This is a genomic window from Hymenobacter sp. BT188, assembly GCF_014333585.1.
In the GTDB taxonomy this organism is placed as follows: domain Bacteria; phylum Bacteroidota; class Bacteroidia; order Cytophagales; family Hymenobacteraceae; genus Hymenobacter.
In genome coordinates, this window is sequence record NZ_JACSCW010000010.1 from 1 (window position 1) to 55,467 (window position 55,467).

Sequence of the window (55,467 nt, forward strand, 5' to 3'; positions counted from 1 at the left end):
AGCGTGTTTACCTGGGCCCTGCGGCTGTGTCGCAACCTGGCCCTGGACGAGCTGCGCAGCCGCCGCGCCCACCAGGCTCGCCAGACCCAGCCCCTGGAAGAGTGCCCCGCCCTGGCCCACGCCACCGCCGGTTTTCAACCCGAGCATGTTGGGGTGCGGGAATTGGTCGCTCAGCTGCTGCCGGCCCAGCGCCAGCTGCTCGAGCTGCTCTACCTGAAGGGCTACACGATGAGCGAGGCGGCGCAGGAACTGGCGCTACCTCTGGGCACGGTACGCACCCGCACCCGGGCAGCCCTGCGCAGCTTGCGCCACGCGGCCGGCCAAGGGGGCTAAAGGAGATGCCATTGTCGGCAGGATTAGGCCTTGGTTAAAAGTTTCGTCTAAAAGTTAGTCGGTAGCTTTGGCAGCTGCCGGCTTGCGGTGCGCATGGATGACCACCTTTCGGTGGCGTAAGTACTTATAGAGGGTAACTTTTGAGATGCGCAGGCGCTGGGCAATCTCGTTAACGCCGAGCTGCTGCTCGCGGTAGAGGGTCTCAGCAATGATCGCTGTACGCTCGGCTTCTGCCGAGAGGCCCCGCTGGCGGCCGCCCACCCGTCCCCGCGCCCGCGCCGAGGCAAGCCCCGCGTGGGTGCGCTCGCGAATCAGCTCGCGCTCAAACTCGGCCAGGGAAGCAAAGAGATTAAAGACGAGCCGGCCCTGGGCGGAGGTCGTGTTGATGGCATCGGTCAGGGACACCAGGCCCACCCCCCGCTGCTGCAAGTCGCCAACCACCTGCAGCAGATGCTTGAGCGAGCGCCCCAGGCGGTCGAGCTTGTAAATGGTGACAGTGTCGCCGCGGCGCAGCTGGCTCAGCAGCCGCTCCAACTCGGGGCGGCTGGCACTGGCGCCGGACACTTTCTCCTGGTAGATGGTGTCGCAGCCCGCTTTGGTGAGGGCATCGAGTTGCAGTTCCAAGTTCTGATCGCGGGTCGAGACGCGGGCGTAGCCGATGTTCATGAGGCAAAGTACAGGGTATCCGTGCCGAAGGTACCCTTATTTGTACTTTGATTGCTGAACAAGTTTTCTGTACCAAATCGGGGGCTGTTGGTCCTCTTTCCTCGTGAGGTCGGTCGGTCGCCGGTTTGTTCAGAAATACGTTAGTGGCTGTTGCAGAACTTTTCGACGCGCACCCCAGCCGTGGGGTTATGGATTCAAACCCCCTAACAAGCGCTGGGAGCCGCGTTTTGGGTGGCGGAAGCGCCCGTTCACCAGGCGCTGGATACGATCCCAAGACTTCTGCCATAGCCACCCTGCTGTTGGCTATTTGCCGCTGGGGTGCGTAAAGAAAGGTTTCCACTTCCTTCGCCCTGCCTATGCTGCTGGATGCAAAGCTGCCCGTTCGCTTTATTCTGAAACGTATTTTGCCCGACGTGGGGCGGATGCTGCTCCTCTCGGTCATCTTTCAGGTGCTGAAGTGGTTTTATGGGCCTTACCTGCCGCCCATTCCGCTGTCCCTGCCCTCCATTCTGGGTGGTTCGATTTCGCTGCTGCTGGCCTTCACCATCAGCCAGTCGTACGAGCGGTGGTGGGAGGCGCGCAAAGTGTGGGGGGCGATTGTCAACGATTCGCGCACGCTGGTGCTGCAGGTGCGCAGCTTTGTGCAGAAGGACCACCTGACCCCGGCGCTGCTTCGCCGCCTGGCCTACCGGCAGATAGCGTGGTGCTACGGTCTGGGCGAGGCCCTGCGGGGGAAGGATCCCTTGGCCACGCTGGCCCGCTACCTCCCGGCCCCGGAAGTAGCCTATGCGGAGCGTCACGCCAACAAGTCGTTGGCGCTGTTAGCCTTGCACACGCAGCAAATCCAAGGCCTGTACGAGCAGGGGAGCCTCAATCCCTTCCAGCAAGTGCAGCTCGACGAAACCCTGGTGCGCCTGTGCGACGCGATGGGGCGGGCCGAGCGCATCAAAAGCACGGTGTTTCCCACCAACTACCGGCGGCTGGTGCATTTTCTGATCTATCTGTTTCTGGGCACGTTGTCGCTGAGCCTGGTCGAAACCAACGGCCTGTGGGAAATCCCGATTCTGCTCATGTTCGCCGTCACCTTCTTCCTGGTCGAGCGCACCGCCCGCTACATGCAAGATCCCTTCAGCGACTTGCCCACCGACACGCCCGTCACGGCCATTGCCCGCACCATTGAAATCAACCTGCGGCAATTGCTGGACGAAGCAAACGTGCCTACCCCCCTCCCGGCCGAGACGTTTTATTTAATGTAAGGGCTGAAGGCAGCCCTTTTAAAGAACCGTTTTAGGGAACATCGGCTGGAAAGCATTTACTGGTAGCAGGGAAAGTAGTAGAAGTGAAAGGGTAGGAGACGTTGACCGAACGTCCGCGCACTTTTACGTTTTTCAGGTGCCAGGGCGGCGCAAAGTCAGGCGGTACCCCCCAACACAAGTAGCCGCGAGCCTGGTTACCTGCCCCCTGCTTAGCCCACCGATTTCATGCGCTTGTTACGGGGGGAGGAGGAGCCGAAGCTCGCCTTTTTTAGCGTGCGCGGCCTCACCGGGGCCCACAAAACCAGGCTGCTCACGGCTGTGGACGAGAGCAAGGCTTTGGTAGTGAACCAAGTGCCTATCTGCCCCCACAGACCCACGTATTGACTACCTCATCGGATCCGGGCACCTTGCGAATAATGTGACGGGCCACCACGCGGCTGCCATCAGACTGGCGCACAAACACCAGCGTGCCCTGATGCACCACGATACGGCTTCGCGCCAAGTCGATCGTCCCGTTCGGATTAAAATGCGCGTCCTGCACGTTAAACATTTCGGCTCCGCCTACCACGTCATATAGTAAGCCGCTGGTTCTGCCGACGCCCGTCAGGCCCTTTACCCCAAAGTGGCGGGTATAGTGCACGCGACCGCTTTTATCTACTGTGCTCTTCACCACCTGCTCAATCAGGCCGCTAAAGGCAATATCTTCGCCATAGCACTCCCTAATAAGGGCAATGGCCGAGAAGAACACACTCTCGTGCGTTGCCCCCTGTTCTGATCCATTTTGCACCATGGCTGGGGCGGTGGGAGCGGCTGGGGCGATGGTTTCGAGCGGGTCACGGCAGGCTGTTGCTAGCAGACTGGCTACGACTAACATAGCGCGGGTGAACCAGGTAAGAGCAGGTTTCATAACAGTGTGGTTTAAGGTGAAAAACAGGAGAACAGGGAGATGGAAGGCCCCCTCTGCCTTAATAAAATTTAAAAATATATGCGTTTATTGCAAGTAAACGTGGGGTGACAGCAGGGTTAACTTTGCTTAGAACTCTGCCCAGGGGTCGGCTTCCGGTGTCGACTGAGTTCTGCCCCGCGGACCACCGCTATGGGAGTGAGGGCCTCCTTTTTCCACTTATAGAGCAGCTTAAGGTTGATATTCAAGGGGCGAGCGTCCGCCTGCGTCGAGCGGCTTTCGCTGGCCAAGCGCAGGGCCTCCGCGCGGAAGGCGGCGTCATAACGCCGACGTGTGGCAGGGTGGGGGCTGCCTTTCATAACAATGGAAAGAGTAGGCCCTATTATGTCCAGATTAACTAGACCACCTCACTCCGTATCTTCCTCTTCATAGCGGGTGGTCAGGTAGGTGTCTTCCTGCCAGACTACCTGTGCTTGCGCGGAGAAGGGAAGGCCTAAGAAGGTAGCATCAGTGATAGGCATCGTGGGGGCTTCAAACAGGAGCAACGCTAGCAAGGTCTGCAACTACCTTCCCCTGGTAGCTATGAGGCTGCTAATCGCATGATCAAATTATCGTGCTAATTTACTGCACCATCTCACCGTACATTTCCATACAGTTTACCCTAAGTTTAAGAAAACGGCAGTTTTAACTCGGGGTTGGGTTGCTAACCCTGCTTCACCAAAGCTGAACTAAGGGGTTTAAAGTGATTTTATCACCTGCTGCTCCCATAAAGCCTTTTTGCCTTCGGCATTGCGCAGGTATGGTTACAGTCTGGGGTTACCTGCGACAGGATAAACCCAGATGTTGTATGTTAGCTCTGGGAAGCACCAGCACGCTGGCCGGCTTCGGTCCGGACTACAGCAAACAACTCCTCCTCGGACACATTCAGCACCCGGGCCAGCTGCTGCAGCTCCCCGATGGTGCAGGTGCCGGGGCTGCGCTTGCGGGTATCGTAGGTGCGCGCCGATACGCCCCAGGCCTCCACAATGCGCTTGCGGGTGCCGGCCACTTCCAGCAGCTCGGCCAGCGTGGCCGGGTGGTGTACCCGGGCCGGGCTGGTCAATGGCTCGGTGAAGGCAACGGTGGGAGCGGCAATTTGAGTCATCCGAAAAAGCTAAAAAGGAACAGAATAAGGCGCGTAAGGTATTCGCCTTACGGAATACGCTGGCCAAGCAGCTGGTTATCATCGGAAATAGCTGCCCCCACGCAGAGCAGTTTCGTGGGCTAGCATGTGCTCTTCCCACCGCACGCATTCCGTCACCGCCAGGGCTAGCCACTGGCCCAGGCGCGCGGTTTCCGTGCAACGACTGATAAACGCTTCGGCGGCTTGCCGGCGGGCAGGGGCTATGGCGGGGTGCTGCAGAATGCAGCGCAGTTCGGCCCGCAGAGCATCCAGTTCAGTTCGATTCGGCGGCGCAGGAACGGCAGGCCAGCGGGATTGCAATAGCATAGGGGGCGGAATCTCCGGATGAAAGGATAGATTTTATAAGTCAAGAGTCAGGTCCTGCGACTCGGCGGGCAGCACGAGGCGGCGGTGGGGATTGCGGCTGGTGAACCTCTCCCCGTCCGGCAAGAGCTCAAACCAGTCCCGATAAACCGTCGTCAACCGGTCGGCCACAATGGCCAGTCGCTGCTGCTCCCCAACGCGCAGCACCCAGAGGTGAGCGCTGCCGCAGCCCACCTCGTAGCCGGCGCCCAGCAGCTTCCCCCCGCCAGCTCGCGTAAATCGGTCGTGTGGGTGTGGGCCAGCACGTGCCGGCGGACGGACTCTAACCGGCGTTTTTCGACCGGGTTGACAGGCTGCTGCTCAATGGCTAGGTACGCCTGCTGCGGCGGGAACGGGTCCGTTAACGGATTCAGCTTTGCTCTCCGGTTCATGGTAGGGGGATAGGTAAGCAAGGGTATCAGAGCAGCAGCAGGGTGAACTGACCGCCGTGGTCCTCGCGGGTGGCGCGCACCGCCTCGCGGGCAATGGGTCGCAGGGCCTTTACCAGGGCTTCGAGCACCTGGAAGTCCTCGGCGGTGGCCACGCCCAGCGACAGGCGCTCGGCCACTTCCAGTGTGAGCCCTTCACCGCTGAGCCCGTAGCCGCGCTGCTGCATGTCGGCTTCCACATCAGTCAGAACCGCGGCCACGCGGGCGCGGTACCGGTTCCAGTTGGGGTCCCCCAAAACGGGAGCGTTGGCAGCGTTCATAGGTGGGGCGGTAGGGAAAAATGAGAGAAATAAGAACCGGGCAGGCGGGCAGCAGCCGGGAGCCACTGCCCGCGCTGTGGCTTAGGCCGCGGCCAGCCAGCTGAGTTCGGCGGCCTGGTACTGCCGGCCTACCTCATCCGTTTCCGGCACCAGCCCCCGCACGGGGGTAGGAGTGGGGGCTGGCGTCGGCACTTGTGACTCTTCCTCCACCACCCCCAGAATCAGCTTGGCCGCGCGCTGAGCCTTGCTGGCGGCCTGCAGCACCAGCTTTTTGTCGTTTTTCAGTCGCTCCAGCCATGACTGGATGTAGGCCACGGCATTTTCTTCGGTTTGCGCGGTGTCGAGCCCGGCCGCCGCGCACAGAAACGAGGCGCCCATTTCGGCGGTCAGCTCCTCGCGGGCGTAGCTGGCGGACCCTTTGCCCTCGCCGGCCGTCAAATCCGGGCGGTCGAGCCGGGAGGCGTGGCCGGTGCTGTGGGTCAGCTCGTGGAACAGGGTAGCGTAGTAGCCTTCCGGCGTTGTGAAGGTGGCCAGCGCCGGCATGTTCACTCTATCCAGCGCAGGGGAGTAGGTGGCGCGCTGGTGCAGGTGCTCAATAGTGGGGCGCTCCTGCCAGCCGGCCACGATGGCCTCGGCGGCTTCAATCGGGGTGTGGGCGTGGCGCTCCACCGCGGGCAGGTCGAACGCGATGCCTTCGATGTCCTCCACCGAGAAAACGGTGTAGTACTTCAGGAAAGGCAGCTTCTCCTCCTTGCCGGTATGCTCGTTCTCGCGCACCGACACGTTGTAGTACACCACCAGGTGGCCCTTGGCGCCCTTGCGCACGTGGCCGCCCAACGCCAGCGCCTGCTTGAAGGTCATGAAAAACGGCAGTGCGCCGCTGAAGTGCAGCAGAAAGGCGTTGATGCCCGAGTAGGCCACGCCCGTGGCGTAGTTGCGGGGCAGGCCATACACGGCATTCCACGGCTTGCGCCACGGAATCACGCCGCCTTCGAGCGCCGCCACAATCCGGTCGGTGACAATCTGGTAGACATCGGGACAGGGCGCCGCAGGGGCAGTCGGGCGGGCAGAGGAGTGGCGGAACTTTTTCATGCTAAATCGCTGTTTTTGTGGGCGTTTACTATACCTATTAAACGAAAACAGTCGTCCTATAGTTTACGTTTTGCTCCTTATTTCATATCTTTTTGCTCTTTTTGCGGCGCCTTCTTCCTCCCACTGCCCCTTCCGGGACTGGCTCTAAACTAAGGCTTCTTTCAGCTGGTCAGCGGTTTAGCTTACGGGCAGAAAAACCACTTTTTATAAGCGAAGACCCACCCCTCGCGGGCAGCCGAAAAGCTGCGCTGGCAGGGTGATGCGGTTCCCCTGGTGACGGGGTTTCTGAGCAAGAGCCGCAACGGGCTGGATCCGCCGCCCTATTCCTGCTCAGCGGTACTCCTCCTACCGTTAGCCGCCAGCAATACGGTGGTGGTACGCTTGGCCCGCGCGGCCTGGAAACGCTTGTGGCACCTGGGCCAGCATTACTCCAAGGGGGGCGTGTTATTCGACAGCCTGGAGCCCGCAGGCCAAACCCAGCTTGCCCTGTTTGGGGCCGTCGCCGTGTCGGCAAAGCCCGAACAGGGTGGGGGCTGGCCCTGCTCGGGCAAGGCACCAGTGGCAGACCCGGCCTACGAGACGAGCTGGAGTTGAACGCGGCGGGCGCAGGTGCGTATCTGTTGAGATACACCACGTAGCACCCTTCAAATGAGCCAACCCATAGCCCGCGCTGTGCAAACCGGTGACCTCGCCCCGGACGGCGTATTACCCGATGGCTCCCGGTTGTCCGCCTTGCGCGGCCAACCTGTCATTCTGGCGTTTGCGCCCGACGAGTGGGACCCGACGCTGGCTTACCAAAGCGAAATTTTTGCCCGCCTCTCCCGGGAGTTTGGCAGCGGCGCGGCCTTTGTCGACACGGCGGCCGAGGACTGGCACGCGCTGGACTGCCGCGGGGCGCTCGCCGCGCAGTTTGGCGTAGCCGGGCAGCGCGCCCTGTTCCTGCTTGATGAGTACGGCGTGGTGCGCTGGAAAACGGTGGTGCCCCCCGGCCAGGACCTGCGGCCGGGCCAGGTGCTGGCGGCCCTGGAAGCATTGAATTCTCCACCGGCAGCACCCAGTAGCGGGGGAGTATTTGGCGGCGGACTCTCGCGGCGCACGTTTGTCACGGCCACACTGGCGGCGGCCGCCTTGCTGCTGCTGCCCGGCTGCGGCGACGGCGGCGGTTCTTCCGACCAGGACTCCCCTGAAGCGGAGGCCGCAGCCAGTGGCACCGACAACATACCGGTTACGCTGAACATCAACGGCAAAACCCACCGCCTGCAGCTCGACCCGCGCGTGGCCCTGCTGGATGCGCTGCGCGAAAACCTGCACCTCACCGGCACCAAGAAAGGCTGCGACCACGGCCAGTGCGGCGCCTGCACCGTGCACCTCGACGGGCAAAGCACCCTCGCGTGCCTCACGCTGGCCGTGATGAGCCAGGGCAAGGAAATCACCACCATCGAAGGCCTTTCGACGGGCGAGGCGCTGCACCCCATGCAGGCGGCTTTCCTCAAGCACGACGCCTTTCAGTGCGGCTACTGCACGCCGGGGCAGATTATGGCGGCTACGGCGCTGGTGCAAGACAAGAACGTGCGGGCCGGCTCGGCCGTCGACATCCGCGAAGCCATGAGCGGCAACCTCTGCCGCTGCGCCGCTTACCCTAACATCATCGCCGCCATCCAGGAAGTTCAGCGCGCCTAACCCCAATCTGCCATGCATCCTTTCCAGTACCAGCGCGCTGACAGCGCCGACCAGGCCGTGGCCGCCGTGGCCAAAACCCCCGGGGCCACCTTCATTGCCGGCGGCACCTCGCACGTCGATTTGATGAAGGAGGACGTGCACCACCCCAGCCTGCTGGTGGACGTGTCGGCCCTGCCGCTCAAGCAGATTGCAGCGTTTGAAGGCGGGGTGCGCATCGGCGCGGGCGTGTCCAACACCGCCGCGGCGTACCACCCCGATATTCAAGCCAAGTATGCGGCCGTGAGCGAAGCCCTGCTGGCGGGGGCCTCGGTGCAGATTCGCAACATGGCCTCGATGGCGGGCAACCCGCTGCAGCGCACCCGCTGCCCATATTTCCGCGACCCGGCTCAGGCCTGCAACAAGCGCGAGCCGGGCAGCGGCTGCGCGGCCATTGGCGGCTACAACCACGTCCACGCCCTGTTCGGGGCCTCGGCGGCCTGCGTCGCCACCCACCCCAGCGACCTGGCCGTGGCCCTGGCCGCGCTCGATGCCCGCGTGCAAACCCTTGGGCCCCGCGGGCCCCGCACCATCGCCTTTCCCGAGCTGCACCGCCTGCCGGGCAACACGCCCCACCTCGACACGGTGCTGGAGCACGGCGAGCTGATCACGGCCATCGACCTGCCCGCTTTCGCCGGCCGCTCGCACTACCTGAAGGTGCGGGAGCGCGCCTCCTACGCCTACGCGCTGGTCTCGTGCGCCGTGGCCCTGGAAATGGACGGGCCGACGATTCGGCGGGCGCGGGTGGCGCTGGGCGGGGTGGCGCACAAGCCCTGGCGCGTGGGCCCCGCCGAGGCCCTGCTGGCGGGCCAGTTGCCCACCGAACAACTGTTCCAGGCCGCCGCCAAGGCCGCCTTTGCCGACGCCCAGCCGCTCGAGCACAACGCCTACAAAATCCCCATGGGCCGCAACCTGCTGGTGCGGGCCCTGCTGGAAACCAGCGGCCTGCAGCCCCTGCAAGGCCCGGCCGGCACCGCCTTTGCGGCCAGCGTGGGCGGCGTGGCCGGCCAGCTCGCCACTCCCCGTTAACGTATCTACCTGTTCCAAATCTATGACGACGCAAGCCACTGGAAAACCGCTCGACCGCGTAGACGGGCGCCTTAAAGTCACCGGCGCGGCGCGCTTCACGGCCGAGTGGGACGTGCCCAATCTGGCCTACGGCGCGGTGGTGAGCAGCGCCATTGCCCACGGTGCGGTGCGTTCCCTCGACGTGAGCGCCGCGCGCAAGGCCCCTGGCGTGCTGGCCGTGCTCACCTACGAGAACGCCCCCCGGCTGCAGCCTATCCCCGAGAAAATAGGCGAGACGCAGTTTCGCGGCGAGGGCGGCATCACTGAAACACTGCAACCGCTGCAAACCGCCGCCATCGAGTACGCCGGCCAGCCGCTGGCCGTGGTGGTGGCCGACACCCACGAGCGGGCCCGGTACGCCGCCACGCTGGTGCGCGTGGCCTACGAGGAGCGCCCGCCGCAGCTCGCCATGGCCGCCGCCCGCCGCAAAACCCTGCCCGAAATGTTTTTGGGCAACAACAAGGAAAAACTGCAGGTGACGGTAGGAGAGCCCAAATCCGCGCTGGCCGCCGCGCCGGTGAAGGTGGAGCAGGTCTACGAGTCGGCCATCACCCACCACAACCCCATCGAGCAACTGGCCACCATCGCCCGCTGGGAAAAGCGCGGAGGGGCCGACTTTCTCACCCTCTACGACACCACCCGCGGCCTCGAAGTGCTGCAGGAGGTTATGGCCACGTCGCTGGGCTTGCCCAAGGAAAGCGTGCACGTCATCTGCCCGTTCATCGGCGGGGCGTTTGGAGCCAAGGGCTGGCTGTACGCGCCACCGCTGCTCACGGCCATGGCCGCGCGGGCGGTGGGCCGGCCGGTCAAAATTGAGTGGCGTCGGCAGGACATGTTCGCCGTGGCCGGGCAGCGCGCTGCCACCCGGCAAACCCTGGCCTTGGGCGCCACGCGCGACGGCAACATCACGGCCCTGCAGCACAACACCCAAACGCATTCCTCGCTGTCCAGCGGCTTCACCGAGCCCTGCGCCCGCCTCACGCGCATGCTGTACGCCGTGCCCAACATCGGCTTTGTGCACCAGCTTTCGCACCTGCACCTGCCCTCGCCCTGCCCCATGCGCGGGCCGGGCGAAACCGTGGGCGGCTGGGCCCTGGAGTGCGCCATCGACGAACTGGCCACCGAACTCAACCTCGACCCCGTGGAGCTGCGCCTGCGCAACTACGCCGAGAAAAACCCCGAAACCGGCAAGCCCTGGAGCAGTAAAAACCTGCGCCAGTGCTACGCCCGCGGCAAGGCGCTCATCGGCTGGGACGCCCGTAATCCCCAGCCGCGCTCCATGCGCGAGGGTACTCAGCTCATCGGTTACGGCATGGCCACCACCATGTACCCGGCCGGCCGGCGGGAGGCCCAGGCCCGCGCCACCATCTTCGCCGACGGCCGCGCCCTGGTGCAAAGCGCCACCCACGAGCTGGGCAACGGCGCCTACACCATCTTCCGCCAAATCAGCGCCGACGCGCTGTCCCTGCCCGTTGAGCGGGTGCGGTTTGAACTGGGCGACTCGGCCTTGCCCTCGGCGCCTACCACTGGCGGCTCCACCACCACGGCCACCGTGGGCCCGGCTGCGCAAGCTGCGGCCCGCGCGGCCCTGGAAGCACTGAAAAATCTGGCCATTAGCGACCCTGCTTCCCCGCTATCCGGCGCTGCCCCCACGGCCATAGAAGCGCGCGAAGGACGTTTGGCACTCAAAGCAAACCCGGCGAGAGGCGAGGAGTACGGCGCGATTCTGCGCCGCGCCAAGCTGCCTTCCGTCGTTGCCACGGGCGGGGCCAAGCCGGGCGAAGAAAAGGAAAAGTACTCGTTCTACTCGTTCGGCGCGGTGTTCGCGCAGGTGCGGGTCGACGAGGCCAGCGGCTCCATTCGCGTGGCCCGGCTGTGCGCCGTGTACGACGTAGGCCGGCTGATGAACCCCAAGACGGCCCATTCGCAAATCATCGGCGGCATGGCCATGGGCGTGGGCGCTACCCTGATGGAAGCCACCCACTACGACCCGCGCAACGGCCGCGCCGTGGTCCGCAACCTGGCCGACTACCACGTGCCCAGCTGCGCCGATACCCCTGACATGCAGGTGGAATGGCTCAACATCCCCGACCCGCACATCAGCGAGCTGGGCGCGCGCGGCATCGGCGAGATTGGCTGCGTGGGTACCCCGGCGGCCATCACCAACGCCGTGTTCCACGCCACCGGCCAGCGCCTGCGCTCCCTGCCGCTCACGCCCGACAAGCTGATGCGCGCGTAGCACGAAAAAGCCCCGGCTCCTTTTCGGGAAGCCGGGGCTTTTATCGGATGAGGAAAGATATTTAGCTGCTTTGGCCCCCGCGTACGTCCGTACCGGTGACGAAGTCTACCAGGTCGCGGTTGAGCTTGTCCTTCTCCGTGATAAACAAGCCGTGCGGGGCCCCGTCGTACGCAATGTAGGTGGCGTGCTGGAGGTGCTGGCTCATGCGCTCCCCGCTGTTTTTAATCGGCACCGTCTTGTCGTCTTCCCCGTGAATGACCAGGGCCGGCACCGAGATGCCCGCTAGGTCGCGCCGGAAATCGGTTTCGGCAAAGGCGTGGGCGCAGGCCACCGTGGCCTGGTGCGAACCCAGCGTGGCCATGTTGTACGACCAGTCGAGGACCGCCTGGCTGACGGGGTTGCTCAGCGGGCCCTCGCCGTAGAACTGCTTGCCGAAGGTCTGCAGGAAGTCAAACCGGTCCTTGGCAATGTTTTTCTGAATGTCGTCGAATGTCGATTTGTCCACGCCGTCGGGGTTGTCGTCGGTTTTGAGCAGGTAGGGCGTCACCGAGGAGACGAACACCACTTTGCTGACGCGGGCCCCGCCGTGGCGGCTCATGTAGCGGGCCACCTCGCCGCCGCCCATGGAAAAACCCACCAGCGTCACGTTCTGCAGGTTCAGCGTGTCGAGCACGGCCTTCAAATCGTCGGCCAGCGTGTCGTAGTCATAGCCCTCAAACGGCTTGGACGAGTTGCCGAACCCGCGGCGGGTGTAGGCAATGGCTCGGATGCCGTGCTTGGGCAGCTCGCCGAGCTGGTAGGTCCAGGCTTCGTGGCTCTGGGGCCAGCCGTGGATAAGCACCACCGGGGCGCCCTGACCCTGGTCAGTGTAGTGCAACTTGATGTCTTCGCCGTTGGCGTCCTGGCCGGCCTTGATGTAACTCATACGGGTAAGGGGAAAGGGTTGAAAGAAAATAGGTGTAGGTACCTACGTTCGTCAAGCACAGGAGTTAGGACAGGGCGTAATCTTGTTAACTCACCCATCGGCGGCCGACAACTTAGACAACTTATTGAAAGGCGAGCTTGAGACGCACGGCCGCGAAGTCCAGGGCTTCAAGCCAGCGATACACTAAGGCCGACGTGCTATTCGACGGCTTGGAGCCGGCGGGCCAGACTCAGCTCGGCTTGTTTGTAGCAGGTCCCGTGTCGGAGAAGCGCACTAAGCTTATGGCTGAACTCGATACTATTAACCGCCGCTTTGGAAAAGGAACCGTCAAGCTGGCGGCGCTGGTGCTGGCACCCGGCCAAGCTCGGGCACCTTGGGAAGGACAGGCGCAGTGGCGCAGCCCGCAGTACACCACCCGGCTGGAGGACCCATTGCTGGTGGGATAAGCGCAGTAAGCAGCACCCGGTTGCCCAGACGGTCAGTCCGTGAATTACGCGCCTGCTCAACTCGCGGACTGGCCCTTGGGGCTACTGTGCAGCGACTCCGAAACTACTCATTTGGGGCAAATCGGCTTCGCCCTACACCATGTAAAACTCCCAGGCGATGCGGTCCGGGTCTTTAAAAGCCACATATTTCATCGGGCCCACCGTGTCCACTTTGACGCCCGTATTCTCCACCCCGGCCGCCTGCAGGGCCGCAGCGACCCGGTGCAGTTCGGCCTCGTCTTCGCAGGCAATGGCGATGTGGTCAAGGCCCACGTTGAAGGGGGTGAAGGTGCTGCCCCCGGGGTGGGTAGGCTGCGCCTGCTTGAAGCCAATGAACGTGGCCCCGACCAGGAAGCCCAGTATTTCGGGCGTATCGAGCGCAATCGGCAAGCCCAGCAGGTCGTGATAAAACGCTTTGGCGCGGGCAAAGTCGGTCGTGCGCAGGGCGACGTGGGCCAAGCCCTTGGTTTTTGGTTGAATAGCCATGAAGAAGGTAACAGAAAGCGATGGCCTTCTTAAACGAAAAATCGGTGACCTTGGCTAACTGGCCTGCCGAAGAGGCTGCTCGTTTTTACCTAACGCGGGTTCGTAGTCAGTGCCCAGGGCTTACGCATCAACATTTCCATTTGTGCCCTCACCAGACGCTTGGCAGCTCGCGGCTTCGTCCACGGCCAAGCACCTAATGCGCGAGTTTGCCAAGCACAGCCACCAGCAGCCCTGTCACCTCACCCGCCTCCTGAAAAGTCGATTGAACATGCTGGCCAGCCAGTTGCAGGGCATCGGCAAGATGCTGGACGCGGAAACCACCGAGCCCAAGCAAATTCTGGTGAAGTTCAAGGCCGTGACCAACGGGCTGCGCAGCGCCGGGCACCTGATACTGGACGAGGTGTTTCGCAAAGGCTCACGCTACTGGCTCTAATAATCAATTAAGGCAGCCCAGGTAGGCTGCCTTAATTGATTATTATCCCTCATTCAAGTAGATAAAAGGCACGAGGAGATTATCGGGTCAGGTCAGAGGCCACGCCGGGGCGCTCTGCTTCCTGGCCCCGGGCCAATTCCTGGCGTTCCCCTCGGTCGTGGCTGGACTCACTCACCTCGCTGCCGGGCTGCCGGGAAATGGCATCGAGCATTTGGCTTATGCGGCCCAGCTCGGGTTGGTCGGTCCAGTAGGAAACCAGCATATCGGAACGACGGTTGCCTTGCTCGTCGGTGCTGCTGTGCACTTCGCCAACCGTGGCCCCACTCGCCACCACGGCATCCTGCACCGCTTCGGCCTGTCCGCGAGCCCCGGGCACCGGCGTCACCTCGGTTACTTCGATAAGTACTTTCTTCTCCACGCCGGCTGCTCGGTCCTCCGCCCGGTCGGCCCCCGCGACATCCTGCGGCTCCTGCACCCGACGCAGTCGGTTGGCCGGCTGCAATTCGGCCTGGATGGCCGCTTGCCGGCGCGCGGCCTGGTCGTCCTCGCTTTCGGTAATGCCGATACCGGCGTACTGCTGGTGGCCGGCCTCAGCGCGGGCTTTGGTGTTGGAGACAATGGCGTGAATCAGGGCTATTTCGCGCTGGTCGTTCCGATAATGCATGTCAAAATCAGCCCGGCGGATCCCCTGCTCATCCACGGAGCTGCGCACCTCGCTCGTGCGGAGGTAGCCGTCGCTTTCCAGGACGGCCTTCCAGGCTTCGGCCCGGCCGGTGGTGTGGGGCGTAAGCTCATCGACGCGCCACGTGGCCATCTTTTCCTCTCCGGGCGCAGCTGCTCTTACGTCCTCACGTTCCATGGGAGCGGAGCGTTCGCTTCGGCGGTCGAGCGGTTCCTCTCCCCGGGCCGTGCGCCCGGCAGACGGGGGGTTGTCGTGCATCCAGTCGCGCAGCAGCACCACGCCGGCGTCTTTGAGGTGGGTGAACTGCGCGGTCTGCTCGCGGGCTTCCTGCTCGCTGCGGTAGGAGCGGGTGGGTTGTTCGGCTTCCACGGCCGTGCCCCCCACGTTTTGGTTGAAGCGCTGGTCGTCGCGTTCGCGGGCCGCCTGCGCCAGGGGATGGTTTTCCCGCTCGCGCTGGGCTTCCCGTTCCAAGGCCCGCTGCTCCCGCTCCTGGCGTTGGGCTTCGGCCAGGCGCTGCTGGCGCTCCGTCTCGCGCTGCTGCTCTTCGCGCTGGGCAGCCAGCCGGATTTGCTCGGCACTAAGCCCCTGCGAAGTGTACTCCAGCTCTTTGTTGAAGTCCTTGGCCAGTGGGTAATCCACCCGTAGAAAAGCCGCCTGCTGGCGTTCGGCGGCGGGACGCAGCTGCTCGCGCTGCCGGTACAGCTCCTGGGCCACGACCTCCAGCTGGGCGGTGTCGGCCCGGGCTACGGTGAGCCGCACGATGGTGGCCTGCTCGGTGCTGCGCTGCACTTCCACGGCCAGCGAAGGGCCCGCTTCCTGGGTGCTGTTGATTTTTGCCACCCGCTCACTGAGCTGCTGCACCTGACTAGCGCCCTGCTCGGCCGAGTCGTGGTGGAAGGTCACTTTTAGACTGGTGTGGTACTTGTCGCTGGTAGCGTGCCACTCCACCGGCCGGGAGGCCTCGCGGTAGGCTTCCTGCTCAGCCACCGGCACCAGGGGCCGGGCCGGCTGCAGCTCGTTGAGGTAGTTGATGTTGAACTGCCGGCCGCCGGCGTCGCGGTCGTTGGCCAGGACCACTTCCTGCGGGGCCTGCTTGTCAATCACCCGCTGAATCAGGGCTACCTGCGCCTCGGTGGGCGTGCCGCTGGTGGCCAGGTAAAGCGTATTCCGGGGGTCCTGCCCGTGCTTGAGCTGGTAATGGGATAAAGAGTCAATGGCCGACTCGCTCACCACCACGCGCTCCACCGGCGTGTCCTTGCCCTCGGTCGGGTGGGACACCCAGATGCCGTTTTTGGGCAGGGGCAGCAGACTTTTGTAGTGCTCGTTCTTCTGCTCCACGCTGGCCAGCCCGTGCTCGTTGTAGAGGGGAAAGGCGGTGTTGCGATGCTCGTTTTGCTGGGCCGTGAAGATGCGGCCCTGAAAAGCCGGGCTGTCGAGCGTCTCATCCGTGATGCCGCGTCCGTGCAGGTAGCTGCGGTCGGTCAGCTCCTTTTTTACGCCCAGCACCTCAGCTATCAGGCGCGTGCGACGCTCCTCCTCGGCCTGCTTGGCCTGCTCGGGGTCGCCCACGGGCAAACTGTTCAGGCGGGCGGTATCGGGTCGGGTGGAATACTGAGTCGCATACTGGCGGGCCGGGGCGGGCGCGCCGTCGAGGTATTCGCGCAGCTGCTGGCGCACCTGGCCCAAGTTGAGGCCGTGGCCATCGCCGCCCCGGGTTTTGGCAAAGTCAATGACGGAGCCCGCGTCGCGGTCGTCGCCCGTGTTGAGGTACACCTGGTGGTCACCCTTACGGGTCACGATGACGTGCTCGTCGTCTTTAACCAGGTGGTGCCAGTCGCCGCGGCGGCTTTCCTTTTTGATGGCATAGCCCTGGCGCTGGGCGTAGTCAACCAGGTCGATGTCGCGCTTGAACCGGTCGAGTTCGGTGGGGTCGTTGTCGCGGGGGGCGTTCATAGCGGGGGTAGCAGGTGAGAGGAGCCGGCTAGCTCCGTCTCCCGCCGCACCCGTACCGGGCCCGAAGGAAAAGCTATCCGGGAATTAGGTCGTCGGTGGCGGGCTGCCGGCCCGCTGGGCGGCGGCGTCGAAGAAGGCCAGCTGCTCGCGGAACTGCGTCAGCTGCTCGGCGCTGCCGAACACGTACTGGTTGGCGCCGCTGCCGATGTCGATGCGCACCATCTCCGTGGCCACGCCCAGGGCGCGCAGCACGCGCTGCACTAGGCGGGGCTCGTCGCGCTTGAGCTTGCCGTTCTTCAGGTTCACGACGTTGGTATAAGTCAATCCATGCTGGGTACAAAAGGTGGTTAAATCGCCCTGGGCAATGGCTTTGAGGCGGTACTGCACGTAGCGCAGGCACTCGCCGTAGGGCGCGGACAAACTTAAATCAGGAAACCCCAGCGGGGTGGAAGTGGGATCGGATACGGACATGCAGGTGTGCGAGCTGCCAAGGCAGATGGAGTGGAAAAAGAGGAGCGTAACTTCAAAGGACGCACACAGCAGCGATAACCTGCAATCCCTCGGACGGAAAAACTCCAATCTTTTACTTCCTGCTTTCTTCCCCTTAGCGGGGCACGCACAGCACCTTATGTACCTGAGCCTAGTACGACTAATTTATTATTATGTTTTTACTAACTTTATACTAACATAATTATAAGCCTTCTCGTATGGGCCCACTATGCGCGCTGGCTTGTTTCTCCTGGTTTTTGTGGTATCCGTGGCAGCCTTGGGGCTGCTGCTCTGGTGGCGCTTCAGGGGCAGCGGTAAGCCAGCCCCGGCTTCAACAGCCCTTACCAGCCCCCGGAATCACCACTCCCTGCGCTCCTTCCATTACGAGGCTTCCCCCACCACTTCCGGGGCAACAACCAGCGCGGCTCCGGGCGCTACCGTCGGGGATGCGCTGGCCCGCCTGCTTCCGGCGGAAGACCTGCAGAAACCTGCGCCAGGCGAAGTCCCTATAGCCGAGCCTAGTTTGATTTCAGGGCCGGCTGCAGATTTCCAGCCCGTCTCCATCCGTCATGCCCCGGGCGCCGCTACGTCCTTACTGGACACGCTTGATAGCACTACGGAGCCCAAGACTGCCCGTCCCGCGACGGCGCTCGACGAGGAGGAGCCCGCCGCAGCTCTCTACTACAACCCGCTCACGGCGCCGGCGCCCACGGCCAACGATCAAGCCAACCGGGCCGCCGAAATCGCCCTGCGCCAGCAGCGGCGGGCCCGCATGAGCGCGAAAACTGCAAACCAGCGCACGGCCCTCAGCGAGCTTTTTCCCGGGCCCAGTAGCCCGCCCCCGCCCGCCTAATCCTTCTAACGCTAGATCCGCTTTCCGGGGAGATAAGCACCCTTCTTACCCTCATTAACCTTTTTTATGCTATTCAATACTAAAGTCAGAATCCCTGCCCGCCGAGTAAGGCAGACGCTACAAACCCTGATGGTAGCCGGACAAACCTATCAACCCAGCCGTGCGGAACAGCGGCTGGCCGCCATGCTGACAATCCTGGCTCTGGCCACCAGCCCCGCCCGGGCCCAGTTTGGGGGTGGGGGCGCCGCGGCCGCCCTGGAGGGCGTGCGGGAAACTGTCGTGGGCATCGTGCAGGTCATTTTCGCCATCATCCTCATTGTCGGCCTGATTCGGGTGGTGATGAAGTTCGTGCAGGGCGCCCCCGACGCCCTGGGCTCCCTGGGCTGGCTGGTGGGCGGCGTGATTCTGTGGTTCGGCTTCCAACTCTTCAAGGACGATCTGGTCAGCGCCGTGGGCGGCGGCGACGGGGGCGTACGCTAGGCCATGCGCTCCTATAAGTCCATCGAGCGCCCCGCCCAGGTGCTGGGCATGAACCTGCCGGACCTGGGGCTACTGGTCGGCCTGTTCATCGGCTCCGTGCTGCTGCTCGGCTTTCTGGGCATGGCCGTGCGCATCCCGCGTCTGGTCTACCTGCTCGTCATCGCCATCGAGCTAAGCCTTATTCTGGGTTTGCGCTACCTAAGCCGCAAGCAGGCGCCCGGCTTCCTGCTGGGCTGGCTCTCCTTCACCTTCATTCAGCCCCGCCGCCTGGCGGTGGGGCCTATACCTCCTCCTAGGTATGAGAAAAAAGCTTAAAACGGTCGCCTTTAGCGCCGTGATGCCCGTGCACAGCTTCGAGGGCGACAAAGTAATCTTCCGGGACGGCCGCGTCGCAGTGGGCTTCCGCGTGGAGCCCGCCGAGATGGAAAGCTGGACCGCGGACGACTACGACGCCTTCCAGACCGCGCTGGTGGGGGTACTGCGCCCGCTGCCGGTGGGCACCATCATGCAGAAAACCGACATCTACTACGACCGGCCCTACCGCGAGGACAAAAGCCAGCAGACCTACTTCGAGCACAAGATGAGCAAGCACTTCTTCGAGCGGCTGGTGCTGCTGCAGAAGTCTTACCTGTTCCTGTCCTTCGCCCCGGTGGCCGTGAAGTCGCCCAAGACCAACGCCGTCAACGCCCTGGTGGCCCGTGCCGGGGAAGCGGTGCTTAAGAACCCCTTTGCCCAGCTCGTGCACACGCTCGAAGCGGCCGAAAGCGGGGCCGTGGAATTCATTCAGGGCCTCAAGAACCTGGGCGGAGTCACTTTTGAACGGCTACAAAGCTCTGATATTCACCATCTCTACCTGCAGTACTTCAACCTTAACTTCGATGGGCAGCCTACCCGGCAGGAGCGCGAAATCGGCAACGACCTGGGCACCTTCAGCGTGGGCGAGCACAAGGTCAACGTGCTGAGCATGGTGGGGCAGGGCTCCGACGCCTACCCGGCCGTGCGCAACGGCTACGGGGTGACGGCGCCGATGCTCTACCCGCTCACCCACATCCTGCAGTGCCCGCACGTGCTCACCCAGGCTTTGCTCGTTCAGGATACCCGCGCCGAGCTCAGCTCGCTCGATACCGACCGCAAGCTCAACGCCTCGCTCTCGTTTCTGGCCACCCAGGACAACCACCTGCGGGCGGCCGAAGTCGAGGAGTTCACGGCCGAAGTGCGGGCCGAGAACAAGCAGATAGTGGGCCTGCACCTCTCCTGCGTGCTCTGGGACACGAACGACACCAGCCGGCGCGAGAACGTGGAGCGGGCCACGGCGGCCTTCCGCTACATGTTCGGCACGGAAAGCGTGGTGGAAAGCTACCTGGCCTTGCCCGTGTTCTTCGGCCTGCTGCCCGGCAACGCCGGGCAGGTGCCGGACCGCTGGCTGACGAGCACCGCCGACCGCGGGGCCTGCTACACCCACTGGACGGCTACCTACAAAACCGACCCGGTGGGGGAGTACCTCACCGACCGGTTCCGCAACCTGGTGCAGGTAAACCTGTTCAACACGGCCCTGGACAACCAGAACGCCATTGTCATCGGCCCCTCGGGCTCGGGCAAGAGCTACACGTTCGGCAATTTGATTGTGCAGCGCTTCGAGAAGGGCGCCCGGCAGATTATCATGGACGTGGGCGGCACCTACCGCAACGTGCTGCAGTCGCTCAACGGCGAGGACTTCGACCACACGTACTTCGAGTACGACCCGCAGCGGCCCATCGAGTTCAACCCCTTCGTGGTGCCGCGCGACGCGGCGGGCCGGTGGCTCTACAACGACGAGAAAACCAACTTCCACCTGGCCCTGATCGCGGCCCTCTGGAAGGGCGGCAAGGACACGGCCCTGGACAAGAGTGAGCGGACCATCCTCTCGCGCTTTTTGATTGAGTACTACGCCGGCCTGAACGAAAGCCCGCGCCTGAACCAGCAGGACGAGGAGTTTCCCGGCATGGAAAGCTTCTACCGCTTCGTCGAGCAGTACGACCAGGAAATGCAGAAGCCCGTGGCCCTGCCCGGGGAAGGCGCGGAGCCCGACCCACTGGACGGCGCCCGCCGGCAGTACCAGAAAAACCTGAAGTACATCGACCTGCACCAGTTCTTCCTGGTGCTGGGCCAGTACATCACCGGGGGTCGCTACGAGCGGGTGCTCAACGCCCAGCGCGACGTGGATTTGTCGGAGTATCGCCTCATCTGCTTCGATCTGGCCAAGGTGCAGGCCGACCCCGACCTCTACCCCGTGGTGGCCCTGCTCATCACCGAGCTGAGCCTGGACCTGTTCCGCAAGTTTCCCGACGACATCAAGTATATCGCCTTGGACGAGGCCTGGACCATGCTCTCGGGGGTGCTCTCCGAGTTCATTGAGTCCATGTACCGCACCATCCGCAAAACCAACGGCTCGGTGACCATCATTACCCAGGGCATCACCGAGATTACCAGCAGCAAAATCGGGCCGGCCATTATCAACAACTCGGCCACCAAGATTATCCTACGCCACGTCAACCCCGACTCCCTGGCCCAGCTGCAGGCCCCGCTGGGCCTCACGGGCCACGAGATGGATTTGATCCGCTCGGTGCGCTCGACCGAGGCCCTGCGGGAGTTCTTCATCAAGCAGGGTGCCAAGGGCAAGGTTTTCGCCCTGGAAGCGTCCCCGCAGCTCGATGCCATCCTGACGTCCAAGCCTGTGGAGCGCAACCACCTCAACAAGCTGGTGAAGTTCTACCAGCAGACCCAGCAGCGGCCCAAGACGGATAAGAACGGGCACGTGCTGCTCACCGCGGACGGGCAGCTGGAATACGAGCCGGTGCGGGTGCAGCGCCTGGACTACGCGGTGGACCAGTTTGTGGAGGATAAACAGGCCCGGAAAGGGGCCCTCGCGAAATGAGTATGCTGGGGAGTATGCTCGGGATGGTCGCCTACGGCATCGACCCGGGCTTTCTGCGGGCCTGCGACCAGACCCTGCAGGTGGTGCTCACGGCCTGCCGCTTTATCACGCCCAGCCTGATGGGCATTGCCCTGCTCTACACCATCGGGCGCGGCTTTATCTCCGGCAGCGGCCTGGCCATGGACTGGGGGCCCATTATTAAGGCTACCTGGATATTCTTCCTGCTCTTCTTCTACCAGACCCTGATGGACACGCTGGGCACGGGTCTGGCGGCTTTTACGGCCATGTTCTCGACCGACAAGTCGGCGGCCGAAGCCATCCGCGACCTGACCACGCCGGCCTCGGTGGCCGCCGCGGCCCGCAACGACTCCATGGGCATCGGTGACATCGTGGCGGGCGCCAGCTCGCTGATGACCAGCATTTCCCAGACGCTTAGCTCGTTCACGCTCTCGGGCATTCTGACGCGACTGTTTACGGCCACGGCGGTACTCATCATTCGCCACATCATGCAGTTTATCCAGCAGTTCATCCTGGGCTTTCTGTACGTGTGCGGGCCGATTGCCATGACCCTGTCGGTGATTCCGGCCTTCGGGCAGCTGGCCATGAAGTGGCTGCAGAACTTCCTGGCCGTGCAGCTCTGGGGCCTCACGTTCGTGCTGCTCGACACCATCTATGGCTTCTACGCTGAGACCGCGCAGGAGCCCAATGGCATTTTCAGCGGCCTCACCAACGGCCCGCAACAGTCCGTGGACGACGAGAAGTTCATGGTCATGTCCGTGGCCTTCGTGCTGCTCTACGTGATGGTGCCCTACCTCACGTCGATGTTCATCGGCTCCTCGGCCGTGCAGGGTTTCGTCGGCTCCATGGTCGGCTCGGCCGTGGGCGCCGCTACCGCCGTGGCCGGCGTGGCCGCGCCCGGGGGCGGAGGCTTATCGAGTGCCGTGGGCCGCGCGCTGGGCAATGGCGGCAGCCGGGGCGGGGGAGGTGGCCAGGGAGCATCCGGTGGGGGAGGAGGCAGCGCAGGCGGCGCCAGCGAGGGAGGTGAATCAGCTTCATCTTCAGCCTCTTCCGGCCTGCCCACCATCACCATGTCCGAAGCGCTGAACCCATCCTACCGCCAACGGGCCTCGGGCATCTGGACCAAATAATCTCTCTATCTGACTTCTTTATCCATGAAGAACCTTCCCTTATCCTTAGCCGCCGGGCTTGCCCTTGGTTTTACGGTCAGCTGTCAATCAAATCCCACTTCCAAGGAAACCAGCAGCACCCCAGATGCGCCAGCAGCGACGCAACCAGTAGCCAATTTTCCGGCCCCACTGCCCCTCACAGCCGTGGACCTCAAGCTGGGGGTGGCCGAGCAAACACCCCGCGAGGGCTACCTGCAGGTTGTGTCCGCCAAAGCCCTGAAAGCGGAGCCCATGCAGCTGCGGCTGCCGGCTATGTGGCAGTCCGACCCGGACCGGGCCGACATCGTCAAGGACGCCCCCGGCTACCGCATTTCCTACGAGGCGGTGCTGCAGTGGCTACCCCAGGGCTTCGGCCGCCAGCCGGTGCCGGCCTCGCTGCCGTTGTACTCCCCCAACGGCCGGGACACGCTGGCCTCGTTTCGCGTCGGCGGCCAGAACCTGAATGTGCCGGGCCGGGAGCGATACGACGTGACGCCCATTCAGCCCCGCAAGCCCCTGACTGTGCGCGGCACACTCTACGCCTTTCTGGGAGAAAACGAGCAGAAGCAGCCCGCTCTGGTGGTGTACCCCTATCGGGGCCGCGCCGGCGGGTTTGACGACTCCTTCAAAAAGGTGCTGCTGCCCATCAGCCAATAGGGGCGGTCGGGCAGCAAACTCCTACTCACTACAAACTCTCGCAACTCACTCAGCCAATGGATTCCGCCAAAGACTTAAGTACCTCTTTCTCCACCATGCGCAACCTGGCGCTGGGCAGCGTGCTGGCCCTGCTGCTCGTGGCCCTGGCCTCGGGCTTTCTGGTGTACCGGGCCTACGAAAACAGCGGCCGGCGCGTGTACGTCGTCTCGCAGACCGGCTCGATGGCCGCGCTTTCCGCCGGCAACGACGCCCACACGCCCTACGAAGCCCGCAACCTGGTGCGCCAATTCATGCAAACCATGTTCGGCCACGACCAATACACCTATAAGGCCAACCTCGACGCGGCCCTGCCCCTGATTGAGGGACGCGGCGGCCGGCGCATCTACGAGGGCTTTACCCGCGGGCAGGTGCTGCAGAACTACGAGCGCTACGCGGCCCGCAATGTGGTGACCGTGGACAGTGTGCTCGTGGACATGAGTAAGCGTCCCTGGTCGGGCTCGGTCTACATCAAGCAGCGCATTTTCATCGGGGGCCAGCAGAAGGAGCCCCTGCCGCTGGCCGCCAAGTTCAACCTAGAGGAAACCAACCGCTCGGACGCCAACCCCTACGGGTTGCTCCTCACCAACTTCGACTACATCCCCTACACCCCGCAGCTGACGCGGGAAGAGCAGGAGCTGCTGCAGGCCCAGGAAGCCGACCGCCAGCGCCGCCTGCAGGAAGCTGAGCGCGGCCTGGCCCCGGCTAATACGCCCAGCGCCCCCGCTGCTCCCGCTACCACCCCGGCGCCGGCCGCCCCTGCCAAGTAACCTCTAAGCCTTTCACCCATGCGAATTACTTCCCTCACGGCCCTATTCGGGCTGGTTTTACCGTTCCTCATCACGTCGCCCGTCGCCGCGCAGCGGGCCACCTCCCCGGCCGCTGCGGTAGTAGCCACCGATAACCTGCTGGACGTGGCCGTGTCCGACTCCTCGACCACCTACCTGGTTTTTGGCGGGCCCATCTCGCTGGTCGACGTAGGCATGGCCAATAACTACCTGGTTAAGATTGAGGCCAACGCGGTGTTTGTGCGGGCCCGGCGCAAGCACGCCCCGCCCACGCCCATGCTCATCCGCTACGGCTCCAAGTACTGGATGGGCCGGCTCGTGTACGTTAACCGCCCGGTGCTGCAGCTCTACGACTTCCAGAAGGACGGCACGCTGAGTGTCAACGGCAAGAGTTCGTCCAATGGAGCAGCGCCCGAAAACGAGCTGGCGCTGGACAAGGAGCGGGAAAAGAAAGCCATCGTCGAGGGCAAGCTCAGCAAGCTGCGCAAAGCGCGGGAGGAGCACCAGGCCGTGGCCGTGGTCGACAACGATTTAGTGCTCTCGCTGGCCAACGTGCGCAACGACAAGGATTTTACTTACCTGCGCTTCAAGGTCATCAATAAAACCAACATCGACTACAACGTCGATTTCACCGACTTCCAGCTCGTGGAAAACGCGCAGCAGAGGTTTCTGGCCCGCAAAAAGAACGAGGCCCGGCGGCCCCTGGCGCCCTCCGGCGGCCAGCCTAACCAGACGATAACCGGGCGCACAACCGGCTACCTGACCTACGCCATCCCCCTGTACGCGGCCACCGAGCGCGGCTATCTGGAAGTAACCCTGCGCGAGCTCAACGGCGCCCGGGTGCTGGTGCTGCCCGTGCCTTCCCGCGTGATTAACCGCGCCGCCACCATCTAACGCTGCCCGCCTACTTCTATGGAACCCATCACTCCTCCTACCCAACCCAACAGCCCGGCCTTTCACCCGGACAGCGAACATCCTGCCCCGGTGGCTGCCCCCGTGAAGCGCACCCCGGCTGAGCTGTTGCGCGCCAACTGGATGGCCCTGGCCGGCCTGCTACTAATGCTCATCATCGGTGGCCTGTTTCTCTGGCTGAAATCGGCCAAGGAAGCAGCCCAGCAGGAACGCGAGCCCGTCGCGGCGGCCTCGGCCAACATCGAGCCCGAAATCCCCTCGGTGGAAACCGCGCCCCCGGCACCCCTCGCTTCGCCCTCCGCCCAGATGGAAGCCCAGCGCCGCGCCGAGCAGGACGCCCAGAGCGCTCCAGCGCGAGCCACCGACCAAGATGTGGTGGACGTATTTGCCGTGGATACCACTGGCCTGGCGTTGCGCAAGCGTCGGCGAGCTCAGGCCGCAGCTCAGGCCGCCGCCCGCCGCGCAGATGCGGCCCGCCTGGCGGCGGCCGACGTGGACACCATTGAAACCACTATTCAGGACCCTTCGACTGGTTCTTACCGTGCCCAAACGCTGGTCGTGCCCCGGCGTCGCCTCGCCTCCGGTGGGGGAGGCAGCCGCCGGACGGGCACTGGTCGGACGGGCCGCAGCATGGTCCCCGCCCGCGACGTGGACGGCACCCCGTTTGAAACCGACCCGGACGTGCTGGCCATGCTAGGCTCCTCACCGCCGGAAACCCGCGCTGCCTACGAGCGCATGACCGGCAAGCGCTACCGCGACCCCAACCAGACCGCGCAGCTGCTGGCCAATCGAATGAGCGCCCCGGGCATGGATGGCTTTAACACCGTCAAGGTGGGCAATGCTAACCGGATGATGGCTCAGGGCAATCAGCGGGACCAGCAGCTGGCTCCGGACGTGTTTTTCAAGTGCGTCATCAACGGCGAGCAGAAGGTGCGCACGGGCTCCGTGGTCATCCTGCGCCTGCTGGAAGACGCCGTGGTCTCGGGGGTGACCTTCCCCAAGAACATGGTCTTTGCCGGCGTGGCCACCGTGGGCACCAACAACGTGACGCTGGAAGTCAACCGCCTCGGGCCCACCCGGGTGCAGGCCGATATTTACGACTTCAACTACATGCCAGGCATCATGATTGACCCGGTGAAGCGCGTGGCCCGCGAAGCCGGCATGGCCGGCAATGAGCTGCAGCAGCAGACCACCCAGGAAATCAGCACAGCTATCGACCGCTCAGCCTCCGCCGCCAACTCCGTGGTGGGCGTGGGCGGCCGGATGGCTGCCCAGGTGCTTTCGCGGCCCAAGACCCGCACCAAGCTGCGCGACGTGCTGCTGCCCGACGGCTACCCCATCCTGATTACTACGGCCGCCGCCGGCCAGCTGGGTCCGCAAGCCGCGGCCCGCTAACTCCATCCTTTCACTTAATCCCTACGACCATGAAAAAGACGCTTTTGCCGGCCCTCGTGGCCCTCGCCCTGCTTCTGGCGCCGACCCAGCAGGCTGCCGCCCAGATGGTGGTCAACGACCCCGTGCACATGGGCGTGCACATTGGCGACTTCGCCAAGCGCCTGGCGCAGTGGACCGAAACGGTCAAGAACTATCAGGTGGTAAAGGATGCCCGGCAGATTGCCGGCGTCACCAAGGACATTACCGGGCAGGTCAAGAACATCACCGATGAGACCCTGCAGCTGCAGCGCCAGGTACAGGCCGACCTGCGCAAGGTGCAGAGCATTCAGGATTTGCGCCTTTCCAACCCCCAGGAGCTGTTTGCGCGCGCCTTAGCTATGTCGGGCCGGGGGCAGAGCAACCAGTACATGCCCGTGTTCCAGAAGGCCGAGCGCCTGCGCCAGGCCCTGCAGATGGCCAACCCCCAGCAGGACTTGAACACGGTGTACGACGTGTTTTCCCGTTTCGGCTCGGGCGCCACGGCCGGCAACAACCGCATGAGCTCCCAGCAGTACCAGGCCAAGCGCGAGGAAGCGGCCGTCTCCACGTTCGCCTACGAGGAGATGATGCAGAAAAAGAAGATTGCCACGGCCTTCGGCTACTACAAGATTGCCGACGAGATGACCCAGCAGAGCATCGAAATGAATGCCACGCTCAAGAACCCCGGCCGCTACGCCATGACCGAAGGCGAGCGGATGGTGGCCCTGAATACCTCGAACGACAACATGATTAAAGCCATGCAGCTGCGGCAGGAAGCCGACCGGCTGCTGGCCGAAGCCGCCCAGCCCGGCCCCTCGCGGCAGGCGGCCGAAATGGTCTACTCCGACATCCTGGTGCAAAACGCCCTTATCAAAGCCGACCGGGCCCGTCCCCGCAACTAACTCCTTATGAAACACCTCCTGCTAGTGGCCCTGCTGCTGGCGGGGTCCGGCGCCGTGCCGGCCTCCGCTCAGCGCCACGTCCGACACATCTCCAGCTGGGGCGCCCACCTGGGCCGCTCCGAACAGGGCGACTTTTACGAGCTGAGCTACACCAGTATGCTCACCAACCGCCTGGCCCTGCGCGCCAGCATACTACGTGATGCCGGCAACCTTACCGGCCGGGGCGAATACTCCAGCTACGTGGGCCGGGCAATGATTGCTCCGCAGCTTTTCCGCATTGGGGAAGTAACCTACGTGCACCTGCTGCTGGGCGTCGGCGCCGGCTACGAGCGCACCGGCGAGAACGGTACCGGCCCGCTGGAAGCCGGTGCCAAGGAGCCGCAGCGCTTCACCTACGGCCCGCAGGCCGGGGCGGAAGTAGACTGCTTCCTGGGCAACCGCCTCTCGCTGGTGGCCACTGCCACCAAAGGCTACCTGTTCAATAACCCCCTCATTGATTCCTGGCCGGGTTACGCCAGCGCCGGCCTGCGCTATCACTTTCGCTAACCCTTGCCTTTCTGACTTATGAAACGACTTGCCTATCTGCTGCTGAGCGGCGCCACCTTAGCTACTGCCAGCTGCTCCAAGGACGACGCGACGCCCACCGGGCCTAAAGAATACCAGGTGGAGTACCGGGTTTCTTCCCCCACCGCCCCGGTGTCGGAATACATCAGCTACGATAACGAGAGCGGTGGCACCACCCTCAACAACGTCGCGCTGCCGGCCACTTACCGCTTCAAGCGCACCATGAAAAAGGGCGACCACCTGAGTATGCTGGCCAGCCTCGACGGGGGCACGGCCACTTCGGAAATCACCGTGGCCATCCTGCTCGACGGTCGGGAAGTAAAGAAGGAAACCGGACGCGGCACCGATGCCCAGGCCGTACCGGTGTACGTAATTGGGCAGTAGGGAATGAGTATAAAAAAGCCCGACCAGCGTACTGGTCGGGCTTTTTTTATGTGTAAGCGCAATTACGCTGCAGGGGCTAGTTCCCGCTGCAGGCACGCCAAAAGCTTTCGATAAGACTCCGGGCAAATCCTAACGGTGGGTTCCTGCGCGGTGCAGTACAGAAACGTGGGGTCAGCCAGGGCAACGGCCCGGAACCAGTCAGATTCCTGAGGTTCGGCGGAAAGGAATAGTAAGGGAGTAAATTCTTCTTGAATGAGCCGAATCACCAGCCCTTGCACGGTAGGGCAAATGCTGGAAAACCGGCGATGTGGAATCGCGGGCATAGCGGAAAGCTTATACGGAAAGGAAACTAAACAGCGGGGCCCGCTCGGGTGACGGGAGACCCCATAGCCAGCTCACCGCAGCCAGAACGCGGGCTGCAGGGCGCTTGCGGGCAAGCGAGTGAGGCTACGAAAAAGAGGGTTTAGCAGCCGTACCCACGTACAGGGCGGGGCGTTGCCGGATGGGCAAGGACCGGCGGGTAACCGCGCTCGGCTTGGGCCGGTCCGTTAAGGACACGGAAGCCAGGAGGCAGTTAGTAAAGCGCAGGTGTTGCGAGGCAAGCATGCTCAGGAGCCAGGTGAGGGCACAAAACTAAGCGTTTACCGCCAACCTGAATAGCCGTTTTAAACCTGGCAGCAAGGTTTAGGACTTGCTGGCGAATCACAAGAAGTGTCGGCTCACACGCAGGTGGGGCGTTGGAGCTACTTTCTGTGCAACAAGGACCTAATTGAGGAATGCCCCTACCTACTTATGACCGAGAGTTGCCCAAAACCTAGGGGTGCAATCATCATTTGGCTTTTTTAATCGAAATTATTCGCCAATTTTAGCCTTTAATTGGAATTGAAATTGCCTTGGTTGTCCGCATGGCCGTCGTAATGGAAAAAAAGAGCCCCTGGCCGCTGCTAGTGTTTGCCACCTCGGACAAGGCCGCCAGCCGGCGCATCCAGCAGGCCCGCCGGGCCGGGGAGCTGCGCGAGCTGCTGCCCCGAGTGTATACCTCCGACTTAACCACGGACCCGGCCCTGCTCGTGCGGCGGCACTGGCTGCCGCTGCTTGGTCACCTTTACCCCGAAGCCGTCATCAGCCACCGCTCCGGCCTGGACGCGCAGCCCACGCCCGAAGGGGATATTTTCCTGACCTACAAGTACGCCAAGAAAGTAGCCCTGCCGGGCCTCACCGTGCACCTGGTACCGGGGCCGGGCCCGCAGGAGCTGGACCGGCCGTTTGGCAGCAGCACGCTGTATTTTGCTTCCGAAACGCGGGCCCTGCTCGAAAATTTTCAACTGGGGCGCACCCGCGGGGGCATCAGCAAAACCTTGCCCGTAGCCGCGGTGGAAGAGTACCTGGAGCGCCTGTTGCGCGTGCGGGGCGAGGAGGGACTGAATGAGCTGCGCGAACAGGCGCGCACGCTGGCCGGACAGCTGAGTTGGGACGCCGAGTTCAGCCGGCTCAGCCAGGTCATTGCCGCGCTGCTGACCACGGCGCCCAGCAAGCTGCTTACCTCGCCCGTCGCCCGGGCCCGGGTGCTGGGCCTGCCCTACGACCCGGACCGGGCCGCGCTGTTTACCACCCTGCTCACCGCCCTGCGCCAGGCCCCGCTGCCCAACCGCCCCGACCCGGCGCCCCAGCCGCCGGCCTACTACGAGCTGGCCTTCTTTGAGGCCTACTTCTCCAACTTCATCGAGGGCACCGTCTTCGAGGTGGACGAGGCCCACAACATGGTGGTGGGCAATGCGCCCGTGGCCGGCCGCCACGCGGATTCGCACGACGTGCTGAGCACCTACCACCTGGTGAGCAACCCCGCCGAGATGCGCGTCTTGCCCGCGACGGCCGACGAACTACTCGCCCTGCTGCAGCGCCGGCACGCCGCGCTGTTGCGTGAGCGGCCCGACAAGCGCCCGGGCCAGTGGAAGGAACGCGCCAATCAGGCCGGCAACACCAACTTCGTGGAGCCGGAGCTGGTACGCGGAACCCTGCACCAGGGCTTTGCCTGCTACACGGCCCTGGAGCACCCGCTGGCTCGGGCGGCGATGATGATGTTCATCGTCAGCGAGGTGCACCCCTTTGACGACGGCAACGGCCGTCTGGCGCGCATCATGGCCAATGCCGAGCTCGTACGCGGCGGCCTCAGCCGCATCATCATCACCACCAGCTACCGCCAGGACTACCTGCGGGCCCTGCGCCGACTCAGCCGGCAGCGCGACCCGGGGCTGTACCTGCGGATGCTCGACCGGGCCCAGGCCTTTACCGCGGAACTGCGGCCGGACTCTTACGCTTTCTTGAAAGAGCAGCTATCCAAGGTGCAGGCCTTTGACGAAGCCAACGAAGAAATGGTGTGGTAGCAAAAACTCCCTAGCAGCAAGGGCCCGCGCCGTTGTGGCCGCAGTAAGCAGAAGCTGACGCACGCGGCACTTAATACGTTTCCATTGCCTTTACCGCCCCCGGAATCCTCTCCCTGCACCGGGCAAGTGCCGGCCCTCAACCATTCGCTCCTTCTTGTCGTCTTAGGTGCTCCATCCACCTGTACGACACATGGCTGAAACGATAAAAAACTGGTTCATTACCGGCGCCTCCACCGGCTTCGGCGAATCCCTGGCCACCCTGCTACTCGCCAAGGGCGACCGGGTCGTGGGCACTTTCCGCCAGCCGGCGCAAGTCGCCGCCTTTACCCAGCGCGCCCCCGGCCAGAGCCTGGGAGTGCTCGCCGACGTCACGAATACCGCGCAAATCACCTCCGCCGTGCAGCAGGCCCTCGATGCCTTCGGCCACCTCGACGTGGTGGTGAACAACGCCGGCTACGGCTCGCTGGGCAGCATCGAGGAAATCTCGGAAGAAGAAACCCAGCGGCAGTTCGACGTGAACGTGTTCGGCCCGCTGCGCCTGATTCGGGCCGTGCTGCCGCACCTGCGGGCGCGCCGGTCGGGCCACATTCTCAACATCACGTCGGTGGGCGGGCTGCTGGGGCTGGTGCATTCGGGCATCTACAACAGCTCCAAGTTTGCCCTCGAAGGCATCGGCGAGTCGCTGGCCCTGCAGCTGGCACCGCTGGGCATTCACGTCACCAACGTGGAGCCCGGGCCTTTCCGCACCAATTGGGCGGGACCCTCAGCCACCTACCTTCAAACGAAGATTGCCGATTACGTGCCCAGTGTGGGCGAGGGCCTGAAGGCATCGTTGGGCCGCGACGGCAACCAGGTCGGCGACCCTGCCAAGGCGGCCGAGGCCATGTACCAGCTCGTGCGCCTGCCCCACCCGCCCGTGCACCTGCTACTCGGCGGCCCCGCCTACCAGATGGCCCGCCAGAAATTTCAGGCCATCGGCCAGGAAATTGAAGATTTCGCCTACCTCGGTGAGCCCACGGATTTCTAAGCCGCCGGCTTTCCCTTTTTTATTGTTCCTTATTCCTCGCGCATGAAGCCTCGCGTCATCTGCCACATGATGAGCTCCCTGGACGGGCGCACCATCCTCAAACGCTGGGGCCACGCGCCCAACACGCAGGCCTACGAAGCCACCGCCGCCACGTATGAAGCGGACGCCTGGATGTGCGGCCGCGTGACCATGGAAACTGATTTCACCAAGGGCCGGGCCCCCGACCTGCAGCCGGTGAGCGCCCCGCTGGACCGCGCGGATTTCGTGGCCGACTACACGGGCGGCTCCTTTGCCATCGCCGTGGATGCCCACGGCAAGCTGGGCTGGCAGTCGGCGTATATCGACGATGACCACATTATAGCCGTGCTCTCGGAGCAGGTCAGCGACGAGTACCTGGCCTACCTGCAGCGGCAGGGCGTTTCCTACCTGTTTGGTGGGCGGACGGAAATTGACTTTGCGCATGTGCTTGACAAGCTCGGGGCGCTGTTTCCCATCCGAACCCTGCTGCTGGAAGGCGGCGGCCACCTCAACGGCTCCCTGCTACGGGCCGGGCTCGTCGACGAGCTGAGCTTGCTGCTCTATCCGGTGGTCGACGGGGCCGCTTCCTCAGCGGCGGTGTTCGAACAGGGCGACGCCCCAGGGCCCGCCACGCGCTTTGAGCTGCTGAGCCAGGAGCCGCGCGAGCACGGCGTACTCTGGGGACGCTACCGCGTGGCGCGCCCCGAATAAGGTCCCCGACCACCTTTTGAACATCTGTTTAACAAGAACATGACCAATCGTTGGAATCTGACGGGGCGCCGGGCCCTGGTTACGGGCGGCACCAAGGGCATCGGCCGCGCCGTGGCCGAGGAGTTGCTGGGCCTGGGCGCGCAGGTACTAATTACGGCCCGCCACGCGGACGAGGTGGCCCAAGCTGTGGCCGAGTGGACCCGCCGGGGCCTGCCCGCCCTGGGCGTGGCCGCCGACGTCAGCACCGAAGCCGGCCGCACGGCCATTTTCGAGCAGGTGCGCACGCACTGGCAAGGGCTCGACCTGCTCGTCAACAACGTGGGCACCAACCTACGCAAAGGGTTCACCGACTACACCCCGGCCGAATACGAGCGCCTGTTTCAGGTGAATTTGTTTAGCATCATCGAAATGTGCCGGGCGGCCTATCCGCTGCTACAGGCCTCGGGCCACGCCGCCATCGTGAACGTGGGCTCGGTCGCCGGGCGCTTCGACGTGGGCACTGGCGCCTACTACAGCCTGACCAAAGCCGCCGAAGAGCAACTGGCCCGCAACCTGGCCGTGGAATGGGCCCCCGACGGCATCCGCGTGAACACGGTGGCCCCGTGGTTTATCCGCACGCCGCTCACGGCGGCGCTGCTGGCCCAGCCCGCGTTTCTGGCCAAGCTGGAAGCCCGTACGCCCCTGGGCCGCGTGGGCGAGCCCGAAGAAATCGCGGCGGCGGTGGCGTTCCTGTGCTTGCCAGGGGCTTCCTACATCACCGGCCAGTGCCTGCTGGTCGATGGCGGGATGAGCGCGAAGGGGCTGTAGGGCCGCTTCAAACCCGGCGGCGGGGCCAGGGCCGTGCAAGACCGGTTTGACCCTATTTACGAGCACAAATCGCGGCACGTGACCCCAAATGCAACTTCTTTCGTCCGCCGGTAGCGCAAGCAAGCGGGCGTAAACGGGGTTGCAGCAGGATTTTATGCACAACCTTTTGGTTGGTGGCCGGAACGCGCCCCCGTGTTGCGCCCACCAAAAACCGCTGCCACCCACTGCCCGAAACGGTTCCGCTTAACTGGACCACCCCGATGGCACCCCGGGCGTTGCGGGCTGAGTCGATAACCTCAACCTTACCAACGAGAGGAGCGGTTCGTGCGCCAAAAGAGGATAACCCTAGGTTGAACACGGTCGTTACCACGGGGATTAAGTAAACCCTTTAACCCCGGCACCATGAAAGCAATTGTGTATTACGGCCCCTTGGACGTGCGCGTGACTGACAAGCCCGACCCTAAAATTGAGCAACCCACGGACGTGTTGGTGCAGATTACCACCACCAACATTTGCGGCTCGGACCTGCACATGTACGAAGGCCGCACCAACATGGAATCCGGCCGCATTTTTGGCCACGAGAACCTGGGCCGGGTCGTGGAGGTCGGCCCGGCGGTCCGGCAGGTGAAAGTGGGCGACATGGTGTGCATGCCGTTTAACATTGGCTGCGGCCACTGCAAAAATTGCGAGCGCAAGCTGACCGGGTTTTGCCTGACGATGAACCCCGGTTTCGCCGGGGCGGCCTATGGCTTTGCCGGCATGGGGCCCTACGAGGGCGGGCAGGCCGAGTACCTGCGCGTGCCGTACGGAGACTTCAACTGCCAGATATTGCCGGAGGATGCCCACGAAAAGGAAAACGATTACGCCATGCTGTCCGACATCTTCCCGACGGGCTACCACGCCACGGAACTGGCGGGGGTGAAGCCGGGCGAATCGGTGGTCATTTACGGCGCCGGGCCGGTCGGGCTCATGGCCACGCTGTCGGCCCGCATCAAAGGGGCCGACAAAATCATGGTGGTGGACAGCCACCCCGACCGGCTGAAGCTGGCCAAGGAATTGGGGGGCATCCCCATCGACACGACGAAAGGCTCGGCGGTGGACCAGGTGCTGGAGTTAACCGACGGGCAGGGGGCCGACCGGGGCTGTGAATGCGTGGGCTACCAGTGCTGCAACCGCCACGGCCAGGAACAATCGAACGTCACCATGAACGAACTGGTCCAGGCGGTGAAAGCGACCGGCTCGATTGGCGTGGTGGGCGTGTTCGTGAAGGAAGACCCCAAGTCCAAGGAGCAGCTGCAGAAAAAAGGCCACATGGACTTCGACTTTGGCAGCTTCTGGATGAAGGGGCAAAGCATCGCCACGGGCCAAGCCAACGTGAAATCGTACAACCGGGAACTGTGCGCGCTGATTTCTTCCGGCAAAGCCAAGCCGTCCGCCATCGTCTCCCACGAGCTTTCCCTGGACGAGGCCCCGGATGCGTACAAGCACTTCAATGCCCGCGACAACGGCTGGACGAAGGTGGTGCTGAAACCGGGCAAAAAGAGCAGCGGCAAGAAATAAGCGGCAAGTTGCGGGCTGACCGGCTGACCGCGGCCGGCGTTGCCATTGCCTACCGGTAGTACCCCGGCACCGCCCCCGGGTTTTTTGGCACCTGCGCCGTGGTGCCCCCAGCCAACGATGCGCCGGACGTTGCGGCCGCCAGGCTGCAGGCAGCCTTTCAATAGGCACCGGGCGGTAAACCGCCCGGCTAACAAGATTTGGTCTTCCGAGCACCTCGGTGGCCCTGCCGGTCGTATGTACCGACATCTTTTCAACCAATCACCTTACTTCTTTTCGCATGAGTTACATCACAGCCGGCAAAGATGCCAATGGCGAAGATATTAAGCTGCACTACACCGACCAGGGCAAAGGCGCCCCGGTAGTGCTCATCCACGGCTGGCCGCAGAGCCACGAGGCGTGGTCCTACCAGCTCGGCGAGCTGCCCAAGCACGGCATCCGCGCCATTGCCTACACCCGCCGCGGCTTCGGCAACTCGTCCAAGCCCTTCGAAGGCTACGACTACGACACGCTGGCCGACGACCTGAAAGCCGTGCTCGACACGCTCAACCTGCAGAACGTGACGCTGGTGGGCTTTTCCATGGGCGGCGGCGAAGTGGCCCGCTACATGAGCCGCCACGGCGGCGCCCGCGTGGCCAAAGTTGTATTTATTTCCTCGGTGACGCCCTACCTGCTCAAGACCGACGACAACCCCGACGGCGTCGATAAGTCTGTCTTCGACGACATCCAGGCGAACATCGCCAAAGACCGGTTCGGCTTCCTGCAAACCTTTGGCAAGCAGTTCTACGGCGACGGCCCGCTGAGCAACCCCGTTAGTTCGGCCGTGCTCGACTGGTCGTTTGGGATGGCCGCGCTCGGTTCGCATCAGGCCACGGTGGCCTGCGGCAATTCTTTTGCCACCACCGATTTTCGGCCTGACCTGGCGGGCATTAAGGTGCCCGCCCTGGTGATTCACGGGGCCGATGACAAGACGGTCCCCATCAAAAACAGCGGCGACCGGATGCCGCAGCACCTGCCCCACGCCACCTACATCACCTATGATGGCGCTCCGCACGGCCTGTTCATCACCGAAAAGGACAAGCTCAATCGCGACTTGATTGACTTTATCACCGGCTCGGAAGTGCGCGCTGGCCAAACCAGCTAAAAAGATGACGCTTAAAAAAAGGCTGGCCCTGCATGCAGGGCCAGCCTTTTTTTAAGTCCACATCAGGGGAGCTGTCGGCAATGGTGTTGGTTACTGGTTTGCGCTCGGCCCGTGGCACTTCGGTCCATCGAATTAGGCATGGACCGCCTCGGGGTGGCGTTAGATGAGCCAACTGAAGGGCAGCTTGCCGATAGCAGCCCGCCGCACTAGAATAGCAGCCCGCCGCACTAGAGCAGTAAGGCGGGCAGCAGCTGTTGCAGTAGGATGGGCGGATGGAGCAGTCAATCAAAAAAAGCCCCGGCCCGGAATGATTCCGGCCGGGGCTTTTTAGTAAGCAGCGGGCGAGCTGCCGGGGGCCTTACTTTTTCGCGGCCGATTTTTTGGCGGCTTCGACGATGAAATTGGCCACCTCCGTGGGGTGCGAGAGCATGGGCACGTGGCTGGATTTCAGGGTGAGGGTGGTGGCCCCCAGCTGCTTGGCCAGCTGGCGCTGCAGCTCGGGGTTAATCATGCGGTCCTCGCTGGCCACCACGTAGAACGAGGGGCGCGTTTTCCAGGCGGCGGCGGTGGCCTTCTGGCCCAGGCCGCTGAGCGAAAGCGGGCCCTGGGTGACGTAGATGAGCTGGCGCTCGGCCGGCTTGAGGTCAGGGGCAAAGTCCTCGTCGATGCCCTTGCGGGTCATGCTCACGAAGCCGGCTGCATCGGGGCGGAACTCGGCGGCGCCGGGCGTGGGCGGCAGGCCCTTGCCGAGGTCGCCGGCGGCCTGGTTGGCGTCGAGGGCCCAGGCGGCCAGAAACACCAGGCCAGCTACTTTGGGGTCGTTGCCGGCTTCGGAGATGACGGCGCCGCCCCAGGAGTGGCCCACCAGCAAAGTGGGGCCGTCCTGCAGGGCCAGGGCGCGCTTGGTGGCGGCCACGTCGTCGGTGAGCGAGCTGAGCGGGTTCTGCACGGCCGTGACGTGGTAGCCTTTGGCTTCGAGCAGCGGAATGATTTTGTTGTAGCTGGCGCCGTCGGCGAAGGCCCCGTGCACCAGCACGATGTTTTTCACGCCTTGCGGGGCGGTTTGGGCGGTAGCGGCCTGGGGCTGGGCGAAGGTGGCCGCGGCCAGGGCGCTGAACAGAAAATACGTGGACTTGAACATGTTGGGAACGGAGAAAGCTGCCCAAGCCGGCAGGCCGGGGGGGGCGGTGAAGTATGGCGCAAAGGTCCGGCTTTCGGAAGAGCCGGGTTTTCACCTAGGTTAAAAAATGCACGGAACGGCGCCATTTTGGCTGTCGCCCAACCCGTAGCCGTATGGTTCGGGGCGATGCGTTATGTTCCGCTGGGCTTTGCCCGTTTCTCCTCCCGCGATGCTGCCACCTGTTCCTGCCCTTCCGACGGCCGACGCCGAATCCGTCCTGGCCCACCACCTGCAGGCGTTTGCCGGCCTCTCGCCGGCCGACCTGCGCCTGGCCGACGGGCTGTGGACCCGCCGCACGGTGGCCAGAAACGAATTTTTCAACTTCCGCAACGCCGTGTGCCGACACGTCGGCTTTGTGCTGCGCGGCCTGTTCCGCGTGTACTACGTTGACCCGGTTTCCGCCCAGGAGCACAACCTGTTTTTTGTGGCCGAGAACACCTTCCTCACGTCGCTCAAAAGCCTGCTTACCCAGCAGGGCTGCCCGTACTTTATCGCGGCCGTCGAGGATTCCGAGCTCTGGGTTATCGGGGCCGAGCCGCTGCAGCAACTCTACGCCGCCTCGCACGGCTGGGAGCGGTTCGGGCGGCGGCTGGCCGAGCAATACCTCGTTCTACAGCAGGCCAAGGCCGAAAGCCTGCTGTTTCAGTCGGCCGAGGAGCGCTACCTGGGCTTGCTGGCCCAGCTGCCGGGCATCACCAACCGGGTGTCGCTGGGCCACATCGCCTCGTACCTGGGCATCCAGGGCCCGTCGCTGAGCCGCATCCGCGCTAATTTAGGCGGGAAGTAACGGACTGCGCGATGGCCTTTGGCTAGTTGGTTGATTTCCTTATTTTCGCTGATTTATGCCCGCTGCGCTTCCAGCAATTTGCTTTTAAATCGTTCGGGCAAGTCGAATTTCGCGCGGGGCTGGCCGAGCCAGCCAGCCAGCCAGCCGGAGACCGCCAGTTTTATCAAGATTCTGCTGGTCGAGGCCGGCGGGAACGTCGTGGTTGGTTTTCAGGAATACCACCTGACGCACCCCACCCTGTTCATTCTCAATGCCGGGCAATACCACCACTTGAACGAAGCCTGCGCGGGTACGGCCCTCTGCCGCAACCGGGATTTCTACTGCGTAAAGCATCACGACCGGGAAGTGGCCGGCAACAGCGTGGGCGGCAACATGGCCACGGTGGTGGCCCTGATGGCCAAGGACTAGAAAGGCCCACCGCTGAGGCTGCATGTCCTGTTCTGGCCCGTGACGGACGCCACCTTCGAAGCGCCTTCGTACAACCAGTTTGCCACGGGCCGCTTCCTGACCAAGAGCCTGATGCAGTGGTTACCAGTTTACCAGCATTTTGCGCAAGGCCCGCGGCACTGTTGCGGGCCTTTCTGCTGCTTGGGAGCGCCTTTACCAGCAGGAAACAGCCGCGCGGCAACCCGACTGGTGCCCACCGGTTGTTTTTTTTAGCCAAAGCAGGCCGTTGCCCGTTTACAAGTAAAATATGCGGATTACCCTTCTTCAAATCAACTACACCTTACCACCATGGCGGAAATAAAAGCACTGGCGGCCCGGCAAGCCCACGGCCTCCTCGAACCCTTCACCTACGACCCCGGCCCCCTCGGGGCCGAGCAAGTTGACATCGCCGTGGAGTATTGCGGCATCTGCCACTCCGACCTTTCAATGCTCGACAACGAGTGGGGCATCTCGGCTTATCCCTTCGTGCCCGGGCACGAGGCCATCGGCCGCGTCGTGGGCCTGGGCGAAGTCGCCCAGCAGAAAGGCCTGCAACTCGGCCAGCGCGTGGGCGTGGGCTGGAATTCCCACAGCTGCCTCCACTGCGAGCCCTGCCTGCAGGGCGACCAACAAATGTGCACCAGCGGCCAGCCCACCATCATTGGGCGGCACGGGGCCTTCGCCGAGCAGGTGCGCGTGCACTGGCTGTGGGCCGTGCCCATTCCGGAGGGCGTGGACCCCGCCGAGGCTGGCCCGCTGCTGTGCGGCGGCGCGACGGTGTTCGCCCCTTTGCTCGATTACGTGCAGCCTACCGACCAGGTGGGCGTGCTCGGCATCGGCGGCCTGGGCCACCTGGCCGTGATGTTCCTCAATGCCTGGGGCTGCGACGTGACGGCGTTCACCTCCAGCCCGGCCAAGATGGCGGAGGCTCGCTCGCTCGGAGCCACCCGCGTCGCGTCGAGCACCGACGCCGCCGAGCTGAAGAAGCTGGCCCGCACCTTTGACTTTCTGCTCGTCACGGCCAACGTGTCGCTCGACTGGAACGACATCATCGCCATGCTCAAGCCCAACGGCAAGCTGCACATCGTCGGAGCCGTGCTCGAACCCATCCCGGTGGCGGTGTTTCCGCTGCTGCTCAGCAACCAGTCGGTCGGCGCCTCGCCCAACGGCAACCGGGCCCAGACCGATAAGATGCTGCGCTTTGCCGCCCAGCACGGCATCAAGCCCCTGACCGAGCACTTTCCCATGAGCGAGGCCAATGCCGCCCTGGACCACCTGCGCGCCGGCAAGGCGCACTACCGCATCGTGCTCGACATGAATCTGTAAGAAATGAATCGCGCGGGCGCGCAACGGCCCCACCGCTCGGCGGTGGGGCCGTTTTTTGTGGTCTGGTCGTCCGCTTAACCTCCGCGCAGTGAGGCCTTTTCGTAGCAGCGGGGAAATCTCACGTGAGTTGGTCTAACTAAGCTGGACACCGTTAGGACGTGGTTTGAAGGTGGATTTCAACGTGGTTTGGCGACTGGTAGTGAAGGGCGTATTACCGTCGTTTAGCGTTGTTATAGGCGGCAGAGTGGCTGATTCATAAGCGCGCTTCGGCGAAGCCATAAAAGCTGCGGCCGTCGCGCAATTCAATTTTAATAGGGCTCCAAAATGATTCGGCGTGGGTCGTACCCAGCAAGGCATGGTCGTAGCCGTTGCCGCGCGGCTCTGGCTGGCCCCGTGGCGGGCCCGTTTAGCGGCCGGCGGCTTGCGGACCGCGCAAGGTCATGATGGTGCTGATGACCGTGGCGGCCACTTTGCCGTCGTCGCGCACAATGTCGCAGGTGTAGTGCGTGATGGTGCGCCCGTGCTGGATGGGTTGGGCCGTCGCGCGCAACGTGGATTTCCACACCGGGCGGAAAAAATTAATCTTCAAGTCGATGCTGGTGAACGACTCCCCCTCGCCCACGAGCGTGGAGTGGGCCGTGCCAATGGCCGCGTCGGCCAGCTCGCAGAGCAGGCCGCCGTGCACGGTGCCTTGCTGGTTGCCGTGCAGCTCTGGGTCGGCATCGAGCTCCACGGTGGCGGTGCCCAGCCCGACGGCGACCAGTCGGAAACCCAGGGTTTGCGAGATGCGGGTCGGGTAGCGCACGCTCGTCGTGTCGTCGGGGCCGAGGGTGTTGGCGAGCTGCCGCTGGAGGTATTCAAGCACCGGGAGCTGTTGGCCTTCTTGTTTCATCGGTTTTTACTAAAAAATACGGGTTGGTAACGGCAGCGTACGGGGGAAGTTTGCGCGGGTGCGTCCCTGGACGGGACCTGGAACCAAGCGGGTTGCGGGCTGGCCACCTCCCGGCACTCCGCCAACCAATATTTTCCGCTCGCTCGACTTCCGTTTTTGGCTGCGCCACGTAAAGACACCTTTCCAACCCTGTTTGTGTACTTGGCCTTCTTGGCCTCCCTCAACTCATTCGCCTTCCTCATGGACCTTCACTATATCCGTCGCGGCACCGGCCGTCCCCTGCTGCTCGTTCACGGCATCGGCGGCAGCTGGCGCTCGTGGAACACCATTATCGAAGCGCTGGCAGCCGAACGCGACGTAATAGCCGTGGATTTGCCCGGCCACGGCGAATCCCCTCAACTCCCGGGCCTCCAATCCATTGGGACCTTGGCCGATGCGCTCACGTCCTTTCTAACCCAGCACGACCTGCTCGGGATTGACGCCGTGGGCAGCTCGATGGGTGCCCGGCTGGTGCTGGAGCTGGCCCGGCGCGGGGGCGTGCTCGGCGCGGTGGTCTCGCTGGACCCCGGGGGATTCTGGCAGGGCTGGCAAATTCCGTTCTTCTACCACTCAGTGGCCGTGTCGGTAAAACTGGTGAAGGCCCTGCAGCCGGTGATGCCCGCCCTGGCGGGCTCGGCGGTGGGCCGCACCGTGCTGCTGCCCCAGTTTTCGGCCCGGCCCTGGGCCGTGGATTCGCAGCAGGCCATCGACGAGATGCACACCTTCGCCCACTCCCCCGCGTTCGACGAGTTGCTCGACCAGTTGGCCCACGGCGAAGTGCAGCCGCCGGCGCCCAAGGGCAGCATCACCGAGCCTTTAGTCATCGGCTGGGGCCGGCAGGACCGGGTGTGCCTGCCGAGCCAAGCCAAGCTGGCCCTGGAAAAATTCCCCGATGCCCGCCTCTACTGGTTCGAGCAGTGCGGCCACTTCCCGCAGTGGGACCAGCCCGCCGAAGCCACGCGCCTGATTCTGGCGGCCACCAGCCGCCAGGCCTTCACCGATGCTTCCATTGCCCAGGCGCGACCGACCAAGGCCAGTGCTTCGGCGGGGCCCAAGGCGGCGGCCGTGGGCGCGGCGCTGGCGCTGCTGGCGGGCGGCATCTGGCTGCTGTCGTCGCGGCAGAAACGGAGCCGCAACGGAGCCGCACACCCAACCGGACGCGCCAACAGGTAGTCACCCCATCCAGTTAGCCATTTGCACATTGCCCCACGAACAAGGGCCGGACGCTCTCGCGAGCATCCGGCCCTTGTTCGTGGGGCAATGTGCCAAACCAGCCGTTATGCCGGAATCAAGTGGTGCGGGTTAATCACAAACTTCTTGGCCACGCCGCTGTCGAACTCGGCATATCCCTTGGGGGCGTCGTCGAGACTGATAATTTCCACATTCACCGCCTTCGCAATCTGCACTTTATCGTACAAAATGGCCTGCATGAGCTGGCGGTTGTAGCTCATCACGGGCGTTTGGCCGGTGTGAAAGGAATGGCTCTTGGCCCAGCCCAGGCCGAAGCGGATGGACAGGTTGCCGGTTTTGGCGGCCTTGTCCTCCGCGCCGGGGTCGGCGGTCACGTACAGGCCCGGAATGCCGATGGAACCGCCCGCGCGGGCAATTTCCATCAGGGAGTTGAGCACAGCGGCGGGCACTTCGGTTTTGGCCTGGGTGCCGTGGCCGCTGGCCTCAAAGCCCACGCAGTCGATGGCACAGTCCACCTCCGGCACGCCCAGAATCTGGGCAATCTGGTCGGCCAGGGTGGCGTCCTCGTTCAGGTCCACGGTCTCGCAGCCGAAGGAGCGGGCGTGCGCCAGGCGGGCCTTGTTCATGTCGCCCACTATCACCACGGCCGCGCCGAGTAGCTGCGCCGAAGCGGCCGCCGCCAGGCCCACCGGCCCCGCGCCTGCCACGTACACCGTGGTTCCCGGGCCCACACCGGCCTTCACGGCCCCGTGGAAGCCGGTCGGGAAAATATCGCTCAGCATGGTCAGGTCGCGGATTTTCTCCATGGCCTGGTCCTTGTTGGGGAATTTGAGCAGGTTGAAATCGGCGTAGGGCACCATCACGTACTCGGCCTGGCCGCCCACCCAGCCGCCCATGTCCACGTAGCCATAGGCGCCGCCGGCGCGGCCCTCGTTCACGGTCAGGCAGATGCCGGTTTTCATTTCCTTGCAGGTGCGGCAGCGGCCACAAGCCACGTTAAACGGCACCGACACCAGGTCCCCCTTTTTCAGGAATTCCACGTCGTCGCCGGCCTCAATCACCTCGCCCGTGATTTCGTGGCCCAGCACCAAGCCGGCGGGGGCGGTGGTCCGGCCGCGCACCATGTGCTGGTCGGAGCCGCAGATGTTGGTGGAAACCACCTTTAGGATAACCCCGTGCGTGATTTTGCGCCCTTTGGGGTTTTTCAGCTCGGGAAAATCAATGCTTTGCACCTCGACCTTGCCGGGTCCGAGATACACGACGCCTCTGTTGCTGGCCATACTACTGGGGGTTAAAAGGGTGGGAAAAAGAACGTCATGCGGCGCGATGCGCCGCATGACAAATGACGGCGGCAATGCGGAGTTAGCGGTGGCCTTCGAGGGCGTGCTGGCCGGCTTCGGCCACGGCGTGGTCGTTTTCGACCGAGCTGCCCGATACACCGATGGCGCCGATAACCTCGCCGGCCGCGTTCTTGAGCACCACGCCGCCGGGGAAGGTGATGAGGCCGCCGTTGCTGTGCTCGATATTGAAGAGCGGGGCACCGGGCTGCACGGCATCCACCAGGTCGGCGGTGTTCATGGTGAACCAAGCGGCGGTTTTCGCTTTCTTAAAGGCGATGTCGATGGAGCCAATCCAGGCCCCGTCCATGCGGGCGAAGGCGACGACGTTGGCTCCCGCATCGACGACGCAGATGTCCATTTTGGTGTTGATTTCGGCGGCTTTTACCTTGGCGGCGGCAATTGCGGCTTCGGCTTGCGTGAGGGTGATGTTCATAAAGAGAAGGAAATGGGATGCGAAAGAATTAGGCGGTAAAGGTGGCGTCGAGGTGGATGGGCACCGCGCTCAGGGCCTTGGAGATGGGGCAGCCGGCCTTGGCACCGTTGGCCAGGTCCAGAAATTGCGCCTCGCTCAGGCCGGGCACCTTGCCGGCCAGCGTGAGGGTGATGCCCGTGATGCCAAAGCCGCCTTCCACGGCATCGAGCACCACCTTGGCGTCCACCTTCAGCTCGTCGGCCACGAAGCCGGCCTGCGCGATGGCGAAGCTCAGGGCCATGGCGAAGCAGCCGGCGTGGGCGGCGGCTATCAGCTCCTCGGGGTTAGTACCCAGCACCCCGTCTTCGTTTTCAAAGCGGGTTTTGAAGCTGTAGGGCGTGTTGTTAAAAAACTTGTTCGACGTGTTGAGGGTGCCGGTGCCTTCGGCGCCGGTGCCGTTCCACACCGCGGTTGCTCTGCGGGAAGTTGCCATGAGAATGGGGGAATGAAAATGATTGAATGGGAGATGATAGGTAACGGCGGAAGAAGTGTCTACCCTTCCCGCACCGTGTTATTTTTTGCGCTCGTAGTAGCTCACGAAGCTGGCTTTGGCCAGCGTGTTCTGCCACAGGTAGTAACCCACCACGGCGGGCGTGGCCGTGGCGTCGAGGCCCAGCTTGTCGGTTTTGAGGGCGTACACCGTGAACCGGTACTCGTGCGGGCCGTGGCCTTCGGGCGGGCAGGGGCCGCCGAAGCCGGGCATGCCGAAGCTGGTGGCGCTCTGGATGGCCCCCTTGGGCGCGAGGCCGGCGGCGGGCTTGCCGGCGTTGCTCGGCAGCTCGGTGGCGGAGGCTGGAATGTCGAACATCACCCAGTGCGTCCAGCCGCTGCCGGTGGGCGCGTCGGGGTCGTACATCACGACGGCGAAGCTCTTGGTGCCGGCCGGGGCGTTGGCCCAGTTCAACTCGGGCGACTGGTTTTTGCCCGTGCAGCCGAAGCTGTTGAACTCTTCGGTCTTGGTGGCCTGGCCGCCGAGGTCGTTGCTGCGCAGGGTGAACGTTTTGGGGGCCTGGGCCAGCGCCGGAAGGCTGAGCGCCACGGCGGCCAGCAGGGAAAGCGAAAAAGTACGCATGAAAGGCGGAGGTCTAGATACTCCGCAAAAGTATCCGCCGCCGCCCCCGGACCGGTAGCGGTGGGCGGTCAAAAAGTGTTGCTAAACGCTCATATTGGCTGCTGAAACTGCTTGGGCGTGCGCCCGAAGTGCAGTTTGAACGCCTGGGTGAAGCTCGACAGGTTCTCGAAGCCCGCCGTGGCGTACACGTCGGTGGGGCGCTGCTGCCGGGCCGTGAGCAGGTAGGCCGCGTGCTCCAGCCGCTGCTGCTGGCCCCAGCGGCTGGGCGAGGTGTGGAATTCCTGCTCGAAGTGCCGCTTGAACGTCGACTCACTCATGCTGCACAGAAACGCCAGCTCGGCCACGCGCAGTTGGCTGAGGGCGTTGGCCTCCACCACCTGCCGCAGGCGCTGCCGGGGCGCGGCCGCCGCCCGCCCCGGCCGCAGCTGGTCCAGCAAGGCCGGCCCCTGCCGGGCCAGCAGGTAGAGCATGATTTCCTCGAACTTGGCGGGCAGCAGCCGTTGCTGCACGGCGGGCGGGGCCTGCTGCAGCACCAGCAGGCTCTGCACGAAGTGCGTCACGTAGGCATCGTAGGGCAGCACGACGAAGCCGTCGGTGGCGGGACGGGGGGCGGGGCGCAGGTCCTGCCGCTGGAGCAGGCGCTCGACCAGCGCGTCGGGAAAGAAAAACAGCAGGCTGCGGTAGGTCTGGCTGGGGGCCAGCTTCTCGCTCATCAGGCAGTTGCCGGCCCGGATGAGCAGAAACTGCCGGTTGTCAATCAGCACGGCCTGACCGGGCGTAATCAGCTCCTTGGTGCCGTCGAGCAGGAAGCTGAACACGTGCTGCGAGAGCTGAATCCGGTTGTTGCGGCAAGGGGCCTGGATGCGGTAATCCACCACCAGCGCAGCAGGCGGGCCGGTGATAGGGCCAAAGTCGTTCGGAAGGGTTTGCAAAGAGTAGGGCCTGGCAAGGGCAAAAGACGGTGCAATATCCGGCTTTACGCCGGCTTGCACAACGTGGGCCCGGTCGCGAAGCCGCCATGTACACGACCCGGCGGACGGGAATCTGCGCGTAGACGCTCCTTCTTTTCGGCAGGCCCCTACCGGCTCGGCTAGCGGCTGACCTTTTGTTGGGTGTAGAAAACAGGGTGTCAAAGCGGAGATGCGACAAGCTTTTTCGGCGCTGGTTCCAACTCTTCCTGAGAAAGAAATAAGGCCGGGCGTTCCCGTTCGTAGTGAATAGCTGCCAGGCGCCCGCTTCTGTTTTTTTGGGTTGTTACACCGGTATAAACGCTTAGCCGCAACAACCTAGCAGATAAGGGACTCGTTAGCCGAAGAACGTTGTGTTTTCACCTTTCACCCCAACCCGCTATGGTTTCTTTTACGCGTTGGCGGCTGCCCACCCTGGGCCTGTCCGCACTTACCGTATTGACGCTGGCTACGTGCCAGAGCAATTCCACCAAGACGACGGAAGGCACCGGGCAGACGGCCGCCGATTCGACGGGGACGGCGCCTGCGGTGGCGGGTTCAACCGGCGATGCCGACGCGGGCCGGGACGTGTTTCGAAACGAAACCTTCGGCACCGAGGGCTTCTGGACCAACGCCGTGCGCATGCCCCAAGGCATGAAGGCGGCCAAGCTCACGGTGCTTGACGCGCTGAAGGCCGGCGTCAGCTTCGACGTGGACGCCATGCCCGCCGACCTGAAAGTGGCCTTCGTCCGCGAGCTGAAAACCGACCGTTCGCCGGCCAAAGCGCCCAAACTCAACGACCCAGCCACGATGGATGCGCTGGTGAAGGCCAACGCCGTCATCGGCATGGTGCCCAAGGGGGCCCTGGTGGGCGTAAGCTGTGCCCTGTGCCACGCCGTGACCGACAAGTCTATGTTTGACCTGGGCGGCAAGGGCAGCATCGGCAAACGCATCGACGGACCCACGCCTCACCAGCTCAACGTGGGCAAGCTGCTGGCCACCGCCGCCAACTCGCGGGCCCTGTTCACCACGCTGCAGCTGCAACAGCCCGACGGCAGCACCATTGGCCGCGCGCCCAAGGGCCTCACCGTCACCTCGACCGAAGCCGAGGTCGATGCCTACCTGAGCAACCCCAAATTCTACCCCGTTGGGACGTTTGACGACTCGCCCGATGGCAACGGCAACCCCGTGCACATCGCGCCTTTCTTCCGCCAGGATTTGGCCGCACCCTTCGGCAGCTCCGGCCAAAACGACAAGTTGGATGACTTCAACAACACGGTCTACACCGCCCTCTTCGACCAAAGCAACCTGCTCTCGCCCGGCGGCAAGCAATTCATCCACGTACTGGGTGGGGCCGGCGGGGACGCCATGCTGGCCGACTATACTAAAGTACTGGCCGCCACGGGCGTCACGGGCTTCCCCTACGTCACCTCTTCCACGGCAGGCAAGCCCGGCGAAGCCCCCACGCCCACCGGCAAGCGCGTCGACGAGCAGAAGCTGCGCAATTTGAACGCCTATGTTTCCCGCTTGGCAGCTCCGAAAGGCGTGGTTACGGATGCCGCCCTCGTGGGCCAGGGCCGCGCCTTGTTTGTCTCGAACAACTGCACGAATTGCCACAACACCGACCAGAGCAAGCCGGTGTTGACCAAGCTGATTCCGATGAATCAGATTTACCCTGACTACAAGCCCAAGGTGCTGGCCCAGCGCCAGCCGCCGCTCACGCCCATTCAGAATGCGCCGGGCACGTTCGACGACAAGATGATTGTGGTGGACGCCAGCCCCGGCGGGGGCATTCGTGGCAATGCCCTGCCGCTGCTGCTCGACCTGGCCCGCAAGCCGGTATTCCTGCACGATAATTCCGTGCCCAGCATGGATGCCCTGCTCAACCCCAGCCGCGGCAAAGGCGCCCCCCATCCGTTTTACGTGGTCAGCGCCAAAGAACGAACGGCGCTCGTCGCGTACCTGAAAAGCCTGGACACGGGGCCAGACAAAGCCGTGGCCATGCGTCGGTAGGTCAAACCGCGGGTTACCCTTAAGCAATGTAGCCGGACTGCCTAGTAGGCGGTCCGGCTCTTTTGTGCGCGGCTGGGTGGTTGAGGGGGGTTAAAGTAACCGGACGGAAACAGGACGTGTATTTTTTTCGGTCAGGACCGCAAACAAGAACGGAGCGTCGCCCGACTAGCGGTGCCCATAGGAGGGGGCATTTAAGGCCAGGGGCCTCCTGTGTCTGGCGTTGAAAAGGTACTGCACGCCAGCAGCTGCTGATTAAGGGTTGTCAACGTGCCATTGGGGGAACACAATTTTAAAGTTGTTCTACTCTGCAAAACTTAGGTTCCATAACTGTTCATTCCCGGACCTAAGTCTTCAAAGCGGTTCGAAGACCTTTCAAAAGTTTAGGTATCATAAGTGTTAATTATGATACCTAAAGTATCTTCGCCGACATGAGCACGGAAATCACCCGAATTCCTGAGCAGCCCCAGGCGCTGGGCTCCCAGCTATCGACAGTTGCCGGCAACGTGGCCCGCTACATCAAGCTCGGCTTAGAGGGCGCTGACAACACGGTACTGGCGTACTCAGCCGACCTGAAAAACTTTGGGGAGTACTGCGAACTCCACGGCTTGTGTCCACTGCCGGCCGATGTGGCGACTATAGCAAGGTACGTAGCTGACTTGGCTGACATCCCGCGCAAGCTTTCTACCATTAAGCGACACTTGGCCGCCATCCACAAACACCACCAGCTGCGCGGCTACCCGTCGCCTGTTCATGCTGACGAGTTGGACTTGGTACTGGAGGGCATCACCCGCACTTTGGGGAAGCGTCAAAAGCAGGCGCCCGCCTTCACAGTGGAAGAGCTCAAGGAAAGCATCCGACGCCTGGACGTTACGACCACAGCTGGCCTGCGTGACCGAGCCCTCTTATTGCTGGGCTTCGCTGGCGCTTTCCGTCGTTCCGAGCTCGTGGCCTTGAACGTAGAGCACCTAGAATTTACGGAGCGAGCCTTAATTGTACATTTGACCAAAAGCAAAAGCAACCAGTTGGGAGAGGCCGAAGATAAAGCAGTGTTTTATGCTTCTACTGCCGCGTTCTGTCCAGTGCGCTGCACCCGCGCCTGGGTCCAACAGTTAAGCCGCGATACTGGGCCGCTGTTTGTCTCACTCAAACGCGGCAAGGTCAAGGGCGAAGCGCTACCCACGCAAAAGCGGCTGTCAGCCCTACGCGTGAATGGTTTAGTACAGCTGCACCTGAACCACGATGAGGAAGGGCACAAAGTCCCAGAAAAGAATTATTCTGCTCACTCACTACGCGTCTCATTTATTACGGTGTCGGTACTACGTGGTCAGTCGAACCGTTTTATTAAAAATCAAACCAAGCAGAAAACCGATGCCATGATTGATCGCTATTCGCGACTAGATGACGTAGTTTCCTTTAACGCTGCCCAGAACTTGGGCTTATAAAGCCATAATGCATTAGACGGGAAGGTCAGTGATAGGTTATGAAGAGCATTATAATGTATTCCCCAGTGAGACACTCGAACTCTAATTACTTAATAACTAAGCTTGCAATGTGGCATTGACGCTGAATTATTAAGTAATTAGAATTATAGATAGATGTAGCAGCTCATTCATAACTAAGATCATAAATGATCCAAGATTAGTAAACAAACAAATCAGTTATCTAACAAAGTGAAATCGAGAGCAACTAACAATTTGGATAAAATTGCATTATTGATCCCATAATCAACAATATCAGCAGTAGTTTTAACGAACTTAGTCTGTACTCGATTTTCTTCATCAACTTCGTGTATGAAGGCCCGTGAAGATAAAATTGTCAATTCTTCTCTTATCTCCGCTTTTGACACCCGTAGTTTACGCTTCAATTCTGGGTAACTTATTTCAAAATTTCCATCACCATCTGATTCGCTGGCTTCTATAATAGTAATCAGAAAATCACGACTTATTCGAGGCAATTTAGTTAAGTTGTTGAAGACCTCTTTTACATCCAGCAATGTCCTATTCCTGTAGTTGGCTAAAAACTTATTGGCATTCACACAAATTGTATTAGGCGCAATTTCTAGCTTATTCAAGAAAGAGGTAGGATAATTACCTTCATTATTGGGGATTTCTATCTCTGTAATAACTAAATGAAACTGCTTTTCAAACAGTTTATATAGATCATATAGTCTGTCGTATGGAATAGATATCATCTCTTTACAGATATCTTTTATTTCTAAGATATCATTTACTGAAAACGAGCCATTGACTAAGTTCGCAGGAACTACAGCAGTATAACTAGACTGCTTTTTTCCTAAGATTATAATTTTAATATTTGGGTAAACAGCTAACTGTTGCGGGGTTATAGCTTTAAGAGTATCATTTACTTTTGTTGAATTACTAGTTGAAGTAACCTGAAAAGCGATCTTGTTACCAACATCACCTAAATCGAGACCTGGCGAGTTAACGTGAGAGGCATTGAGGTTTTTTAGATTGTATCCATAACAAATATTCAAAACATCCTTGATAAAATCTTCGCAATACTTATTCAAGTCAGTAAGTCCAAGTTGATTACGTAACTCGATTTGATTTTGAAGTTGACTTAAATCGTCAATCAATTTACCGATTATTATTCCGCTGGTTATCATGAGAAAAGTGAATGATTTAGGCTTCCAAACTGAGGGAATGAGTAAAAAATGACAAAGGTTTAGCGATTACTCGACTTTAAGTACATAAAATCCAACTACTCCATCCGGCTTTGGAAGAATCGGCCTGTTTCTTCATCTTGAAAGTAAACGTAGCACCCTTGGGTCCCACGAGTCATCAGTACTTTGTAAGTGTTGCGCAAGAACTCTAGCTGCTCCTGAGGGCGCACGCGATAATTGTTAATGGCAGTGTCCGATGAAGCGCTTCCTTGTGCTAGCCACCCGCCCTGTTGCTGACGGTAAACTAAATCGGTGCCGACGATGACCCCTACGTAGTCAAATTCGAACCCTTGAGCGGTATAGATACACCCCACTTGGTTGACTCCGCCAGGCGCGGTAGCCCACAGCGAAGTCTTCGGAATGCCAGCCGCGAGGCGGCCGGCGTTATCCTTTGCATTCCACGGACGGTAGTAGCTGAACTCGTCGGTTTCGATGATGATGTTCTCAACCAACTGGCCATCGGGTAACGGGTCGGACCAGGGCCAGCAGAAGCCGGCCACCATGCGGGCGGTGTGTCCTTCTTGGCGACGCTGCTCCAGCATTTCCTCGATCTGAACAGGGGACGAGATTATCTGGAAGTCGTAGCCTTGACTCACGTTCCACAGCACGTTGGCAGTGCGCTGAATGCCCAAGGTGTTATCTAACCAGTTGATGAAGCCGCTGGAGCCGGCACACCGGAATTGGGCCTCTAGCTTGAACTCTGCTATCGTTACCCCCTGCTGCTCGGCGGCCTGTTTGAGTATGTTATAAGAGCCGATTTCGCCGGGACGCACCCGCTGGAAGTCATCGATGAAGAACACTGATACCCAGGCCACCTGCAGCAGTTCCTCTACTTGGGGCAAGTCGCTGCGCTGTTCGGATCGGGTGAAGCGGGAATTGCTGGAGCTGCGGATGCGGTGGGCCTCGTCGCAGATAACCACGTCGAGTGAGTTTGGGATGGCGTGGCCGTAGGCATTGAAGTAGGTAAAGAAGCCGTTACTACGGGAGCCAAACTGACTGCGGAGGTTTTCGGTAAAGGCTTTGGAGCCGGTGGCGTAGTGGGCCTTGACCTCACGGCGTAACAAGTCGTGAAGCAAGTGCAGCGCAATAACGGACTTGCCGGTTCCGGGGCCACCTTTGACAAGTACAGAAGTCTTGACCTGGTTTTCGTGGGCATCAAGTACTGCCGTGCGGACTCGGTCGTACACGAGCAGCTGGTCATCGAGCAGCACGTAGCTGCTTTTCTTTCGCATGATGTTGTCGACATGCTCGAGCAACTTCTTGCTGGGACGGTAACGGCCGGCGTCGATGCGCTGCAGCACAGACTGTCCGTTGCCGCCAGCCAGTCGCTGTTGGAGGTAATGTCCTAAGTCGACGGACTGTTGGGCACCATAGACCGGATAGTCAGATACCAGCTGGGTAAACTTGGGCTCGAGTAGTGCGTCGGCCGACTGGAAACTGTAGTTGTGGAGATAGGCACAGGCGTGCAGGCCAATGGCAGCCTCGGTGCCATTGAAGGCGGTGTGCACGTCGGCGAGGTACTGGCAGTACTGGCCAACCTGGGCTGAGGGATGTAGCACGTCGCTGAGCTGGCCATTGAGCCAGGTTACCACTTCGTTGGAGCCGGCTGAGGGCTGACTATTGGACCACTGCTTTAGCTCAATGATGACGGCCTGACTCTGCTGATTGGCATCGTGGCCACAGATGAGGCAGTCGAGGCGCTTGGATGTGAGGGGAAGCTGATATTCAAGCAGGACACCGTGGTCGAGCAGGCCAGCATCCTCAAATACTCGGCTCACGCAACGCAAGGAGTTGTGCCAGGACGTTACCTCGTTGGGCTGCGGCTCGGTGCGGTAGTGAGCAAAAAAGGCTGCTTTGAGGGTTCCTACAATAGAATTATGGGTGGTGGCAGCTATGAATTCATTAGAAGAGCCGGCGTAGAGTCTCATAGGAATGGCTTACCTCTCTCCTATGCTGGCTGGGTAATGCGGCGGCGCAAATAAGCGGCGGTTTCGGGGTCGGTGCAATACACGTAGCATCCCTTCATGGCACGGGTCATCAGGGTGCGGTAGGTGTTTTTAATGACGAGGTCGAGTAGTGCAGGCCCATCGGTGGTCTGCAGCAGCTTCTTGCGGCCTTTGACAGTGGTATCGTACTGGTCCCGGGCCAATGCATCCGTTACTACCTCCCCATCCCGGACCACTAAATCGGGACCAATGATGACACCAATGTAATCCACTTCCAAGCCCTGCGTGGTGTGAATGCAGCCGATTTCAGTGACTGAATTCGGCTCGTCAATCCAGTGGCTGCCGTAGGAGGTTAGGTTCCAGCGGTGTCTGAAGGTGGGGCTGAGCTCAAAATCACGCTGGCTGGCATCGTTCTTACTCACCCATTTCCAGCAGTAGCCGGCCACCATGCGGGCGCGGTTGCGTTCTTCGTTTTTCTGGTAAATGAGCTGCTGCAATTCATCGGGGGTGTCGACCACACGGAAATCGTAGTCGGTGGCATCGAGCGTGGGATTGGCCGTTTCGCGGATGTCGAGCACATGGTCGAGCCAGGCCATGTAGGCATCCGAGCCATTGCAACGAAACTGGGCGTGCAACTCCTTTACGTGGACCTCTGCCCCGGCTTGAGTGGCCCAGCGCCTGATTTCTTCTTCGCTGCCGATGTCCTGCACCGCGATGCGCTGGTCTTCGTCCAAGAAAAAGACGGTGAAGTTCGCGGCTTCAATAATTTCCTTGACTTGATTTTCGCCTAAGTTGCCGTACATACCCGAAAACTCGTTCAGGCGGTGGGCTTCGTCGACTATCAGCGCGTCGAATGTATTGGCCGGGGTGGCGAGAAAAGCGCCGGAACCGACGAACAGCGAGTCGAAGAGGGTACCGCGTACGGTGCCGGTGAGCTTACGCTTGTAGACCTTGCGGGGAGCCGAGTTCTTGCTGACGTACTTGGCGTTGAGTCCCTGCTTTGTGAGGGCCACCAGGAGGTTGATGGCCACCACGGTTTTGCCGGTGCCCGGGCCGCCCCGCACAATGAGCACCTGCTTGGCCTGGTCGGTGGCCTTGGCGGCCAGCTTGCGGGCCGTTTCATACACCACCTTCTGCTCATCGAGCAGAATGAACTCCTGCTTGCCCTTCATGAGGCCCGCCAGTGCGTCGGCTAACTGTTTGCTGGGCTTGATGCGCCCCCCCTCGATGCGATACATAATGCCACTGCGGTCGCCTTGCTTGACGTGCTGGCAGATAAAGTCCCGCAGCTTCGCTGCATCAGACTTAAAGAACAGGGGCGCTTTGGCGACATAGGCAGCGTAGTGGCCAGTGGTGAGCACGCCGTTGTCGGGGTGGTTGTGCAAATAGGCACAGGGCAGCAGCTTGATGTTCTCTTCGTAAACGGTTTCGTTGAAGCCTTCGAGGTAAGCCGCGTAGGACCAGGCCTGATATGACGGGTGATTGACATCTTGAATACCGCCCCCGATGTAGGTGGCCACTACGCCGTCCTTGGGGGTGGCCTTGGCTTCGGACCATTGCTTGAGCTCAATGATGATGGCCTTGTCGGCGCCGTCGGCATCCTGGCCCGTGAGCACGAAGTCAATGCGCAAGCCAGAATAAGGCAACTGGTATTCGATGCTGACGCCGCTATCGTCCGGAATCTTCGCGTCGCCGAGCACGCGGTCCATGTACTGCATGGAGTTGCGCCAGGAGTTGATTTCGGACTGGCCGGTGCGGTGCCCTAGCTTTTGAAGAACCTGGGCCTGAATGATGCTCTCGACGTTGTTGGAGAATACATCGTCGCGAAATTCGGCCTTGGACTTTTGGTAGACAATCATGAAAAGGACTAGAGCTCGGTGTGTTTAGTGGCGTTGCCCCGGGCTTTGTCGGCGGGGTACTTCTCGGCGTTGCGGGCTATTTTCTGCTGCATGAGCTGCGGAATGTCCCAACCGTAGAGGTCAGCTAACTGGAAGGCATAGAGCAGGACGTCGGCCAATTCTTCCCGCACCCGGTCCGGATTGGCTTGTTCAGCCGACTTCCATAGAAATTGCTCGTTAAGCTCCGCGGCTTCGATGCTGAGGGCAAGCGCCAAGTCTTTGGCATTGTGAAATTGCGCCCAGTCACGGTCGTCGCGAAACTGGCGCAGCTGCGCCAGAATTTGGTCAATGGCCTCGCTCATGACTTGCCGCTTGCCATGGTGCGGGCCATTTCAAGCTCTTTGGCGAAATCCAGACCGGTGTCCATGCCCGGCTCCAGCTCCTGAAAGCCGGTGTACATCCAAGCAAGCAGCTGCAGCGCCGAGAATGTCTTGCCAGGGAGCGACGCGAGGTTGTACTTGCTGGTGCGGTTGTTCGGGTCCAGTCCGGAGCGACCCAGCAGCGCAATTTCGAAGGCGACGGTTTGGAGTTGGTCCCGCGAGACACTAGCAAAATACTTCAGGGCGTCAAGGCAGTAGAACATGACGGCCATCTGGCCGGCCGGGCTGTCGTCGTAGCTCAGAGGTTCTTTGAGGGCATCAGCTGGCGGCGGCGTATCAAGGCCAAGCGGGTCGCGCTCAATGGCGGCCAGTACTTCCTCGGGGGACTGCTCGCCGTTAGGTTCGGCGGTGTAGTCTGCGTTGGCAGTGGGCTGGTTTCGGGCACCTTCGGGCTGGGCCCAGCCGGTGGCCACGTCGCCGCGGACGCTGGCCTCATCTTTCAGTTCGAAGTAGGCCGCCATGCCCAGGTCTTTGCCCCAGTGCTGAACCAGCTCGTATTCTTCGCCCGGCTGGCGGTCAGCCCGGTATTCCTCGTACTCCTTCCACAGGCGCTGGGCTTCTTTCAGGTCAGCCACCGAGGCTTGGAAGTCGCGCGTTAGGTCGTAGCCAAATAGCTCCTTAAAATGGATGGCGGCTACCAGGTTGAGCACCGTGTTGGCGCGGTGCACCGCCGGAGGCGAGAAGGTAGCCACTTGCTTGTTACGGGCGGCGTCGATGTACTCGAGCAGCAGCTTGTGGAGGGAAAGGAATTGGGTGGGCCGGAGCTCCTCGTATTCGCGGTACAGAAAATCCTCAATGAACAAGTCGATGGGCGCATTATACATCTGGCGCATCATTCCGTCGTAAACAGAATCAATGAAGCCCGTGATGTTGCCCTCGCTATATCCGGCTTTCTCCAGTTTTTTGAGCTGCGGCAGGGCCGTCTTGGTAAAAGCCTGCTTGGCAGCGCCCGTTGTGGTAAAGAGCAAATTGTTGCCCTCCTCGCGGGCCTGCACTATGAAGTCTAAGTGCACCATTTCGTGCATGACCAAATGGTTGACAGCTGGGTAACTAGGTTTGAACCAGATCTGGTGGTAAGGACGTCTGTAGTTCTCCGCTACCTCCAGCTTGGCCGCGGTGGGGATGCGCTCGTCGGCGTCGACGCGGATTTCCTTAGCTGAGGCGGCTTCCAACCTCTCCTGGTACTCGTCGGCTAGG

The 55,467-nt window shown here is 62.1% G+C and carries 56 protein-coding genes and 2 pseudogenes (1 of these 58 only partly in view); 33 read left to right on the forward strand and 25 right to left on the reverse strand.

The genetic code is table 11. From position 1 onward, the window contains the following. Positions 1–333: sigma-70 family RNA polymerase sigma factor (locus tag H8B13_RS19690; RefSeq protein ID WP_187312533.1), on the forward strand; the 333-nt coding region annotated here is incomplete at its 5' end. Positions 334–408: 75 nt separating this feature from the next. Here the strand turns inward: H8B13_RS19690 and H8B13_RS19695 are convergent. Further along, positions 409–999, reverse strand: a pseudogene (locus H8B13_RS19695) (recombinase family protein); the annotation flags it as partial. A 356-nt stretch (positions 1,000–1,355) separates the two neighbouring features. Here H8B13_RS19695 and H8B13_RS19700 point away from each other — a divergent pair. Beyond that, positions 1,356–2,255 carry a bestrophin family protein gene (locus H8B13_RS19700; protein WP_187312535.1) on the forward strand — a complete coding sequence of 300 codons (900 nt, stop codon included), beginning with the start codon at positions 1,356–1,358 and terminating at the stop codon, positions 2,253–2,255. 355 nt (positions 2,256–2,610) lie between these two features. Here H8B13_RS19700 and H8B13_RS19705 read toward each other — a convergent pair whose 3' ends face one another. The 6 genes from H8B13_RS19705 to H8B13_RS19730 form a co-directional block, all read right to left on the reverse strand. Further along, entirely contained in the window at positions 2,611–3,162 is a 552-nt protein-coding gene (locus tag H8B13_RS19705; RefSeq protein WP_187312536.1) for a hypothetical protein, read from the reverse strand. 116 nt (positions 3,163–3,278) lie between these two features. Next, entirely contained in the window at positions 3,279–3,518 is a 240-nt protein-coding gene (locus H8B13_RS21720; protein ID WP_187312537.1) for a transposase, read from the reverse strand. A gap of 491 nt (positions 3,519–4,009) precedes the next feature. Further along, entirely contained in the window at positions 4,010–4,303 is a 294-nt protein-coding gene (locus H8B13_RS19715) for a hypothetical protein (protein WP_187312538.1), read from the reverse strand. A gap of 78 nt (positions 4,304–4,381) precedes the next feature. After that, positions 4,382–4,648: a hypothetical protein gene (locus tag H8B13_RS19720; protein WP_187312539.1), complete on the reverse strand. Its 267-nt coding sequence runs from the start codon at positions 4,646–4,648 to the stop codon at positions 4,382–4,384. A gap of 454 nt (positions 4,649–5,102) precedes the next feature. Then, complete coding sequence (locus tag H8B13_RS19725; protein WP_187312540.1) at positions 5,103–5,459, reverse strand: hypothetical protein; 357 nt, start codon at positions 5,457–5,459, stop codon at positions 5,103–5,105. A 15-nt stretch (positions 5,460–5,474) separates the two neighbouring features. Further along, on the reverse strand, positions 5,475–6,485 hold the full coding sequence (locus H8B13_RS19730; protein WP_187312541.1) for an ArdC family protein: 1,011 nt from the start codon (positions 6,483–6,485) through the stop codon (positions 5,475–5,477). Between the two features lie 240 nt (positions 6,486–6,725). Here H8B13_RS19730 and H8B13_RS19735 point away from each other — a divergent pair. The 4 genes and pseudogenes from H8B13_RS19735 to H8B13_RS19750 form a co-directional block, all read left to right on the forward strand. Further along, a pseudogene (locus H8B13_RS19735) lies at positions 6,726–7,079 on the forward strand (hypothetical protein); the annotation flags it as partial. Between the two features lie 54 nt (positions 7,080–7,133). Beyond that, positions 7,134–8,165, forward strand: a complete 1,032-nt coding sequence (locus H8B13_RS21635; protein ID WP_187312543.1) for a 2Fe-2S iron-sulfur cluster-binding protein — start codon at positions 7,134–7,136, stop codon at positions 8,163–8,165. 12 nt (positions 8,166–8,177) lie between these two features. Further along, positions 8,178–9,230: an FAD binding domain-containing protein gene (locus H8B13_RS19745; RefSeq protein ID WP_187312544.1), complete on the forward strand. Its 1,053-nt coding sequence runs from the start codon at positions 8,178–8,180 to the stop codon at positions 9,228–9,230. A 22-nt stretch (positions 9,231–9,252) separates the two neighbouring features. Beyond that, positions 9,253–11,508: a xanthine dehydrogenase family protein molybdopterin-binding subunit gene (locus tag H8B13_RS19750; protein ID WP_187312545.1), complete on the forward strand. Its 2,256-nt coding sequence runs from the start codon at positions 9,253–9,255 to the stop codon at positions 11,506–11,508. Positions 11,509–11,569: 61 nt separating this feature from the next. Here the strand turns inward: H8B13_RS19750 and H8B13_RS19755 are convergent, their stop codons facing one another. Further along, complete coding sequence (locus tag H8B13_RS19755) at positions 11,570–12,433, reverse strand: alpha/beta fold hydrolase (RefSeq protein WP_187312546.1); 864 nt, start codon at positions 12,431–12,433, stop codon at positions 11,570–11,572. Between the two features lie 194 nt (positions 12,434–12,627). On the opposite strand from H8B13_RS19755, the gene H8B13_RS19760 reads away from it, so the two are divergent. Then, entirely contained in the window at positions 12,628–12,879 is a 252-nt protein-coding gene (locus H8B13_RS19760) for a DUF4113 domain-containing protein (RefSeq protein WP_187312547.1), read from the forward strand. 132 nt (positions 12,880–13,011) lie between these two features. On the opposite strand, the gene H8B13_RS19765 is transcribed toward H8B13_RS19760, so the two are convergent. Continuing rightward, positions 13,012–13,404, reverse strand: coding sequence for a VOC family protein (locus tag H8B13_RS19765; RefSeq protein ID WP_187312548.1), 393 nt, complete (start codon positions 13,402–13,404; stop codon positions 13,012–13,014). A 142-nt stretch (positions 13,405–13,546) separates the two neighbouring features. Between H8B13_RS19765 and H8B13_RS19770 the strand changes: the two genes are divergently transcribed. Further along, entirely contained in the window at positions 13,547–13,837 is a 291-nt protein-coding gene (locus tag H8B13_RS19770; protein ID WP_187312549.1) for a metal-sensing transcriptional repressor, read from the forward strand. Between the two features lie 79 nt (positions 13,838–13,916). Here H8B13_RS19770 and H8B13_RS19775 read toward each other — a convergent pair whose 3' ends face one another. Continuing rightward, complete coding sequence (locus H8B13_RS19775) at positions 13,917–16,472, reverse strand: toprim domain-containing protein (protein ID WP_187312550.1); 2,556 nt, start codon at positions 16,470–16,472, stop codon at positions 13,917–13,919. 84 nt (positions 16,473–16,556) lie between these two features. Next, the gene (locus H8B13_RS19780) at positions 16,557–16,943 is read right to left on the reverse strand and encodes a hypothetical protein (RefSeq protein ID WP_187312551.1); all 387 of its coding nucleotides are present in this window, start codon (positions 16,941–16,943) and stop codon (positions 16,557–16,559) included. A 247-nt stretch (positions 16,944–17,190) separates the two neighbouring features. Here H8B13_RS19780 and H8B13_RS19785 point away from each other — a divergent pair, with 247 nt between their 5' ends. From H8B13_RS19785 to H8B13_RS19840, 12 genes are all read left to right on the forward strand, one after another. After that, positions 17,191–17,814, forward strand: a complete 624-nt coding sequence (locus H8B13_RS19785; RefSeq protein ID WP_187312552.1) for a hypothetical protein — start codon at positions 17,191–17,193, stop codon at positions 17,812–17,814. A gap of 66 nt (positions 17,815–17,880) precedes the next feature. Next, a complete protein-coding gene (locus H8B13_RS19790; protein ID WP_187312553.1) occupies positions 17,881–18,294 on the forward strand; it encodes a hypothetical protein in 414 nt (137 codons plus the stop codon). 3 nt (positions 18,295–18,297) lie between these two features. Then, positions 18,298–18,609: a hypothetical protein gene (locus H8B13_RS19795; RefSeq protein ID WP_187312554.1), complete on the forward strand. Its 312-nt coding sequence runs from the start codon at positions 18,298–18,300 to the stop codon at positions 18,607–18,609. After that, positions 18,593–21,208, forward strand: a complete 2,616-nt coding sequence (locus H8B13_RS19800; RefSeq protein ID WP_187312555.1) for a VirB4 family type IV secretion system protein — start codon at positions 18,593–18,595, stop codon at positions 21,206–21,208. Before H8B13_RS19795 ends, H8B13_RS19800 begins: the two co-directional genes overlap by 17 nt. 14 nt (positions 21,209–21,222) lie before the next feature. Further along, positions 21,223–22,356, forward strand: coding sequence for a conjugal transfer protein TraG N-terminal domain-containing protein (locus H8B13_RS19805; protein ID WP_187312556.1), 1,134 nt, complete (start codon positions 21,223–21,225; stop codon positions 22,354–22,356). A gap of 24 nt (positions 22,357–22,380) precedes the next feature. Continuing rightward, positions 22,381–23,031, forward strand: coding sequence for a hypothetical protein (locus H8B13_RS19810; protein ID WP_187312557.1), 651 nt, complete (start codon positions 22,381–22,383; stop codon positions 23,029–23,031). A gap of 56 nt (positions 23,032–23,087) precedes the next feature. Continuing rightward, positions 23,088–23,837 (forward strand): conjugal transfer protein TraK, encoded by a 750-nt coding sequence (locus H8B13_RS19815; RefSeq protein WP_187312558.1) that lies wholly within the window; start codon positions 23,088–23,090, stop codon positions 23,835–23,837. Between the two features lie 18 nt (positions 23,838–23,855). Further along, a complete protein-coding gene (locus H8B13_RS19820; protein ID WP_187312559.1) occupies positions 23,856–24,749 on the forward strand; it encodes a DUF4138 domain-containing protein in 894 nt (297 codons plus the stop codon). Between the two features lie 18 nt (positions 24,750–24,767). Further along, positions 24,768–26,162, forward strand: a complete 1,395-nt coding sequence (gene traM / locus H8B13_RS19825; RefSeq protein ID WP_187312560.1) for a conjugative transposon protein TraM — start codon at positions 24,768–24,770, stop codon at positions 26,160–26,162. A 29-nt stretch (positions 26,163–26,191) separates the two neighbouring features. Next, on the forward strand, positions 26,192–27,082 hold the full coding sequence (locus H8B13_RS19830; RefSeq protein WP_187312561.1) for a hypothetical protein: 891 nt from the start codon (positions 26,192–26,194) through the stop codon (positions 27,080–27,082). 6 nt (positions 27,083–27,088) lie between these two features. Continuing rightward, on the forward strand, positions 27,089–27,628 hold the full coding sequence (locus H8B13_RS19835) for a hypothetical protein (protein ID WP_187312562.1): 540 nt from the start codon (positions 27,089–27,091) through the stop codon (positions 27,626–27,628). Positions 27,629–27,646: 18 nt separating this feature from the next. Further along, positions 27,647–28,030 (forward strand): hypothetical protein, encoded by a 384-nt coding sequence (locus H8B13_RS19840; RefSeq protein ID WP_187312563.1) that lies wholly within the window; start codon positions 27,647–27,649, stop codon positions 28,028–28,030. Between the two features lie 62 nt (positions 28,031–28,092). On the opposite strand, the gene H8B13_RS19845 is transcribed toward H8B13_RS19840, so the two are convergent. Both H8B13_RS19845 and H8B13_RS19850 read right to left on the reverse strand, forming a co-directional pair. Further along, complete coding sequence (locus tag H8B13_RS19845) at positions 28,093–28,353, reverse strand: hypothetical protein (protein ID WP_187312564.1); 261 nt, start codon at positions 28,351–28,353, stop codon at positions 28,093–28,095. A gap of 124 nt (positions 28,354–28,477) precedes the next feature. Beyond that, complete coding sequence (locus tag H8B13_RS19850; protein WP_187312565.1) at positions 28,478–28,636, reverse strand: hypothetical protein; 159 nt, start codon at positions 28,634–28,636, stop codon at positions 28,478–28,480. A gap of 299 nt (positions 28,637–28,935) precedes the next feature. Here H8B13_RS19850 and H8B13_RS19855 point away from each other — a divergent pair, with 299 nt between their 5' ends. The 6 genes from H8B13_RS19855 (at position 28,936) to H8B13_RS19880 (ending at position 35,678) form a co-directional block, all read left to right on the forward strand. Then, positions 28,936–30,414, forward strand: a complete 1,479-nt coding sequence (locus H8B13_RS19855) for a Fic family protein (protein ID WP_187312566.1) — start codon at positions 28,936–28,938, stop codon at positions 30,412–30,414. Between the two features lie 190 nt (positions 30,415–30,604). Continuing rightward, complete coding sequence (locus tag H8B13_RS19860) at positions 30,605–31,441, forward strand: oxidoreductase (protein ID WP_187312567.1); 837 nt, start codon at positions 30,605–30,607, stop codon at positions 31,439–31,441. 42 nt (positions 31,442–31,483) lie between these two features. Beyond that, positions 31,484–32,170: a RibD family protein gene (locus tag H8B13_RS19865; protein WP_187312568.1), complete on the forward strand. Its 687-nt coding sequence runs from the start codon at positions 31,484–31,486 to the stop codon at positions 32,168–32,170. A 39-nt stretch (positions 32,171–32,209) separates the two neighbouring features. Next, positions 32,210–32,977 (forward strand): SDR family oxidoreductase, encoded by a 768-nt coding sequence (locus tag H8B13_RS19870; protein ID WP_187312569.1) that lies wholly within the window; start codon positions 32,210–32,212, stop codon positions 32,975–32,977. Positions 32,978–33,379: 402 nt separating this feature from the next. Then, on the forward strand, positions 33,380–34,537 hold the full coding sequence (locus H8B13_RS19875) for a glutathione-independent formaldehyde dehydrogenase (protein WP_187312570.1): 1,158 nt from the start codon (positions 33,380–33,382) through the stop codon (positions 34,535–34,537). A gap of 277 nt (positions 34,538–34,814) precedes the next feature. Further along, positions 34,815–35,678, forward strand: coding sequence for an alpha/beta fold hydrolase (locus tag H8B13_RS19880; RefSeq protein WP_187312571.1), 864 nt, complete (start codon positions 34,815–34,817; stop codon positions 35,676–35,678). A gap of 358 nt (positions 35,679–36,036) precedes the next feature. On the opposite strand, the gene H8B13_RS19885 is transcribed toward H8B13_RS19880, so the two are convergent. Continuing rightward, complete coding sequence (locus tag H8B13_RS19885) at positions 36,037–36,819, reverse strand: alpha/beta fold hydrolase (protein WP_187312572.1); 783 nt, start codon at positions 36,817–36,819, stop codon at positions 36,037–36,039. A gap of 337 nt (positions 36,820–37,156) precedes the next feature. On the opposite strand from H8B13_RS19885, the gene H8B13_RS19890 reads away from it, so the two are divergent. From H8B13_RS19890 to H8B13_RS19900, 3 genes are all read left to right on the forward strand, one after another. After that, complete coding sequence (locus H8B13_RS19890) at positions 37,157–37,645, forward strand: Crp/Fnr family transcriptional regulator (protein ID WP_315985171.1); 489 nt, start codon at positions 37,157–37,159, stop codon at positions 37,643–37,645. Positions 37,646–37,663: 18 nt separating this feature from the next. Continuing rightward, positions 37,664–38,053: an alpha/beta hydrolase gene (locus H8B13_RS21435; RefSeq protein ID WP_261990482.1), complete on the forward strand. Its 390-nt coding sequence runs from the start codon at positions 37,664–37,666 to the stop codon at positions 38,051–38,053. A 327-nt stretch (positions 38,054–38,380) separates the two neighbouring features. After that, positions 38,381–39,397: an NAD(P)-dependent alcohol dehydrogenase gene (locus H8B13_RS19900; RefSeq protein ID WP_187312574.1), complete on the forward strand. Its 1,017-nt coding sequence runs from the start codon at positions 38,381–38,383 to the stop codon at positions 39,395–39,397. 406 nt (positions 39,398–39,803) lie between these two features. Here H8B13_RS19900 and H8B13_RS19905 read toward each other — a convergent pair whose 3' ends face one another. Next, positions 39,804–40,130, reverse strand: coding sequence for a PaaI family thioesterase (locus H8B13_RS19905; RefSeq protein ID WP_315985172.1), 327 nt, complete (start codon positions 40,128–40,130; stop codon positions 39,804–39,806). Between H8B13_RS19905 and H8B13_RS21640 the strand changes: the two genes are divergently transcribed. Together H8B13_RS21640 and H8B13_RS19910 are read left to right on the forward strand one after the other, a co-directional pair. After that, positions 40,101–40,319 (forward strand): hypothetical protein, encoded by a 219-nt coding sequence (locus H8B13_RS21640; protein ID WP_315985173.1) that lies wholly within the window; start codon positions 40,101–40,103, stop codon positions 40,317–40,319. The two genes, H8B13_RS19905 and H8B13_RS21640, sit on opposite strands and share 30 nt — an antisense overlap. 210 nt (positions 40,320–40,529) lie before the next feature. Continuing rightward, positions 40,530–41,501, forward strand: a complete 972-nt coding sequence (locus H8B13_RS19910; protein WP_187312576.1) for an alpha/beta fold hydrolase — start codon at positions 40,530–40,532, stop codon at positions 41,499–41,501. 104 nt (positions 41,502–41,605) lie between these two features. On the opposite strand, the gene fdhA is transcribed toward H8B13_RS19910, so the two are convergent. From fdhA to H8B13_RS19935, 5 genes are all read right to left on the reverse strand, one after another. Further along, complete coding sequence (gene fdhA / locus H8B13_RS19915; protein ID WP_187312577.1) at positions 41,606–42,799, reverse strand: formaldehyde dehydrogenase, glutathione-independent; 1,194 nt, start codon at positions 42,797–42,799, stop codon at positions 41,606–41,608. 82 nt (positions 42,800–42,881) lie between these two features. Beyond that, entirely contained in the window at positions 42,882–43,292 is a 411-nt protein-coding gene (locus H8B13_RS19920; protein WP_187312578.1) for a GlcG/HbpS family heme-binding protein, read from the reverse strand. 28 nt (positions 43,293–43,320) lie between these two features. Beyond that, on the reverse strand, positions 43,321–43,764 hold the full coding sequence (locus tag H8B13_RS19925; protein ID WP_187312579.1) for an OsmC family protein: 444 nt from the start codon (positions 43,762–43,764) through the stop codon (positions 43,321–43,323). A gap of 78 nt (positions 43,765–43,842) precedes the next feature. Beyond that, positions 43,843–44,403: a YbhB/YbcL family Raf kinase inhibitor-like protein gene (locus tag H8B13_RS19930; protein WP_187312580.1), complete on the reverse strand. Its 561-nt coding sequence runs from the start codon at positions 44,401–44,403 to the stop codon at positions 43,843–43,845. 89 nt (positions 44,404–44,492) lie between these two features. Continuing rightward, positions 44,493–45,335: a helix-turn-helix domain-containing protein gene (locus H8B13_RS19935; protein WP_187312581.1), complete on the reverse strand. Its 843-nt coding sequence runs from the start codon at positions 45,333–45,335 to the stop codon at positions 44,493–44,495. Between the two features lie 417 nt (positions 45,336–45,752). Here H8B13_RS19935 and H8B13_RS19940 point away from each other — a divergent pair, with 417 nt between their 5' ends. Next, complete coding sequence (locus H8B13_RS19940; RefSeq protein ID WP_261990483.1) at positions 45,753–47,363, forward strand: hypothetical protein; 1,611 nt, start codon at positions 45,753–45,755, stop codon at positions 47,361–47,363. 428 nt (positions 47,364–47,791) lie between these two features. Next, positions 47,792–48,805: a tyrosine-type recombinase/integrase gene (locus tag H8B13_RS19945; RefSeq protein WP_187312582.1), complete on the forward strand. Its 1,014-nt coding sequence runs from the start codon at positions 47,792–47,794 to the stop codon at positions 48,803–48,805. 212 nt (positions 48,806–49,017) lie between these two features. On the opposite strand, the gene H8B13_RS19950 is transcribed toward H8B13_RS19945, so the two are convergent. The 5 genes from H8B13_RS19950 to H8B13_RS19970 all read right to left on the reverse strand — a co-directional run. Beyond that, the gene (locus H8B13_RS19950; RefSeq protein ID WP_187312583.1) at positions 49,018–49,989 is read right to left on the reverse strand and encodes an SMEK domain-containing protein; all 972 of its coding nucleotides are present in this window, start codon (positions 49,987–49,989) and stop codon (positions 49,018–49,020) included. Between the two features lie 95 nt (positions 49,990–50,084). Further along, a complete protein-coding gene (locus H8B13_RS19955; RefSeq protein ID WP_187312584.1) occupies positions 50,085–51,974 on the reverse strand; it encodes a DUF2075 domain-containing protein in 1,890 nt (629 codons plus the stop codon). A gap of 20 nt (positions 51,975–51,994) precedes the next feature. Continuing rightward, on the reverse strand, positions 51,995–53,851 hold the full coding sequence (locus H8B13_RS19960) for a DUF2075 domain-containing protein (RefSeq protein ID WP_187312585.1): 1,857 nt from the start codon (positions 53,849–53,851) through the stop codon (positions 51,995–51,997). Between the two features lie 8 nt (positions 53,852–53,859). Then, entirely contained in the window at positions 53,860–54,192 is a 333-nt protein-coding gene (locus tag H8B13_RS19965; protein WP_187312586.1) for a nucleotide pyrophosphohydrolase, read from the reverse strand. Beyond that, positions 54,189–55,467, reverse strand: the 3' portion of a protein-coding gene (locus H8B13_RS19970; RefSeq protein ID WP_187312587.1) for a tetratricopeptide repeat protein. The gene runs 779 nt beyond the window's last position; only the last 1,279 of its 2,058 coding nucleotides appear in the window; its start codon lies beyond the right edge, outside the window — the gene reads right to left on this strand; it ends in the stop codon at positions 54,189–54,191. Before H8B13_RS19970 ends, H8B13_RS19965 begins: the two co-directional genes overlap by 4 nt.

Bases quoted from the DNA above. Each gene is read 5' to 3' on its own strand.
- H8B13_RS19835 (WP_187312562.1), top strand. From the start codon at position 27,089: ATGAAACACCTCCTGCTAGTGGCCCTGCTGCTGGCGGGGTCCGGCGCC.
- H8B13_RS19925 (WP_187312579.1), bottom strand. From the start codon at position 43,764: ATGGCAACTTCCCGCAGAGCAACCGCGGTGTGGAACGGCACCGGCGCC.
- H8B13_RS19800 (WP_187312555.1), top strand. From the start codon at position 18,593: ATGAGAAAAAAGCTTAAAACGGTCGCCTTTAGCGCCGTGATGCCCGTG.
- H8B13_RS19790 (WP_187312553.1), top strand. From the start codon at position 17,881: ATGCTATTCAATACTAAAGTCAGAATCCCTGCCCGCCGAGTAAGGCAG.
- H8B13_RS19865 (WP_187312568.1), top strand. From the start codon at position 31,484: ATGAAGCCTCGCGTCATCTGCCACATGATGAGCTCCCTGGACGGGCGC.
- H8B13_RS19755 (WP_187312546.1), bottom strand. From the start codon at position 12,433: ATGAGTTACATCAAGGCCGGCCAGGACGCCAACGGCGAAGACATCAAG.
- traM (WP_187312560.1), top strand. From the start codon at position 24,768: ATGGAACCCATCACTCCTCCTACCCAACCCAACAGCCCGGCCTTTCAC.
- H8B13_RS19795 (WP_187312554.1), top strand. From the start codon at position 18,298: ATGCGCTCCTATAAGTCCATCGAGCGCCCCGCCCAGGTGCTGGGCATG.
- fdhA (WP_187312577.1), bottom strand. From the start codon at position 42,799: ATGGCCAGCAACAGAGGCGTCGTGTATCTCGGACCCGGCAAGGTCGAG.
- H8B13_RS19830 (WP_187312561.1), top strand. From the start codon at position 26,192: ATGAAAAAGACGCTTTTGCCGGCCCTCGTGGCCCTCGCCCTGCTTCTG.
- H8B13_RS19810 (WP_187312557.1), top strand. From the start codon at position 22,381: ATGAAGAACCTTCCCTTATCCTTAGCCGCCGGGCTTGCCCTTGGTTTT.
- H8B13_RS19930 (WP_187312580.1), bottom strand. From the start codon at position 44,403: ATGCGTACTTTTTCGCTTTCCCTGCTGGCCGCCGTGGCGCTCAGCCTT.
- H8B13_RS19885 (WP_187312572.1), bottom strand. From the start codon at position 36,819: ATGTTCAAGTCCACGTATTTTCTGTTCAGCGCCCTGGCCGCGGCCACC.
- H8B13_RS19745 (WP_187312544.1), top strand. From the start codon at position 8,178: ATGCATCCTTTCCAGTACCAGCGCGCTGACAGCGCCGACCAGGCCGTG.
- H8B13_RS19910 (WP_187312576.1), top strand. From the start codon at position 40,530: ATGGACCTTCACTATATCCGTCGCGGCACCGGCCGTCCCCTGCTGCTC.
- H8B13_RS19850 (WP_187312565.1), bottom strand. From the start codon at position 28,636: ATGCTTGCCTCGCAACACCTGCGCTTTACTAACTGCCTCCTGGCTTCC.
- H8B13_RS19945 (WP_187312582.1), top strand. From the start codon at position 47,792: ATGAGCACGGAAATCACCCGAATTCCTGAGCAGCCCCAGGCGCTGGGC.
- H8B13_RS19785 (WP_187312552.1), top strand. From the start codon at position 17,191: ATGCGCGCTGGCTTGTTTCTCCTGGTTTTTGTGGTATCCGTGGCAGCC.
- H8B13_RS19815 (WP_187312558.1), top strand. From the start codon at position 23,088: ATGGATTCCGCCAAAGACTTAAGTACCTCTTTCTCCACCATGCGCAAC.
- H8B13_RS19780 (WP_187312551.1), bottom strand. From the start codon at position 16,943: ATGTCCGTATCCGATCCCACTTCCACCCCGCTGGGGTTTCCTGATTTA.
- H8B13_RS19900 (WP_187312574.1), top strand. From the start codon at position 38,381: ATGGCGGAAATAAAAGCACTGGCGGCCCGGCAAGCCCACGGCCTCCTC.
- H8B13_RS19720 (WP_187312539.1), bottom strand. From the start codon at position 4,648: ATGCTATTGCAATCCCGCTGGCCTGCCGTTCCTGCGCCGCCGAATCGA.
- H8B13_RS19940 (WP_261990483.1), top strand. From the start codon at position 45,753: ATGGTTTCTTTTACGCGTTGGCGGCTGCCCACCCTGGGCCTGTCCGCA.
- H8B13_RS19860 (WP_187312567.1), top strand. From the start codon at position 30,605: ATGGCTGAAACGATAAAAAACTGGTTCATTACCGGCGCCTCCACCGGC.
- H8B13_RS19820 (WP_187312559.1), top strand. From the start codon at position 23,856: ATGCGAATTACTTCCCTCACGGCCCTATTCGGGCTGGTTTTACCGTTC.
- H8B13_RS19920 (WP_187312578.1), bottom strand. From the start codon at position 43,292: ATGAACATCACCCTCACGCAAGCCGAAGCCGCAATTGCCGCCGCCAAG.
- H8B13_RS19750 (WP_187312545.1), top strand. From the start codon at position 9,253: ATGACGACGCAAGCCACTGGAAAACCGCTCGACCGCGTAGACGGGCGC.
- H8B13_RS19730 (WP_187312541.1), bottom strand. From the start codon at position 6,485: ATGAAAAAGTTCCGCCACTCCTCTGCCCGCCCGACTGCCCCTGCGGCG.
- H8B13_RS19960 (WP_187312585.1), bottom strand. From the start codon at position 53,851: ATGATTGTCTACCAAAAGTCCAAGGCCGAATTTCGCGACGATGTATTC.
- H8B13_RS21720 (WP_187312537.1), bottom strand. From the start codon at position 3,518: ATGAAAGGCAGCCCCCACCCTGCCACACGTCGGCGTTATGACGCCGCC.
- H8B13_RS19955 (WP_187312584.1), bottom strand. From the start codon at position 51,974: ATGAGACTCTACGCCGGCTCTTCTAATGAATTCATAGCTGCCACCACC.
- H8B13_RS19875 (WP_187312570.1), top strand. From the start codon at position 33,380: ATGAAAGCAATTGTGTATTACGGCCCCTTGGACGTGCGCGTGACTGAC.
- H8B13_RS19705 (WP_187312536.1), bottom strand. From the start codon at position 3,162: ATGAAACCTGCTCTTACCTGGTTCACCCGCGCTATGTTAGTCGTAGCC.
- H8B13_RS21635 (WP_187312543.1), top strand. From the start codon at position 7,134: ATGAGCCAACCCATAGCCCGCGCTGTGCAAACCGGTGACCTCGCCCCG.
- H8B13_RS19880 (WP_187312571.1), top strand. From the start codon at position 34,815: ATGAGTTACATCACAGCCGGCAAAGATGCCAATGGCGAAGATATTAAG.
- H8B13_RS19870 (WP_187312569.1), top strand. From the start codon at position 32,210: ATGACCAATCGTTGGAATCTGACGGGGCGCCGGGCCCTGGTTACGGGC.
- H8B13_RS19840 (WP_187312563.1), top strand. From the start codon at position 27,647: ATGAAACGACTTGCCTATCTGCTGCTGAGCGGCGCCACCTTAGCTACT.
- H8B13_RS19950 (WP_187312583.1), bottom strand. From the start codon at position 49,989: ATGATAACCAGCGGAATAATAATCGGTAAATTGATTGACGATTTAAGT.
- H8B13_RS19775 (WP_187312550.1), bottom strand. From the start codon at position 16,472: ATGAACGCCCCCCGCGACAACGACCCCACCGAACTCGACCGGTTCAAG.
- H8B13_RS19845 (WP_187312564.1), bottom strand. From the start codon at position 28,353: ATGCCCGCGATTCCACATCGCCGGTTTTCCAGCATTTGCCCTACCGTG.
- H8B13_RS19765 (WP_187312548.1), bottom strand. From the start codon at position 13,404: ATGGCTATTCAACCAAAAACCAAGGGCTTGGCCCACGTCGCCCTGCGC.
- H8B13_RS19715 (WP_187312538.1), bottom strand. From the start codon at position 4,303: ATGACTCAAATTGCCGCTCCCACCGTTGCCTTCACCGAGCCATTGACC.
- H8B13_RS19965 (WP_187312586.1), bottom strand. From the start codon at position 54,192: ATGAGCGAGGCCATTGACCAAATTCTGGCGCAGCTGCGCCAGTTTCGC.
- H8B13_RS19805 (WP_187312556.1), top strand. From the start codon at position 21,223: ATGCTCGGGATGGTCGCCTACGGCATCGACCCGGGCTTTCTGCGGGCC.
- H8B13_RS19700 (WP_187312535.1), top strand. From the start codon at position 1,356: ATGCTGCTGGATGCAAAGCTGCCCGTTCGCTTTATTCTGAAACGTATT.
- H8B13_RS19855 (WP_187312566.1), top strand. From the start codon at position 28,936: ATGGCCGTCGTAATGGAAAAAAAGAGCCCCTGGCCGCTGCTAGTGTTT.